This window comes from Candidatus Dependentiae bacterium (genome assembly GCA_018897535.1).
Classification (GTDB): Bacteria; Babelota; Babeliae; order Babelales; family UASB340; genus UASB340.
The window spans coordinates 1-40,746 of record JAHIKO010000039.1; the positions used below are offsets into that span (position 1 = coordinate 1).

General features: G+C 28.1%; 42 protein-coding genes and 6 tRNA genes. 22 read left to right on the plus strand and 26 right to left on the minus strand.

Going from position 1 to position 40,746, the window contains the following annotated elements; genetic code table 11:
• The coding region (locus tag KKE07_02220) for a mechanosensitive ion channel (GenBank protein MBU4269675.1) at nt 1–774 on the plus strand (774 nt) is incomplete at its 5' end.
• 58 nt (nt 775–832) lie between these two features.
• Here KKE07_02220 and KKE07_02225 read toward each other — a convergent pair.
• The 8 genes from KKE07_02225 to mgtE form a co-directional block, all read right to left on the minus strand.
• Nucleotides 833–1,066, minus strand: a complete 234-nt coding sequence (locus KKE07_02225) for a hypothetical protein (GenBank protein ID MBU4269676.1) — start codon at nt 1,064–1,066, stop codon at nt 833–835.
• Between the two features lie 95 nt (nt 1,067–1,161).
• Complete coding sequence (locus KKE07_02230; GenBank protein ID MBU4269677.1) at nt 1,162–2,142, minus strand: Atg1 family protein; 981 nt, start codon at nt 2,140–2,142, stop codon at nt 1,162–1,164.
• A 255-nt stretch (nt 2,143–2,397) separates the two neighbouring features.
• Nucleotides 2,398–5,442 (minus strand): hypothetical protein, encoded by a 3,045-nt coding sequence (locus KKE07_02235; GenBank protein ID MBU4269678.1) that lies wholly within the window; start codon nt 5,440–5,442, stop codon nt 2,398–2,400.
• Between the two features lie 143 nt (nt 5,443–5,585).
• A tRNA-Glu gene (locus KKE07_02240) sits at nt 5,586–5,663 on the minus strand.
• 4 nt (nt 5,664–5,667) lie between these two features.
• Nucleotides 5,668–5,874: a hypothetical protein gene (locus KKE07_02245; protein ID MBU4269679.1), complete on the minus strand. Its 207-nt coding sequence runs from the start codon at nt 5,872–5,874 to the stop codon at nt 5,668–5,670.
• A 22-nt stretch (nt 5,875–5,896) separates the two neighbouring features.
• Nucleotides 5,897–5,973: transfer RNA gene (locus KKE07_02250), tRNA-Glu, on the minus strand.
• Nucleotides 5,974–6,030: 57 nt separating this feature from the next.
• Nucleotides 6,031–6,106, minus strand: a tRNA-Lys gene (locus KKE07_02255).
• A gap of 97 nt (nt 6,107–6,203) precedes the next feature.
• Nucleotides 6,204–7,571 (minus strand): magnesium transporter, encoded by a 1,368-nt coding sequence (gene mgtE / locus KKE07_02260; protein ID MBU4269680.1) that lies wholly within the window; start codon nt 7,569–7,571, stop codon nt 6,204–6,206.
• Between the two features lie 133 nt (nt 7,572–7,704).
• Between mgtE and KKE07_02265 the strand changes: the two genes are divergently transcribed.
• Nucleotides 7,705–8,634 carry an RluA family pseudouridine synthase gene (locus tag KKE07_02265; GenBank protein ID MBU4269681.1) on the plus strand — a complete coding sequence of 310 codons (930 nt, stop codon included), beginning with the start codon at nt 7,705–7,707 and terminating at the stop codon, nt 8,632–8,634.
• 3 nt (nt 8,635–8,637) lie between these two features.
• Here the strand turns inward: KKE07_02265 and KKE07_02270 are convergent, their stop codons facing one another.
• Entirely contained in the window at nt 8,638–9,303 is a 666-nt protein-coding gene (locus KKE07_02270; protein ID MBU4269682.1) for a DUF1669 domain-containing protein, read from the minus strand.
• Between the two features lie 110 nt (nt 9,304–9,413).
• On the opposite strand from KKE07_02270, the gene KKE07_02275 reads away from it, so the two are divergent.
• Nucleotides 9,414–10,007 carry a hypothetical protein gene (locus tag KKE07_02275; GenBank protein ID MBU4269683.1) on the plus strand — a complete coding sequence of 198 codons (594 nt, stop codon included), beginning with the start codon at nt 9,414–9,416 and terminating at the stop codon, nt 10,005–10,007.
• Here KKE07_02275 and KKE07_02280 read toward each other — a convergent pair.
• From KKE07_02280 to gspE, 3 genes are read right to left on the minus strand one after another with little or no spacing between them, the layout of a single operon-like run.
• Entirely contained in the window at nt 9,959–12,376 is a 2,418-nt protein-coding gene (locus KKE07_02280; GenBank protein ID MBU4269684.1) for a translocation/assembly module TamB, read from the minus strand. The two genes, KKE07_02275 and KKE07_02280, sit on opposite strands and share 49 nt — an antisense overlap.
• Nucleotides 12,358–12,885 (minus strand): prepilin-type N-terminal cleavage/methylation domain-containing protein, encoded by a 528-nt coding sequence (locus tag KKE07_02285; GenBank protein ID MBU4269685.1) that lies wholly within the window; start codon nt 12,883–12,885, stop codon nt 12,358–12,360. The genes KKE07_02280 and KKE07_02285 overlap by 19 nt, the downstream gene beginning before the upstream one ends.
• A gap of 11 nt (nt 12,886–12,896) precedes the next feature.
• Complete coding sequence (gene gspE / locus KKE07_02290; GenBank protein ID MBU4269686.1) at nt 12,897–14,597, minus strand: type II secretion system ATPase GspE; 1,701 nt, start codon at nt 14,595–14,597, stop codon at nt 12,897–12,899.
• Between the two features lie 166 nt (nt 14,598–14,763).
• Between gspE and bamD the strand changes: the two genes are divergently transcribed.
• Genes bamD through KKE07_02305 form a run of 3 tightly spaced genes read left to right on the plus strand, consistent with a single transcriptional unit; the run spans nt 14,764 to nt 16,408 of the window.
• On the plus strand, nt 14,764–15,552 hold the full coding sequence (bamD, locus tag KKE07_02295; GenBank protein MBU4269687.1) for an outer membrane protein assembly factor BamD: 789 nt from the start codon (nt 14,764–14,766) through the stop codon (nt 15,550–15,552).
• A gap of 2 nt (nt 15,553–15,554) precedes the next feature.
• Nucleotides 15,555–15,914, plus strand: a complete 360-nt coding sequence (locus KKE07_02300; protein ID MBU4269688.1) for a YraN family protein — start codon at nt 15,555–15,557, stop codon at nt 15,912–15,914.
• 17 nt (nt 15,915–15,931) lie between these two features.
• Complete coding sequence (locus KKE07_02305; GenBank protein MBU4269689.1) at nt 15,932–16,408, plus strand: hypothetical protein; 477 nt, start codon at nt 15,932–15,934, stop codon at nt 16,406–16,408.
• A gap of 12 nt (nt 16,409–16,420) precedes the next feature.
• Here the strand turns inward: KKE07_02305 and KKE07_02310 are convergent, their stop codons facing one another.
• Nucleotides 16,421–17,353, minus strand: coding sequence for a hypothetical protein (locus KKE07_02310; GenBank protein ID MBU4269690.1), 933 nt, complete (start codon nt 17,351–17,353; stop codon nt 16,421–16,423).
• A gap of 35 nt (nt 17,354–17,388) precedes the next feature.
• Nucleotides 17,389–17,991 carry a uracil phosphoribosyltransferase gene (upp, locus tag KKE07_02315; protein MBU4269691.1) on the minus strand — a complete coding sequence of 201 codons (603 nt, stop codon included), beginning with the start codon at nt 17,989–17,991 and terminating at the stop codon, nt 17,389–17,391.
• Between the two features lie 207 nt (nt 17,992–18,198).
• On the opposite strand from upp, the gene KKE07_02320 reads away from it, so the two are divergent.
• The gene (locus tag KKE07_02320; GenBank protein MBU4269692.1) at nt 18,199–19,149 is read left to right on the plus strand and encodes an ATP-binding protein; all 951 of its coding nucleotides are present in this window, start codon (nt 18,199–18,201) and stop codon (nt 19,147–19,149) included.
• 21 nt (nt 19,150–19,170) lie between these two features.
• Nucleotides 19,171–19,755, plus strand: coding sequence for an ATP-binding protein (locus KKE07_02325; protein MBU4269693.1), 585 nt, complete (start codon nt 19,171–19,173; stop codon nt 19,753–19,755).
• 69 nt (nt 19,756–19,824) lie between these two features.
• Here KKE07_02325 and KKE07_02330 read toward each other — a convergent pair whose 3' ends face one another.
• The 6 genes from KKE07_02330 to KKE07_02355 all read right to left on the minus strand — a co-directional run bounded on the left by KKE07_02330 (nt 19,825) and on the right by KKE07_02355 (nt 25,430).
• Nucleotides 19,825–20,196 (minus strand): RNA-binding protein, encoded by a 372-nt coding sequence (locus tag KKE07_02330; protein ID MBU4269694.1) that lies wholly within the window; start codon nt 20,194–20,196, stop codon nt 19,825–19,827.
• Nucleotides 20,197–20,433: 237 nt separating this feature from the next.
• Nucleotides 20,434–21,141 (minus strand): peptidoglycan editing factor PgeF, encoded by a 708-nt coding sequence (pgeF, locus tag KKE07_02335; protein MBU4269695.1) that lies wholly within the window; start codon nt 21,139–21,141, stop codon nt 20,434–20,436.
• A gap of 87 nt (nt 21,142–21,228) precedes the next feature.
• Nucleotides 21,229–22,479: a cell division protein FtsZ gene (gene ftsZ / locus KKE07_02340; GenBank protein MBU4269696.1), complete on the minus strand. Its 1,251-nt coding sequence runs from the start codon at nt 22,477–22,479 to the stop codon at nt 21,229–21,231.
• Between the two features lie 27 nt (nt 22,480–22,506).
• The gene (ftsA, locus tag KKE07_02345; GenBank protein ID MBU4269697.1) at nt 22,507–23,775 is read right to left on the minus strand and encodes a cell division protein FtsA; all 1,269 of its coding nucleotides are present in this window, start codon (nt 23,773–23,775) and stop codon (nt 22,507–22,509) included.
• Between the two features lie 8 nt (nt 23,776–23,783).
• A complete protein-coding gene (locus KKE07_02350; GenBank protein MBU4269698.1) occupies nt 23,784–24,563 on the minus strand; it encodes a hypothetical protein in 780 nt (259 codons plus the stop codon).
• 129 nt (nt 24,564–24,692) lie between these two features.
• Nucleotides 24,693–25,430: an RNA methyltransferase gene (locus KKE07_02355; protein MBU4269699.1), complete on the minus strand. Its 738-nt coding sequence runs from the start codon at nt 25,428–25,430 to the stop codon at nt 24,693–24,695.
• 133 nt (nt 25,431–25,563) lie between these two features.
• On the opposite strand from KKE07_02355, the gene KKE07_02360 reads away from it, so the two are divergent.
• The 4 genes from KKE07_02360 (at nt 25,564) to KKE07_02375 (ending at nt 26,795) form a co-directional block, all read left to right on the plus strand.
• The gene (locus KKE07_02360) at nt 25,564–26,259 is read left to right on the plus strand and encodes a deoxynucleoside kinase (GenBank protein ID MBU4269700.1); all 696 of its coding nucleotides are present in this window, start codon (nt 25,564–25,566) and stop codon (nt 26,257–26,259) included.
• Between the two features lie 47 nt (nt 26,260–26,306).
• A tRNA-Val gene (locus KKE07_02365) sits at nt 26,307–26,383 on the plus strand.
• Between the two features lie 245 nt (nt 26,384–26,628).
• Nucleotides 26,629–26,704 (plus strand) — tRNA-Asn (locus KKE07_02370).
• A gap of 13 nt (nt 26,705–26,717) precedes the next feature.
• Nucleotides 26,718–26,795: transfer RNA gene (locus KKE07_02375), tRNA-Asp, on the plus strand.
• A gap of 103 nt (nt 26,796–26,898) precedes the next feature.
• Here KKE07_02375 and KKE07_02380 read toward each other — a convergent pair.
• A complete protein-coding gene (locus KKE07_02380) occupies nt 26,899–27,495 on the minus strand; it encodes an HAD hydrolase-like protein (GenBank protein MBU4269701.1) in 597 nt (198 codons plus the stop codon).
• Nucleotides 27,496–27,617: 122 nt separating this feature from the next.
• Between KKE07_02380 and KKE07_02385 the strand changes: the two genes are divergently transcribed.
• From KKE07_02385 to amrB, 7 genes are all read left to right on the plus strand, one after another.
• Nucleotides 27,618–28,526, plus strand: a complete 909-nt coding sequence (locus KKE07_02385) for an FkbM family methyltransferase (GenBank protein MBU4269702.1) — start codon at nt 27,618–27,620, stop codon at nt 28,524–28,526.
• Between the two features lie 10 nt (nt 28,527–28,536).
• Nucleotides 28,537–29,544, plus strand: coding sequence for an SIS domain-containing protein (locus KKE07_02390; protein ID MBU4269703.1), 1,008 nt, complete (start codon nt 28,537–28,539; stop codon nt 29,542–29,544).
• On the plus strand, nt 29,544–29,741 hold the full coding sequence (rpmE, locus tag KKE07_02395) for a 50S ribosomal protein L31 (GenBank protein MBU4269704.1): 198 nt from the start codon (nt 29,544–29,546) through the stop codon (nt 29,739–29,741). Before KKE07_02390 ends, rpmE begins: the two co-directional genes overlap by 1 nt.
• A gap of 18 nt (nt 29,742–29,759) precedes the next feature.
• Nucleotides 29,760–30,842: a peptide chain release factor 1 gene (gene prfA, locus KKE07_02400; GenBank protein ID MBU4269705.1), complete on the plus strand. Its 1,083-nt coding sequence runs from the start codon at nt 29,760–29,762 to the stop codon at nt 30,840–30,842.
• Nucleotides 30,843–30,943: 101 nt separating this feature from the next.
• Nucleotides 30,944–31,333 carry a hypothetical protein gene (locus tag KKE07_02405; protein ID MBU4269706.1) on the plus strand — a complete coding sequence of 130 codons (390 nt, stop codon included), beginning with the start codon at nt 30,944–30,946 and terminating at the stop codon, nt 31,331–31,333.
• Between the two features lies 1 nt (nt 31,334).
• Nucleotides 31,335–32,576 carry a NupC/NupG family nucleoside CNT transporter gene (locus KKE07_02410; protein ID MBU4269707.1) on the plus strand — a complete coding sequence of 414 codons (1,242 nt, stop codon included), beginning with the start codon at nt 31,335–31,337 and terminating at the stop codon, nt 32,574–32,576.
• 59 nt (nt 32,577–32,635) lie between these two features.
• Nucleotides 32,636–34,249: an AmmeMemoRadiSam system protein B gene (gene amrB, locus KKE07_02415; GenBank protein ID MBU4269708.1), complete on the plus strand. Its 1,614-nt coding sequence runs from the start codon at nt 32,636–32,638 to the stop codon at nt 34,247–34,249.
• Nucleotides 34,250–34,307: 58 nt separating this feature from the next.
• Here amrB and KKE07_02420 read toward each other — a convergent pair whose 3' ends face one another.
• From KKE07_02420 to mraY, 5 genes are all read right to left on the minus strand, one after another.
• Nucleotides 34,308–34,742, minus strand: a complete 435-nt coding sequence (locus tag KKE07_02420) for a hypothetical protein (GenBank protein MBU4269709.1) — start codon at nt 34,740–34,742, stop codon at nt 34,308–34,310.
• A gap of 132 nt (nt 34,743–34,874) precedes the next feature.
• Nucleotides 34,875–35,084, minus strand: coding sequence for a 4Fe-4S binding protein (locus KKE07_02425; GenBank protein ID MBU4269710.1), 210 nt, complete (start codon nt 35,082–35,084; stop codon nt 34,875–34,877).
• The gene (locus tag KKE07_02430) at nt 35,074–35,892 is read right to left on the minus strand and encodes an AAA family ATPase (GenBank protein ID MBU4269711.1); all 819 of its coding nucleotides are present in this window, start codon (nt 35,890–35,892) and stop codon (nt 35,074–35,076) included. Before KKE07_02430 ends, KKE07_02425 begins: the two co-directional genes overlap by 11 nt.
• Entirely contained in the window at nt 35,889–36,707 is an 819-nt protein-coding gene (locus tag KKE07_02435) for an ATP-binding cassette domain-containing protein (protein MBU4269712.1), read from the minus strand. Before KKE07_02435 ends, KKE07_02430 begins: the two co-directional genes overlap by 4 nt.
• A 37-nt stretch (nt 36,708–36,744) precedes the next feature.
• The gene (gene mraY, locus KKE07_02440; GenBank protein ID MBU4269713.1) at nt 36,745–37,809 is read right to left on the minus strand and encodes a phospho-N-acetylmuramoyl-pentapeptide-transferase; all 1,065 of its coding nucleotides are present in this window, start codon (nt 37,807–37,809) and stop codon (nt 36,745–36,747) included.
• An 86-nt stretch (nt 37,810–37,895) separates the two neighbouring features.
• Here mraY and KKE07_02445 point away from each other — a divergent pair, with 86 nt between their 5' ends.
• From KKE07_02445 to KKE07_02455, 3 genes are all read left to right on the plus strand, one after another.
• Nucleotides 37,896–38,558, plus strand: a complete 663-nt coding sequence (locus KKE07_02445) for an HD domain-containing protein (GenBank protein ID MBU4269714.1) — start codon at nt 37,896–37,898, stop codon at nt 38,556–38,558.
• A gap of 27 nt (nt 38,559–38,585) precedes the next feature.
• Nucleotides 38,586–39,800 carry an NAD-binding protein gene (locus KKE07_02450; protein ID MBU4269715.1) on the plus strand — a complete coding sequence of 405 codons (1,215 nt, stop codon included), beginning with the start codon at nt 38,586–38,588 and terminating at the stop codon, nt 39,798–39,800.
• Nucleotides 39,801–39,883: 83 nt separating this feature from the next.
• Nucleotides 39,884–40,746, plus strand: an 863-nt coding sequence (locus KKE07_02455) for an FAD-dependent oxidoreductase (GenBank protein MBU4269716.1), incomplete at its 3' end; no start/stop codon positions are given.

Here is a 40,746-nt window from a genome sequence, read left to right on the forward strand (position 1 = left end):
AAAAAGCTACCGGCGATTGTTATAATTTCATATTTGGTCAAAACATTCGTACTTACAAAATTATTTGAAATATTCAGAACTGAACCGGGCGCACAAAACACCATGTTTAAGATTTCACACTACATAATAATAGCGTTGGCAATAATTTTGGGATTTATAACAATACAATTAAGAGAATTTATAACAATCGCCGGTAGCTTTTTGGCAATCGGTATAGGTTTTGCATTAAAAGATCTTGCATCAGATTATGTAGCAGGCTTATTTATACTTATAGAAAGACCTGTAGAGATTGGAAATTATATTCAACTTGATGAACATACAATTGGTACGGTACAAAAAATATCCGCCAGAGCCACAACTATACGAACCGCCAGAAATTTTTCAATTATAGTTCCAAATAAAGATCTGGTTTCAAAACAAATAATTAATTGGGGTGATGGTAGGATATCGGTTGGCTTTGAATTGAGAGTTTCGGTTGATTACAACCAAAATCTTGAACGAGTAAAAGAAATTTTACACAAAACAATCCAAAGTCATGATGCTATTTTAAAAGTACCTACCACAGTTATTAGAATTGAAGATTTTGGCGATAGTGGTGTAAATTTTTTCATAAGAGCATTTATAAGCGCAAGAAGAGTCCGTGAACAATGGGATATTTCAAGCGATTTACGATTCGCAATAATGAAAGTATTTAAAGAAAACAATATAACAATTCCATTTCCACAAATTGTTGTTCATAGAACGGACGAAAAAGCTATTAATTCTATAAAATAGATATAAAAAGTAATGGGCATATTAATATGCCCATTACTTTAAAATTAATCTTTTGATTCTACTCTTTTAAGCTTGCTTTTATTTTTCTAATCATTTTATCAATAAAATTAATTATTGGAGATGCATTTATTTTCACTAATCCAAAATATGTAAGAGCAACACCAACAGTAAAAAGAATAATATTTAAAATAATTTTGTAAGTGAAACCAAGTAATACCAAGCCTGAAATTACAGCCAAAATTCCAGTCATATTATTTAAAAACCATTTTCCAACTTTTCCAGTTTCTGCCATTATTTCTCCTTTAATTAATAAAAATCTTTAAAGTAAAAGAATGCTAACAAAAAAAAATATTTTTTTTCAAGATAATTTATTTTTAAATTTTTTAATTATGCAAAAGCTGTAATAATTTCAAAAGCCAAACCGACCAAGGCAATTGTTCTATCTATCTTTTTTTTCGTCCAATTGATTCCAAAACATGTACATTCTACATCATCTTTATGCTGATATTTTAAAAATTTTTCTGCATCTTCCAGCGTAATTAAAATCATAGGCACTCTTTTATCTTCAATAATTATCTTTTGTCCTTTATTTTCAATATTTTTAGAACTACTTGAATAACTTTGTGTAGAACTTTTTTTTGATGTATCAGAACTTAATAATTCGCTTTTTGAACTACTATCTGAACTGTACGATTCATCATCATCTTCTTTTTCAGGTATGTTTTTAAGTTTATTTGTTTTTATTGGTGTTAACTCAGGTCTATCGTTTTCATCATATTTAATATTACCATCTTCATCATAAGATACGACACTAAATTCTTTTTTTATAATTCTACTTTTACATGCACCTGCTATCGGGCTGTAATTAAGATTTTCAACTAAATCTATAGAAACAACAGATTTTATATATTCATTTATTTCTTCAAAAATATCACTAATAACTTTTGCACCCAAACCAACAGTTACAATAGTTATTTTCTCATTTATATTTTTATCAATATTTTCAATATCTTCAATTAATCGCTCTCTGAAATCTCTAATATTTTCTCTATAACACAGACGTATATCATTTTCATCCATAACTTTATTGATAAGTTTGGTTTCATCATCTTCGAACTTAGTATTTAGCATAAGAAATAAAAGTAAGTAATTTTTTTCGCAATTTTCTTCATCTTCATTTAATAAAACTGTATTTTTTTCTTTTATTTCCAAATTAAACTTATCGTAAATTTTTTGAATTTTTTCTCTGTCATATTTATAATCAAAAAGACTTGACTGAGTTGGTCCATAAACAAAAAGTATTGGATTATAAGATTTAAGAGAAAAAAAGATAAAAAACAACAAAACAAAATACCTAGAAATCTTCATACAACATCCCCCTATAAAATACCCCAAAATGTCCAAGCTATAAGCAATTTAGTATTTTTATGTACACTTTTGCAACAAAAATGTTTTTTAGAAAAAGTATTTGGAATAATTAAATAATTATATGTAAATATAAACAATTAATAATCTATTTAGAGTTAGCTATAAACGATGTCATCAAATGGGCTAATGATAGATTTGATAAAAATCTGTCTGTAAAATATAAAAATAGAAAGATTGATAATAAAAGAGAGCTTCTTATGGTCTGCGCTCTTCTCTTTTTCCAGAAATATCAGATTTAGAAATTTTAGGTTTTAAAGCAGTAATTCTTATTGATAAATATGATACCATTTTATCTTTTGAGGGGTTAGCCTTTTCAATTATATTATTAAATCTATCTTTATATTGCATTTTTGCATCTAAAACAATATTTCCTTTTAATTCAGTATAAATCCGTATACTAAAAGGTAGTAATAAGTATAATAAAGTAATTGCCGACTCTTTATCCCCATCAATCAATTCTTCAGATTTTTTCAAAATATCGTCGATAAGCTTTGGATTATATGTAACCTCTTTATTCGATTGTGTATAAATTAAACCATCGAAAAATAAATCTCCAAATTCTTTATTCAATGATATTATTTCATCCAATACATTTATGCCTATTTCATGCTCTTGTAATTTTTTTATTAAATTTTTTAAATTAGCAATAATTGCTGGGTCACAATACATTCTAATTAAAAAATTAACTGCTGAAATTGCTCTTTTTTTAAAATCCCAATTATTAGAGTCTAAATCCTCTTTTAGTTTTGTTATAATCACATCTCCTTTTTTTTCAAAAAGAATCTCCAAAATATTTCTAGACCGTTTTTTAATATCCTTTATCTGATCCAATGATTCTCGTGAAAAAAAAGTTGATTCTACATATTCCAATATTTTATACACAACTTCTTTTGACGCATTATCAAAAAAAGACGTTTCACAAAGTTTTTCAACAAAAACATTCAAATTATAATTGAAAACAAAATAAAACTTCTTTTTTTTATCTCTAAAACCATCCAATATTTCAATATATTTTAAAAAAATATCTTCCGTAAAAATATCTACATTATTAAATAAAATACTAGTAAAATCCGAATTCTTTTTTTGTTGTTCTTCTGAATTATTAAATTCTTTTTCTAAAAATTTAAGATATTCCCATACTTCTTTTTGTATATCAATAGATTGCAATTTTTCAAAACTATCATCTTTTCGCTTAGCAATGTATGCATCTCTATTTTCTAGCATTTGTTCTTTGAAATAAACTCCTTCTTCAGGATATTTTTCAGAAAATCGTTTAACTATATGCTCGGTATAATAATATAGATCAGGATTGTTTAAAGAAAGATCTCTAATTTTATCCTTTAAAGCTTTTGATAATATATAATTTTTATTAGGATTAAGGATTACTTGAATATATGTCATCAGTTTTTTAATATTATCCTGACTATATATATTTTTAGTTTTCAACATTTCGTCTAATATCTTTTCGAATTGTGATTCAGTTAAATGTTCTATTTTTTCATTGTTAAAAACATCTTCATCTTTAACAATAATATTTTTGTCATAAAAATTATCCAACAAATTAAATTCTTTTATATAAGCTAATACTTTAGAAGAAATAAATAATTGTTGTTCGATATAATTATATAAAAGGTTTTTAAAAATTGTTTTTAAATCCTCATCAACTTGATCTAATTTTTTCGCAAATTTTTCAAATATAATTTCAATAAATTTTTCGTTTGTATTTGTATATATCTTTTCATACCAATTTTTATCATTGTATAAAGTATTCAACGTCCTAAAACATTTTTTTTTATAAAAATTATCAGTTGGCTTATCTAAGTATTCATCAATATTTTTAAGCATTATTTCCTGAAAATAAGTTTCAGGAAATAAATTTTCAAAGAATGAAATAAAAAAAGAATCAAGTAAATAAAAATTTAGTAAATCACTATTTTTCAGAAAAATATTTTTAAATTTTTCTATCAATTTTAGGTCTGATTCGCTTTTATTTTTTTTGTATATTAACAGACGCGCAAAAAAACGCAGTATATTTATTTTATATATATTGGAAAACTCTTCAAAGTTATCCAATATATTATTTGATATATTTTCATAATCTTTGCATTCTCTTAATTTTAAAGCATATTTAAGATCACTACGGGCCATTACACCCAAACAAAATTCACAAGCAGCCTTATATTCATCTATGTTTTCAAAAATTTTTTTTACAATACTAATAAAATTTTCATTAAATATATTATCTTTTGCTATTGATTTATAATTCTGAGCCGATTTATCGGCGCTACTTATATATTTTATTAATGAATCTACAGGATCATTTGAATATTTTAATGTATCTGGAATATCTTTTTTAATATAATTTATAGCGTATTCTTTTTGACTTAAAATATATTTTTTTACACCGCCTATCCATTCATCTACCGAGCTATAATCACACATTTGATAATTTTTATCATATTCACTTTCTTTAGTTAAAATTGCGTCATCCAAAGAATCCACATATAAATAATCAAAAAAATATCTCTTGGTTAATTCTTCATTTCCAAGAATACGTTCTTTGGTTAACAAATTATATATACTACTTATTATTGATTTATAAAATTCATTTATATCCAAGGCAACAGCCTTACTAGAATAATGATACGATAATAATATATGATAATTAATAGTGGCTGGAATTGCTCTAAAAATAAAAGGCGATTTTACTCTTTGTTCCTTTTGATATTCATATCCATAATCTTTATTAATAAAAAAGATTTTTATTAAATCATTGGCTTTTAAATATTTTTCAAAGATTTTTAAAAATTTGGGAAACAGATCCTTAAAATCTTTTTCTGAATAAATAAAGTCTGATTTTATAGATGCAAAATAGACTTGCCTAATAAATGCCGCAAAAATTGTTCTATAACGATTATTGTTTTTTAAAAATAAATTTTTAATCCGCTCTTTATTACAATTAAATTCATATATCTTATCAAGAATAACTGAAACACAATCTGTTTTTGCTATTGAAACTAATAACTCAAATACTGTTGGACGGTATCCTTCATCCCAAAATACAATACTTTCTGTATTAAGCTTTTTTATTAACTCATCCGCATTTTTTATAGCAATGAATTCTTTTTTTAAATCTTCTATATATCCAGAATATTTAGGTGCCGGCTTTATAAAAGAGACAGATGTAAAAAAATAAATTCCAAGCAATATAACTAAATATCGTTTAAAAATATTTTTCATAAAATTCTCTTTTTTAAAGATTGGCTCTTGACTAATAATTTCTTTAAAATTTACTAATTATTTTTACTATATAATATTTTTTTAAAAAATAGATAACAAAAAAAACATCTCTTGAATTTAACGTTATTTCAAATTATTCTTACTGGCGTCCCCAAGGGGATTCGAACCCCTGTTACAAGAATGAGAATCTTGTGTCCTAGACCGGGCTAGACGATGGGGACATATTTAATCTGAAAAATTATCGTGAAATTTATCTCTGAATCTATAAACATAAAAAAGGGCTCTATTCGCATTTTTAAGCTGCAAACCCTTAAATATAAGATACAAACCGAAAGCAGCAATAGCCATTTTGATGATAAAAATACCGGCAACAAAAAAAACTATTAAACTACCAAGAAATATATAAAGAAAACCCTTAAAACCATTATCCATAATAACCTAAACTTGGAAAATTTGGCGTCCCCAAGGGGATTCGAACCCCTGTTACAGGAATGAAAATCCTGTGTCCTGACCAGGCTAGACGATGGGGACATAAATATTGCCAACCGTTTGGTTGGCCTGCCAGCCAAAGCCACGAAGGGCGTAGACTGGTGAGCCGCGTAGGAATCGAACCTACGACCCACAGCTTAAAAGGCTGTTGCTCTACCAACTGAGCTAGCGGCTCCTGTGTTTTACACAATGAAAAATTTACAAGAATTATAACACACTGTCAAGAAAATTGGCTTTTTATAATTATTTTAATAACAAAAGTTTAAAAATATTTAGCCTAAAATACGACTCACAACAAAACAATAAATTGTTACCCCTAAAATATCCATTAAAGTTGCCAAAAAGGGTGCTGCCGAATGTGCCGGATCCAAATTAAATCGTTCCAATAATAATGGCAAAACCGTTCCCAAAATCATAGACACCATTATTATAAAAAACAAAGCTATGGCAACAGCAAATGCACTCATTAGATCTTGTTTAAATAAAAAAACTCTTGTAAATGCAACGACAACTAAAATAAGTGATACAAAAATGGAAACACCAAATTCTCTTAATAAAACTCTCAATCCATCTTTTCTTGATATTTGTCCAGTTGCAAGACCTCGGATAATAATAGCAGAGGATTGATTGCCGGCATTACCGCCCGTACCGATCAGCATGGTTAAAAACATTGGTATTATAAAATATTTATCAACAACATAGTTATAACCGGAAAGAATAAAGCTTGATATGCTTTGCAATAAAAGAAGCCCAACAAGCCAAGGTGTTCTTTGCCAAACAAATTTCCATAATGGTGTTTGTAAATATTCATCTTCAGATGGGCTTAATCCTGACATTTTATAAACGTCTTCACTAGCCTCTTCTTCTAAAACTTCGATAACATCATCTGCAGTAATTACACCCAAAAAATTATTTTCATTATCTACAACAGGTGCACTTAATAATCCATAGTGACTAAATTGATTTGCAACATCTTCCTGATCTTGATTTACATTAATTACCAAAACATTTTTACGTATTATATTTTTCAATACCGTTTCAGGCTTGTTTACAACAAGGTCCCCTAAAGTTATATTTCCTAATAATTTTTGGTCCTGATCGGTAATATAAACAACTTTTAATAACTCCTGTTTTTCGCCCAAACGCTGCAATATTGATAAACTTTTTTTAATGGTAAAATCTTTTTGCAAGTTTATCACTTCCGAATTCATTATTCGTCCGGCAGAATCGGGCTTAAAATTAAGTCGTGAAATTATATCAGATCGCTGTTTTTTCTGTAAAAGTTTTAAATATTTTTTTAAATCTTCATCAGATAAACTATCAAAAAGTTTTATGATTGTTTCTGTCGGTATTGTTTTTAATAATTCCGAAGAAGCCTCATCTCCAAGATTAACAAGTAAATTTGCCTGACTGTTTTCGGATAATTCATTAAAAACTCGAGTTTTTAAATTATGTGAAAATTTTTTGAATAATAATAACTGTTCTTTTTCATTAATCACACTATCAAAAAACAATGCTATATCCGCGGGGTGCTGACTAACTAAAAGATTAAACAGGTCTGTACCTAGAGGTGTTTTTTCTTTTATTACATCATCCAAATTTTTTTCTATTTGAAAGAATATTTTTTTTAACTTTAACACAAAACCCCCTTATTTTATTTATACTACTAAGCATGTATTTTTGAGATAAAGGCTTATTTGACATTAAACTATTATAAATAATACTAAATATATGCAAATTATTAAATAGATAAAATGTTTTGGGGTCGAATCTGTGAAAAATAAGCAAAAAATAGATAAAACAGATATAATTGTTTGCGAAAAAGAAGATCTAAGCAACTCTCGCTTGGATAAATTGTTATTTGCAAAATACCCGGACTATTCAAGATCTTATTTCCAAGACTTAATTAATCAAGATTTAATATCCGTTAATGGAAAAAAAAATATAAAATCAAGTTATAAAATTAAAGAAAATGACAAAATAGAAATAAATTTTCCTAAAATAACTCAATATAATGTTAGCCCGGAAAATATTGATCTTGAAATTATTGATATTCAACCTGATTTCATCGTCATAAATAAGCCTGCAGGTTTGGTTGTTCACCCTTCAGAAAACAATAAAGATGAACTAAGTATAGTTCACGGTCTTTTATACAAATTTAAAGAATTTGAAGATTTTAATGACAATCAACGTCCCGGAATTGTACATAGAATTGATCGTGGCACGTCAGGTCTTTTATTGGTTGCAAGAAATATAAAATCACAGATAAAAATATCCAATATGTTTAAAGATAGATTAATAAAAAAAACATATCTTGCAGTTGTTAAAGGTCATCCACCAAAGGAAGGTAAAATTGATTATCCTGTTGGACGCCATCCATTAAAAGGACATTTAATGAGTCACAAAAGCCATGATGGCAGGCCGGCATTAACTTATTACAAAGTACTGCAATATTACAAAGATGAATCTTTAGTTGAAGTAAGAATTGTAACAGGCAGAACTCATCAAATTCGAGTACATTTTGCAGCAATCGGACATGGTCTTATTGGTGATGAAAGCTATGGCTATTTATCAAAATTAATATCTAGACCGGCTCTTCATGCTTACAAGTTATCTTTTACTTATAAAGATACTCTTTTTGAATATGAAAAAAGCGCGCCTCAAGACATTCAATATTTATTAAATAATCTTGAGAAACGCTAAAAATTACTTAACTTTTTCTTTTAAATCTTTAAAAAAATCGACTAATTTATTCTTAAAACTAACAGATGTTTCTTTTATTACCTGTGTATTTGTTTTACTTTTTTGTGTAATCAAATTCATTGCTTGTCGGACACAATTTTTTTTCAAAAGCTCAAATTGATCCAAATATTTTTTACACGCCAATTTATCTGCTGTACAAATTACATTTTCGTAATTTCTAGCATCTGCTTGAACTGTCCAATTAAAAGATCCTGTAATTAATTCGTCATCGATAATTACAAATTTATTATGCATAATCTGTTCTGAGTGATTTCTTTTTTTCTTTAAACTACTTTTATATACAAATATATCAACGCCATTTTCTTTTAAAAAATCTACCTTACCATATTCATACTCAAGGCATGATTGATCCGTTACAACCTGAACATCCACACCCCTTTTAATCTTTGCATCAGCCAAGGCTTGAGCTATTTTTTTATCGGTAATCATATAAACAGCAGCATAAATTTTGGATTTTGCATTATTTAATTCTTTAATTAAATTTTTACTCACATTATCATTTGGCGAAAACCAAATTTTTACATTCGATTCGACATTAGCTGCACTGCAATTAAAGAAAACTAATAAAAAAATAATAACTAATCTTTTTAAAAAAATATTATGTTTCATCATATATTCCCATTCTTTATCTATTTTGTTTTAAAAAAAACTATTTTTTTATACTTTATTAAAAAAAAATTTTATGCAATGCTCTCAATAAAAACAAGGAGAAGTTTTTAATGAAAAAGGTAGTTTTATATCTATTATTTATTACTTCAATAATATACATACAAAAATCATTTGCAAAAAAAACAGAAATTTTAATTTCAAATATCTATAATCAAATAAATCAAGATCTACTGAATATTAAAAAAGAATATCCTCAAACACAGCCAAAAGTTTATTCATTACTTGATCAAGTCTGTAAAATGTATCAAGCATCAAAGATAACTATAGAAAAAAAATCTAAAATTAAAAGTGAATTAAAATTAAAAAATGCAGAAACTTTGGCATTAAAAAATGAAACAAGTATGTTAAAAAATAATTTAAAAAGCATAGAAGGTAAGTTGAATAACACACAAAAAGAGTTGGAAACAAAAAGTAAAACTCTTGCAAAAAGTGCATATCTTTTAAACTCAATAAATAAAGAAAAAGAACAAATTCAAAATCAGGTAAGTCAATTACAAGAAGAACATAAACAGCTATTATTAAAAACAGAAGAATTAAATAATATAGAAAAACAATCGCCTCAAAATTTATCTAAAAATAGCCTATTAAAAGACAATCAAAGTGCAACTCTGACTTCAACTTCAGCTCCTATTTCATCCCTTTGATCTTTTAGTAACCGTAGATTGATATCATCTGTTAAAAAATAATCAAGTTGTACTGAGAGATCATCTTTTAAATTAAAATCTTTTTGTATTTTTGCATGTAACTGATCACTTAAATCCACATCCAAACAACCATTAAACCCACTTTTACCTGAATTATTAATAAAATTTGGAGTTATCTGTATATAACGAAATGGGTTTAAAATTTTTTTTAAAAAATTATCAGATTCATTATTGGCTATAATACTACTTAAATTTTTTTGTAATAAAAATGAAAATTGTGATTGTAAGTTCATATCATTTGAACCGGACAGCAATAAACCCAATACCTGCTTTTTATCTAACTTTGGTAAAGACTCAAGTATAATTTTGGGATTACTTAAATATCCAGTAGCTTGAAGATTAATCCAATATTTACCAATTTTATTTTTTGCAACCAAATCAATAATAGGATCATTTAAATTATTCGGTAAAAACTGAATTTTACCATAATCAATATTAAGTTTTTTATCTAAAAAATTTAAGGATCCATCTGTGATATTTAAATTTCCGGCAAATAGATAATTTACGAACCCGTCTTTTTGCAGACAAGTTTTCATATTTAGATTTGCATCGATATTTAAATCAAAAAGGCCGCCTTTAACCTGTAAGGGTGTTTTTGTTAAAAGATTTAAGTCAAAATTAATTAAATTTTTGTTTTCCAAATAACCCATATTATGAATATTTTTGTTTTGAGATTCAATATTTATCAAACTGCTATTTAAATAACTTTTAGTAAAATTAATATCACCGGTAATACAAAAATTTTTATTGTTATTACCTGTTAAAATTAAATTTGCATCAAAAATAGAATAAAAATATCTATTAATATTAAATAAAAAATTATTGAAATTAAACGGTATATTAAGATTTTTTATGCAAAATTTTTCATCGAAGTTTATATATCCTAAATTAGAATAAATATTACCCTTAAAAAATTTTATATTTAAATCACTTAAAATTAACTCTTTAAAATTGTTTTTGATTAAAAAATCAAAATTTAAATTTTCTATCGGATTATAAGTATCTTTAAATAATATTTTACCGTCACTAAAAATAATTTTTCCACTTATATTTTCGAATTTAGTTTGATCTATTAAAAAACTCAAGCTATTAAGCCTACCCAAAATAAGTTTCTGCAAATTTACAGGTAAAAGTTTTTTTAATGCTAAAAAATCAATATTACCGTACAAAATCTTATCTATATTATTTTTAACTTTCGCATCTATAAATTTTTTATTGTTTTTATAAAATAAAATTTTTTCTAAAAATATTTCAGGGTAAAAATTCAAATCCAAATTTACTTTATATATAGACTCACCAATATTCATGCTTAATTTATTTTTAGCTAAATCAAACAAAATATCACCAACAAAATTTGTTTTGCCTGACGGTAATATAAAATCAAATAGCTCAAATTTGCCATTGATCGTTTTAAGATCATAAAATAAATTAAATTTTAAGTTACCGGTCAAAAAATTATTACTAATTTTAAGATCAAAAATTTTAGCAATATTAGCTAAATTTTCTACGTTAGCATTACCAAAAATATTAATATTTTCTGATAAAAAACTTATATTCAAATCAAGATTTTCAGAGCTTATATTTAAAATATTTTTATCAAAACTAACTCTATATTTTTGAATAGTATCAAAGCCGTTAAATTCAAACATACCATTGGTACATAAATCTGAAAAAACAATATTTGTTTTAAGTTTTTTAATTAAAATATTTTTTTTGTAAAAAATAGTACCATTATTTAAATTCAAATATCCGGCCCAATATTTATTTGCGAAATATTTTAATGAAATATTACATGGAAAATTAAATATAATTGGATAATTAACATCAATAACTTCAAAAATTACATTTTTTATATTTAAAGAATTTATCTTTACATTTATATCCGAATTATTTAATAATATATTTTCAAAATGATCTTTGATTACAGGAATATTATCTTTAAGCTCAGATTTTGTATTAATATTTTCAAAAACAAGATCCAATAGAAAAATTTTCTTAAAAATAAGATTTAACCTACTAAATTTAATAAAAAGTTTACCAAAGCTCCAAGAGAATTTATTATTGCTATCTAATTTAGAACTAACAATACCGGTTTTGATATAAATTTGGCCTGTAAAAAAATTAATCCTGTAGTCTTTTACGTTAATATCCACGCTCCAACTACGCTCTAAATCTTTTTTTAATATATTAAATATTTTTTTCTGCATTTCAGGGTTTTCTTGAACGATCCATGCTAATGCAAACAAAAAAACAATTACTAAAAAAATAAATTCAAATATATTCAGTTTTTTTATTTTGAAGAGATCCATTTTTTATTCTGATATTTGTATTTTATTATAGTAGCAAAAGGTGACACGGAACAACCAAGCGACATTAAATTCTTTTTATCTTTAGTAATCATATAAGCATTTCCGGAAGCAATTCTACCATCGGTAAAAAAAATTATTTCAAATAAATTTTTATCTATTTTTTTAAAAGTTATAGGAACCGTAATTTTATTCTCAGGTTTTGACGGAGGACCATAGACATTATCAAAAACACCAAACTGTATTTTATCAGGTAAAATATAATTTTGTTTCTTACCAAATTTACCGAGATATTCGTAACTATTTAAATCAATATTAAAATATAATTTTTGTTCTTCGCCTGAAGTAATTGCTTTTTGTTGTAAATAATAAAATGTAGAGAACAACTTATCAACTTCATTTTGTAAAATAAAATTATCTAAAAAATTAAATTTTGGAAGTGAAACAAAAAAAAGTATGGATAAAACCGAAATAACAACTATCAATTCAAAAAGTGAAAAAGCTTTATCCATAGTTTTTTATTTTAATCCAAAGCCTGATCTATATATGCAACATTTAAAACTTCATCCAAAGATGTTTGGCCGTTTTTTACTCTTCGAATTCCATCTTGCGCCAAAGTAACCATACCTTTTTCTATGGCTTTTGATTTTATCACATTTGCATCAGCTTTTTCCACAATCAAATGCGCAATTTCATCATCGACTTCCATTACTTCAAAAATACCCAATCGACCTCGATATCCGGTATTAAAACATTCTTCACATCCAACCGATTTATAAAATTTTATTTGGTTTAATTCAGATTCCGGCAATCCAAGACGCTTAATCATATCAGGCTCAGGCTTATATTCTTGCTTACATTTATCACAAAGTTTTCTAACCAACCGTTGAGACATTATACATATAACCGATGATGAGATTAAAAATGGTTCTATACCCATATCAATTAAACGCGTAATTGTTGCCGGAGAACTGTTTGTATGAATGGTACTCAAAACAACGTGACCAGTTAAAGCCGCCTGAGTTGCAATTTGAGCCGTATCTTTATCTCGTATTTCACCAATAAGTACAACGTCCGGATCTTGACGTAAAATCGAACGTAGCGCCGCGGCAAATGTTAATCCGATATCTTCTTTAACTTGAACTTGATTTACCCCTGTAATCGTATACTCTACAGGATCTTCAACCGTAATTATATTAATATCCGGTTTATTTAATCGAGAAAGTATTGAATATAACGTTGTAGTTTTACCAGATCCGGTAGGACCGCTTATTAAAATTATTCCATTGGGTCTTGTAATATTTCGAGAAATCACTTCAAGGTCACGTGTTGAAAAATCAAGATGTTCAAGATCAACGGCACCTTTAGTTTTATCAAGCAAACGCATAACAACTCGCTCGCCATAATTGCAAGGCAATATCGACACACGAATATCTATTGCCTTATCCCCTACTTTTATCTGAATTCTTCCATCTTGTGGCAATCTTTTTTCAGCAATATCAAGATTTGCCATTATTTTAATACGTGAAACAATGGCTCCCTGAAATCTTTTTGGAGGCAACACTCTTTGATACATAACACCATCAATTCTGTATCTAACGCGAAGTTCTTTTTCGAAGGCTTCTATATGAATATCAGAAGCATCTTCTTTTACAGCCTGAAATATCATATGATTTACAAGCTTTACAATTGGAGCTTCTTGAGCCATTTCCAAAATATCTCGTTCTTCTACTGCGGTTAAATCTATCTCGCCGGCCTCTTCTTCTTTTAACTCTTCCATCATTTCTTTACTTGTTTCCAAAGGATAATATTTGTTTATTGCTGCATTTATAATATCATCACTTGAAACGCCATATTTTACATCACCTGATAAAAGCAGTGAAATATCGTCCAATGGCTGAATATCTCTTGGATTGGACGTAACAACAGTTTTAAATCCTTCAAATAATATGGGTATAATTACATGCTGTCGCAAAAATTTTAATGGAATTTTGCTCAAAAGTTCTGTGTTGACCATTTGTTCAGTTATTTTATCCACATAAACAAATCCAACTTCTTGAGCTAAAACTTTTGCAATATCCATTTTGGATACCAATTTTTTTTCAATTATTATTTGGCTTAATGGCTTACCTGTTTGAGCCGATTCAGTAACGCAACTTTGGTGCTGTTCTTTAGAAATTAGATTCAATTCCAGTAAAATATCTTGAAAATTTTTCTTATTCATTAAAAACTCCCTTAATCGCCTGGGGTTTATTTTTTATAAAAAAAGGTTAACTTATTAAATACAAAACTATCGACATAATGAATCAGTTTACTTTTTTGCCAAATATAAAACAATAATTTAATATATTTAGCAATAAAGCTATTTTTTAATATTATTGGAGTAATAAATGCATAAGATAAATAATTTTAATTTAATAAAATTATCAAAAATAACACTTTTAGTTTTAATGTTAATAACAACACCACATTGTGCTAAAGAAGAAAAGAAAACAGAAGATCTCTCTTTTGATGAATTAAAACAAAAAACACTTGCTTCGTTAAAAGAAAAAAAATATAAAGAAGCTCTACAGCCATTGGAAGTTATGGTAGCACAACACGCTGAAAAAGATGATTTATCGGAATATAAACTAATGTTGGCCGACAGCTACTTTAACACAGGAAATTTACCTTCTGCATTTCAAATGTATGAACATTTTAAAGATTTCTATCCATCCGACAAACAAGCTGAATATGCTTATTATCAGGCTATAAAATCTAAATTTTACCAAACATTAAAAATAGATTGCGATCAATCTGACACACAAGAAACCATAAATTTATGTAAAGATTATCTTAGAAATCCTAGTTATTCAAAATATAAAAACGATATAGAAGATATAGAACATACATGCCAACGTAAACTAATAGACAAAGAAGTTTATGTTTATAATTTTTATCTAAAAAAAGGTAAATTAAAATCTGCTAAAAACAGGCTAACGTACCTAAAAGAAAACTATTTGGATAAAGATACCAATTTAAATCCAAGATTGCTTTACTTGGAAGCAAAGTTAGCTCAAAAAGAGAAAGATAATGATACTTTAGGAAAAAAAGTTGAACAATTAATGGAACAGTATCCGGAGTCTCCATTTACAAGAATGGCACAAGGGCTTTCGGTTAAAAACAACTTCATGTTTTAATTATGGATGAACGAACACAACTTGGCATTTTAGGCGAACAAGCCGTCGCTGACTATTTAAAAAAACAAAATTTTAAAATAGTTAATATAAATTACAAAACAAGATATGGCGAAATTGATATAATTGCGCAAAAAGATGAATATTTACTTTTTGTAGAGGTAAAAACCAGAATTAATGAATATTTTCCCATATCAAATGTAATAACATATACAAAGCAAAGAAAAATAATAAATACAGCTAAATTATTTATACAAATAAATAATATTTTTGATAAAGTTTGTAGATTTGACGTTGCTACTGCAATACTAAAAAATAATAAATTTGATATTAATTACATAGAAAATGCATTTCAAGATTATTAATAACTTGGGGTAAAGTCATGAAAAATTCATTAAAAGTAGGTTTAGGGTTTGGAGTAACATCCGGAGTAATTACAACTCTTGGATTAATGGTTGGGTTACATTCGGGAACACATTCAACGCTTGCAATAATCGGTGGTGTTTTAACCATTGCCATAGCCGACGCATTTTCAGATTCACTTGGCGTGCATGTATCACGAGAATTTGAAAATCAAACGAGTAAAAAAGAGATCTGGGAATCTACTGTTACAACATTTATTTCAAAATTTGTAATCGCTTTGCTTTTTATATTTCCAATACTGTTATTTAATCTTTGTTTTGCAGTCTGGGTAAGTATATTTATGGGTCTGTCTCTTTTAGCAATATTCAGTTACATAATAGCTAAAGAAAAAAAAGTAAAACCATTACCGGTAATATTTGAACACGTTGGCATTGCAACAGTTGTAATAATTATTTCTCAAATAGTTGGAACTGTAATAAGTAATAATTTTATTTAAAATATAAACAACTTATACTTCAATAGGTCGACTTATATTTAAAACTGTAGTTTTTGCGGGAGCACTAGGGTCTGCCTTTCTGAAAAAATTTATAGTCTCACCATTTTCATTAGCTAATAATGAAATATATCGAACACCAACACCAGAAAAATTTGGTGAGGTTAACACACGACTACATGGTTCATCGTTAACAGTTGAAGAATCTATAATTACCAATTCATAAATTTTATATTTTTGACCATTTTTTTCCCAATCTTTAACAAACTTAGGTACAGATAATGCAATAACTACATGCCCGGTATTTCCAAGTGGTTCTATTTTTTTTGTTGTTGTTTTTGAAATTATGTCTCCCGGTAAAATATTATTAATGTTTTTAATTAACTCCCAATATTCTTTTTGTTTTTTAAACGCGTTGTACATATCTATAACTTGAGGCCTTTTGCAGCTATCCCATTTACCATATTTATTTTTTTTGGGATATAAATCGCGAGCCTTAATAGAATCTTCCCAAAGAGTCCCCTCTATACTTTCCATTATTGATTTATAATGGACTTGCGAATACTTTTTTATAAGAGCACAAACAAAACCGGAGCAGTTACAATAAACATAATTATCTTTTTTATCATTTTCTTCGCAAAGAGAAAATCCTTCTATAATAGTTTCATTAACATATTTGGTTTCATACATACCATTTAGTATTTTTTCTAATAAGCCACAAGCACCATCAACAATTTGTTTAGACAATTTATTTGGGGCAAATTTTGTAGAATTTTTAATTTTATTAAACATTTTAGAATATTTTACACCATCTTCGTCAAAATCATCCCCAACAATATAGTTTTTATTTGTATTCCACCAGTTTTTGAAATTAAAGTTTTCCAAAACACAGTACAAATTACCAAAAAAAATTATTCCTAAAATAAAAAATATATTACGAAAGTTCACAAAATACCTTTCTACAAAATTTAAAACTCTAACAACTATATTGTTCCAAAAAATCTATCCCCAAAATCGCCCAACCCGGGAACAATAAATTTTGTGCTGTTTAATTTTTCATCTTGTTCAACGTAAATTAACTTAATTTTTGGAAATCTTGTTTTTATCTCATCAACGCCAATTTTTGAACAAATAACAGCAACAAAAATTATTTTTTCTTCCAAAACACCGATTTCTTTTAATATTTCTATTGCTTTTATTCCACTTCCTCCGGTTGCAATCATTGGATCAAGAATTATAACATCGTCCGTTTTTTTTATTTCAGGTAAATTTTTGTAATACAAATTTGCAATAGCCGTTTTTTCATCGCGTCTAAGACCTAAAAACCCAACTTTTGCATATTTAAAAAAATCTAAAAATTGTGGTAATAAAGATAATGCCGCACGCAATATTGGAACAATAACTATATCGTTTTTAAATTTTGTACCGATTGCATTACCCATTGGAGTATTAATATTAATTTTTTCTTTTTCAATCAAATCACCAGCATCACAGGCCAAAATATATGCCAAATCTTTTGCAATTTCTCTAAATTTTTTTATATCCGTACTTTTGTCTCTTAGAATAGAAAGTAACACTTTTTTCATAAAATATTCCCTTTATAAATATGTATTTTTTCAGTATTTATTAGAACTAAAAATAAATATTATTGTCAATAATGGTAAAATTATAGCCGTTAAATTTGCTTATGATACAACAAAAAACTATTTTTTTTCAAAAAAATTTACTTTATTCAAACCACAATCTTAGAATATCTATCCTTAAAATTAACTCCATGTTGAAAGGATATTGTCATGAAAAAATTAATTTGTATTTTATCAGTAATATGTATTTCGGTTTTTATAAAAAATACTTTTTCTATGAATAAAACTTCTAAATTTCCTGAATCAACTTCATTAAATGATCTCAGATCATCTTTAAATCCAGAAGATTTTACTAGAACAAAAAATAAAAAAACCAAAAAAACTACTTTAAGAAGACTAAAAAGTTCATCCAGTATTTTTCCAAAAAATGAAAAAAAATACATAATAATATTAAAAGGCGCACCGGCTACAGGAAAAAGCGAAGTATTAAACGCAATAAAAGACAGTTTTAATTCAAAAAAAATTGACTCAGAAATCATATATGTGGGAGAAACATCAACAGAAATTATAAAAGAATTACAAAAAAAAGTTGGTAAAAAATTTAAACTTGCAGATTTTTTAAAAGAAAAAGAAAATCTTTATTGGTTTCAAACGGAAATAATATTAAGACAACTGGAAAAAGAATCTCAAGCTTTAAAAAATGGAAATATAATAATTTTGGATAGATCGCTTATAGATATAAAAGCTTATATTAGCATATATTTTAAAGATGAATTAAAAACTATTAATAAAATAATTAAAAAACAGGATATAAAATTAAAAAATTATGAAATAAATTTTTTAGAAGCATTAAAATTACTTGAGGATGCAATTTCTCAAAAACATGAAAATTACAGATATCTTATAATTCCATTTAAATCAAAAGAAATAAAAACAAATAAAAAATTCGATGATCCTAATCGAGCTGAAACAAGTACAGAAGAAATAAAAGCAATAGAAAAAAAAATAAATAAAAAATATGAAAAATATTTAATAAAAAATCCGGAAAAAGATACTGAAGTTTCAGAAGAATTACCTTACACAGAACAAAAAAACCCAATATCTAAAAAAAGAAAAAGGGCTCAATTAGAAATAGGAAATTTTATAAATAAAAAAACATAAAACAATTTTGTGAAAATTATTATGGAAACAAAACCAACTAAATATGTTTTAACCGGCGGGCCATGTACCGGCAAAACTACAACAATTAATCACTTAGGCAAAATGGGTTATCAAACAATTCAAGAGGCCGCAAGTTTACTTATAGAAGAAGAAATAAAAAACGATATTCCTCTTTGGAAAAAAGATATAATTGCATTTCAAAAAAAATTAATACTAAAACAAATAGAATTTGAATCCCAAATAAATCCCGAAAAAATAACATTTATAGATAGAAGTATAATAGATACAATAGCTTACTGTAAAATTTTCAAAACCGAACCCACCAAAGAATTTGTTCATTTGGCAAAAACACACACATACACAAATATATTCGTTTTAGATTTTTTAAACTTTTACGAAACAAATGAAATAAGACTTGAAAACAAAAAAATAGCTAAAAAAATTCATCAAACTTTAATAAATACATATACAGAATTTGGATATGATCCAATTTTTATTCCGGCACTTGAATTATCAGACAGAATAAACTTTATTCTTAGTAAAATTTCAACCCAAGCTGTAAATCATTTTCAAGAAACCAGGCATCAAACAAGATTAAATATATAAAAAATTATGCACAAAAAAAGGGCTCTTAAATTAATAAGAGCCCTTTTGATTTTTACTAAAAGTTAAATTTTAGTAGCGACCGCCACGACCACCACCAAAACCACCTCTATCACCACCGTTGCTACGAGGTCCGCCGAAACCGCCGCGGCTTCCACCACGAGGTCCACCAAAACCACCGCTTCTAGGTCTGTCATTTGTCTTAGGCTTTGCAGGGTTTACTGTAATTGTTCTGCCCTGTACATCTGTTTCATTCAATGCTTCGATAGCTGCTTGTGCTTGTGCATCATCAGGCATTTCAACAAATCCGAAACCTCTTGATGTTCCTGTGAACTTGTCCATTATTATTGTAACTTTTTCAACTGTTCCGTATGCTGCAAAAATATCGCTTAATTCTTCTTCTTTGATACTTCTTGGTAAATTTCCAACGTAAATATTTGTCATTTTCTATATTTCCTTGTAATAAATAAATAATATTCTAAACAAAACCATCCATTTTAAACTTTAATTTAATCTAACTGATTCTTCTAATAAAGCCCTTCCATACATTTCAACTAACACTTCTCAGACTTTATTAAGAGACTAATTCTTGAATTAAGCTAGTATCTCCAATATGTCCTACGACCCAATTTCAACCCTCAAATACTACCATATTAAAATTAAAATTTCAATAAATACTCTCTATTTTAAAGATATTATGGTCGATTGACGCCCAACCCCGCCCTGATTTCTTCTATATGAATGAAAACGTTCATCGCAAATTGTACAATTATTATAACTGAAATTAATCTCTTGTTTTAAAACACCAAGTTCCATTAACTTCATCGCAACCAACTTTGAAAGATCAAAAAACATTTTATCTTCTTTTTTTATAATTACATCTTCAAAAAAAGATATTGTCTCTAAATTTTTAAAAAAATCGGCCTGAATTTCATAACAACAAACATTAGCGCATGCACCAAAATAAACAGTTAAATCTTTTGTATTTGTTTGATACAATTCTCGCATTTTCTCTACACAGTTTTCTATTATATTTGATATAGCGCCACGCCATCCGGAGTGAACTATTCCCAAAGCATGATGAACCGGATCATAAAAAACAACGGGTAAACAATCCGCCGTAAGAACTCCAATTCCAATATTTCGTTTATTTGTAACTATATAATCTCCGGTAAGCTCAAATAATAACATGTTTTTTTCTAAAAAATTTTGATCAACACAAACTCCGGAATTTCCGTGAACCTGCTTTAAAAATACAAGTTTCTCCAAATTTAAAGTAGATCCTGTTTTTTCAAAATAGTCGATATTATAATTTCCATCAGATTTTACACAATCATCTTTAATATCGCCAAAATAAATTTTAAAAGAGGCATCTTCGTGTAAAATCATAAAAACCTTTCAATAAAAAAGGGCTACCTAAAATATGTTGTAATTTATGTATAATTAAAATAATTTTAAATAGCCCAAATCAAAAAATTAAATATTTACCAGGTTGTCATTACTTTCGTCTTTTTCTTGCATTTTTCTAAACGTATCTTCTTCTGCTTTTTTTCTTAAAAATGTTGGTGTATCCAAATCTTGTAAATCAAAAGACTGCATAGATATATTACTTGGTGTGATTTTAAAATCAATATCTTCAATATTTTCTTCAATTTTTGGTTCTTCTAAATTTATACTGTTTACTTGATTAATTTCTTGCTTAAAATTGGCAACTTGTTGCTTTTGCTGATCTTTGACTGCAGGTTTAAAATCTTGAGGTTTTGTTTCAAATCCGGTTGCAATAACCGTTATCATAATTTCATTACCAATAGAAGGATCTATTACGGAACCCAATATAATTTGAGCATCAGGACTTACCATATCATGAATTAATGTTGCAGCTTCATTGATTTCTTGTAACCCTAAATCCGTATTTCCCGTAATATTAATAAGAACACCTTTGGCGCCCTTTATACTCATATCTTCCAATAATGGAGAATTAATTGCCTTAAGAACAGCATTTTTAGCTCGACCTTCACCATCAGCTCGACCTATGCCCATAATAGCCATACCCATATCTTTCATAACTTCTTTAACATCTGCAAAATCTACGTTAATATGGCCGGATTTCGTGATTATATCAGAAATACCTTTCACGGCATTTTTTAAAACATCATCTGACATAGCAAAAGCATTAAGCATAGATATTTTTGGATCCGCCGTTTCTAACAATTTTTGATTGGGAACTATTATTAATGTATCAACGGCTCCTTGTAAATTTTTTATTGCCTCTTGCGCATGCAATAAACGCCTATTACCTTCAAAATTAAATGGAGTTGCTACAACGGCAACAGTTAAAATCCCCATATCTTTTGCAGATTTAGCTATTACAGGCAACGCACCGGATCCGGTTCCGCCACCAAGACCCGCGGTCAAAAATAAAATATCCGAACTTGAAATTTTTTCCAAAATAAAATCTAAATCTTCTTCAGCGGCTCGTTTTCCAACTTCCGGTTTGGCACCGGCACCTAATCCCTTTGTTATTTTTGCACCAAGCTGTAATTTTTCATTTGCTAAAGACATATTTAAAGCTTGAGCATCGGTATTTGCAACTAAAAACTCAACTCTTTCCAACTCACCACAATTAATCATGCTATTTACAGCATTTCCGCCGGCTCCTCCGATACCCAAAACTTTTAAATTTGCACCTAAATTTTCATTTTTTTCTTCAACTGCTAGCTGTATCATAAAACTCCCTTTCAACTACCCTTTTGACTAAATAAAATCATAAATCCAAGATTTCATTTTCTTAAAAACTTTTTTAAATGCAGGTTCATTTTGCGAAGCACTAAAATCCAAATCATTATGTCCTCCGGCATAAACCAATAATCCATATCCGGTAGAATAAATTGGATTTTTCAACTCTTCAGGAACCGAATTTTGTATTAATCCCAAATCATCTTGAATTTTATCCGGATAACCAATCCTTACAGGTAATCCAAAACGCTTTTCAGCTAAATCTGCCATACCTAAAAGCATTGAACCTCCACCGGTCAAAACCAAACCCGAAGGCATAAATGCTTTTAAATTAAATTTAACAAGTTCATCACATATAAAATCAAAAATTTCTTCCGCTCTTGGCTGTAATATTTCAAATGTTGAAAAAGTTTCTATTTTTTTTGTTTTATTTTGATAACCAAGCCGAATTTCAATTTTATCTTTATCAAGTTCCAAATATTTCTCTTCCCAAACAAAACCATATTTTTTCTTCAATTCTTCAGCTTCACCAATTGGTATGCCTAGGCCAACAGCAAGATCGTTTGTAAAATGATTTCCGGCAATAGGAACTACTTTAGAGTGAATAATTCTTCCATCTTTATAAATCGCAAAATCCGATGTGCCGCCACCGATATCCAAAATACCTACACCAAGTTCTTTTTCAGATTTTGAAAGCACCGCATCAGCAGAAGCTATTTGTTCTAAAACAATATCTGAAACTTTAATTCCAGCCATTTCGCAGGACTTTATAATATTTTGAGCCGAAGAAATTGCACCGGTTATAATATGAACTTGTGCTTCCAAACGAACACCGTTCATACCAATTGAGTCAAGAATTCTATCTTGACCATCAACCTTAAAATATTGTGTTAAAACATGTAAGATTTCCTGATCTTTAGGTATTGGAACAGCCTTTGCAGCCTCAATAACTCTATCAATATCTTCCTGTTTTACATCGCTATTTTTTATAGCAACCACACCGGTGGAATTAAAAGATTTAATATGTCCGCCTGAAATACCAACGGTTGCATATTCAACCTTACAACCGGCCATTTGTTCTGCCTGAGCTAACGCTTTTGAAATCGATTCAACCGTTTTTGCTATATTTACAACAACTCCCTTTTTCAATCCATAAGAAGGATATTGTCCAATTCCCAATAACTCAAGATTTCCATCAGGAGAATTTGTACCAATAAGAACACATATCTTTGTTGTTCCTATATCTATAGCTGTAAAAACATTACTAAAAATTTTATTTGATTTCATGCCCCCCCCTATCGTTCAATTTTTTTATTTCTTAGTAAAATTTTATTTTCATATCGTAAATCCAAAACATACTTTTTTCTTAAATTTATTTTTTTATCATCATATAAATCATTAAATATTTTATTAGCCAAAAATAATTTTTTATTATCAAATATAGTTTTTCTATCCAGTAAAAAATTATAATTTAATTTATTGTTGTTTAGTTTTGCAAATAATAAAATATTGTTTTTATCTTTGTAATCCAACTTATAATTACACCAAATGTGTTCAGGTAATTCACTTAAAAAAGAAAATGCTTTATTTGATAAATCCTTTTCTAAAATCAACTCTTTTGTTACTGTAAATGTATATTCACTAAAATATTTTGTATCTAAAATTGAATTATCTTGAGCCAATACAGACTGATTATTAAGCCAACAAACAACTTGTTTTCCTATTATTTTTAAATTTGCATTTCCGGGAACGGAAAAATTCCATTCAACGTTTTTTATAAAATCAAATTTATTTTTTAATTGAGTACTAAAATCAAGCAAATCTATTTTATCTACTTTATTTTCTTGAAAATAATTTGTGATAAAATACGTTATATTTTCTTTTAATTCAAAAGAATGTATCGATTCAAAAGATAAAACAATATTATCGGGCCTTAAAATTTTTAAGGTTTTATCAGAAATAGAAAAAAATATTTTTTTTGATAATGGAACTATAATAAAAAATAATATAATTAATAAAGATAAAATAAATATTACTATTCCAATTTTTTTCTTCTTATTATTATTCTCTTCCATTTTGCATCCATTTTTTATTTTTTAATAAAAACTACAGGTTTGCAGAAAGAGTGTAGAAAAAAATAAACTATTTTCGCAATAAATTAAGTTTTTTTATAAGAAATAGTAAGTTTTGTCGTTTAATTTCATTCAAGAATTATGCTTTAATAAAAACATTAAAATTCCTGCCGCAACAGAAGCATTGTAAGAAATTTCAGGGGAACGTTGTGGAATTGTAATTAAAGTACCCTTATCTTGAACAGATTTTGATATTCCTGTTTCTTCACTGCCTATAACAAGACAAATAGGCTTTTTATAACTTATAGTTGTTGCATCTTTACCATTATCCAAAACAGCCATAAAAAAATTAAAACCCAAAGAATCTATCTGGCTTACTGCATACTCTATTGATGGAGCTAAAAAAACATCTAAATATTCTACCAGTCCGGCCGAAGCTTTGTGAGTTGCCGCAGTTATTAATGCTCCATTTTTTTGGCATAAAATAACAGCATCAACACCTATACATGATGCAGAACGTAAAATTGCTCCAAGATTTCTAACATCTTTTACTCCGTCCAATAATAAAACGAAGTTTTTACCGGCAATTTTTTTAAGATCCGTCATATATTGAAATGGTGCAACTAAGGCAACTATACCCATATGATCGGTAGTTCCGGCCATTCTATCAAGAACTAATCGATCAACATATTGAATATTAGGAACACTTTTTGGCAAATATTGCTCAACTCTTTTGTAGGATTTAGGTAATTGTTTTGTTGTATATATGGAAAAAAGCTTTCTTTTTCTTGATTTTAGCAATTCTATAATACTATGAGCACCATAAATCATATCCATCTGATTTTGTTTTTTATTTTCTTTGTTTGCCATATTTTAATCTTTTTATATCTTCACAAAATTAAATTAATAGTTATTTTAAACTTTATACAACACAGTCTATATTAAAAATTTAAAGCTTACAAAAGCCAATAAACTAAATATCTAATTAAAAAAAAGGGCAAATATGTATATTTTAGAAGGCAATATTGGAGCAGGAAAATCCACCTTTTTAAATAAAATAAAAGACTATATACCTGAACTTGAAATTTTGACTGAACCGGTAAACAATTGGACCAATCAAATATTTGGCCAATCTTTGCTTGAAAATTTTTATAAAGATACTTCCAGATGGGCTTATACTTTAGAAAATTTGGCTATGATTCATAGAGTAAAAGATCACATAGAAATACAAAATAGCAAAAATGAAAATATTGTTATTGAACGATCTATCTATTCCGGTCACTATTGTTTTTCTAAAAATAGTTACAAAAACGGACATTTAACTGAAATTGAATGGGAAATATATTCAAAATGGGCCAATTTTTTATTAAAAAGCTGCAATACACCTAAAGGTTTTATATATCTTAAAGCAGACGCTCAAACATGTATGACCAGAATAAAAAAAAGAAATAGATTGAGTGAAAAAAAGATGACATTATCTTATGTAAAACAAATTGAAGACTGGCACGAAAAATTTCTAATCAAAAAAGAAGATATCCATGAAAGCTTAATTAATGTTCCTGTGCTAACATTGGATTGTAATAAAGATTTTTTAGAAGACGAATCTTTACTAAAAGAACATATGTATAATGTAAGAGAATTTATACAAAGACCACAAATTTTTAAAAACACACAAGAAAAAACAGCTTTTTTTGAATAGAATCTTTGACTTGTTGTTTTTTTTACTTTAAAATTTATGTGCATTTAGGGCGAATAGCTCAGTTGGTTAGAGCACCTGCCTTACAAGCAGGGGGTCGTAGGTTCGAATCCTACTTCGCCCACCAGCCTACGCACAAGGCTACGGCTGGCAGGCCAGAAATATGATCTTTATTGATATTATTAGAAAATTTGACGTAGGCTGTCCGCCATAGCTCGCCAGAGCGACGGCTGGACCAGTTTCTTCGCCAAGGCTTCCGCCGTCGCAAAAAGCTATGGCGGACAGGTCGACTGGCAGGCCAGCAAAGTATAAACTGGCAGACCAGAAAAAATTTGCAAAAAAATTAGTACTTTGATAATTTAGTGTAAATGTTCCTCGGTAGCTCAGTTGGTAGAGCAAACGACTGTTAATCGTTGGGTCGCAGGTTCGAGTCCTGCCCGGGGAGCCATAAAATTTTAGCTGGAGCTGTAGCTCAGTTTGGTTAGAGCGTCCGCCTGTCACGCGGAAGGTCGCGAGTTCGAGTCTCGTCAGCTCCGCCATACTTCGCCAAGGCTATGTATGGCACAGCCAGTTAAATTAGAAAAAGCCGTCGATAAATTCGACGGCTTTTTTGTTTTAAAACTATTTTTTACTTTATATTAACTAAATAAACTTATTAACAATGTCTTCAAATTCAATAAAATTTTTATATACAAAACTATTAAAACCATACTTATTAGCTTGCTCAATATGTTTAGGTTCATCATCCCAAAACATAATTTCATTTTTTAAAATATTATTTTTGTTTATTTTTTTATAAATATATTCAAAAAATGTTTGATCCGGTTTTTTAAGTCCAATTTCGGCTGAAGAAAAGATATCATCAAATATATCTTTAAATCTCATTTCATTTTTCATATATTCGGTTCTATATTTTTCTTGATTTGTTGCCAAATAACACTTTATTCGCATATTTTGCAATTCTTTAATTTTTAACAATACTCGCTTATCACATTCTTTTTGCGATTCAAACCAATATTTTATTAAAAAATCAACAGATTTATCACACTCCCATTTTTTAAGATATTTTTGAAATTCTTCTTTTAAATCAGCATCAGATATAAGACATTTTTGAAATTCATTCTTAAAAAATAATATTGATTTTTGCAAAGAAATGCCAAATTTTACGTCAAGATCATCGCTAAATCTTTTAGATGGTGTAACCATTCCATCTGAGTCAAATATTATTGCTTTTATCATTTATTTTCCTATGTATTTTAATTTTTTTATATTTATTATTTTATACAAATTTTTTAAATTTAAATATTTTATATATAATCAAAAAAACTTTTATATTTTCAATATTAAAAAAGGATAATTTCATGAGTATAAAAAAAACAATTTTTCTTGTTTTAATACTAAACGGTATTTTTCTATCTCTATTTATTCGAAATAATAAGCAAAGTAAAATACATTTGCATAACTTTGCAAGAATAATAAAACAAGAATTAACAGAACCTGAAATAAAATACCAAAATAGAATTCCAAGTTTCGTTGAAAATATTTATAAATATTTTGTATACTTATTTTCAACAGATCATGAAAACTTGCCGGCAATAAACCATATAAGAAATTTTAAAATTCTATCCAACACAAATACAGAATTTTATACTCTTTATCAGGAAATTTTCACAGAAAAATTATATTACTTTGATTTAAAAAATGAAAAACCATTCATAGTAGATTGCGGTAGCAATATAGGTATGTCCATATTGTTTTTTAAATTATTATATCCAAATTCAGAAATTTTAGGTTTTGAACCATCCAATATTAACTTTAATTTATTAAAAAAAAACATAGAAAATAATAAATTGGATAATACAAAAATATTTAAAAAAGCTCTGTCTAATAAAATTGAATCTTTAAAATTATATGGAACGGGAACTCCGCTGGGATCAATTATAAGTGATAATCCTCATAATAGATCAAATTATGAAATAATTGAAACCGATTTACTTTCAAATTACATAAATAAAAAAGTAGATTTATTAAAAATAGACACCGAAGGAGCCGAAACATTAATAATTGAAGATTTAGATTCCAAAAACAAATTAAATTTTATTGACAAAATAATAATGGAATATCATCATTTCACTACACAAAATAAATTATCTAATTTATTGAGTATTTTAGAAAAAAACAATTTTGCATACCAAATATGCAGTGATCAACATCCGCCAATGGAAAATAGGCTAGCACAACACTTTTTTATATATGCTTACAAAAAATAAAGGATCAAATATGATAAACGAAATAACCCTTTGGCCTCAAAAAATAAAAGACGGTCTCGACTTAGCTCATAATTTTTATTTTGAAAATTCGGCAAAGCTACCAAAAAATACAAAAAAGATTGCATTTTTTGGAATGGGCGGATCGGGTATTGCCGGTCGAATAGTAAAAACATTTTTAGATAAAAAAAGCAATATACCTTCATTTATAATAGATTCCCCGGAAGTACCAAAATATATAGATACGGATACGTTATGTTTTGTTATAACATATTCCGGAAACACTTGGGAAACTATATCTGCATTAAATTATTTAACCGAAAATTTTATACCAACAATAGTAATATCTCATAACGGTAAGGCATCAGAAATCGCTGAATTAAAAAATTTACCATTTATATTAATGCCAAACTCAAGTCAACCAAGAGCCGCACTTGGTAATTTTCTGGGTTTAATCTTAGGATTACTTGATCTAATGAATATAATTCCAACCAAATTAATGCTTGAGAATTTTATAAAACAAGCAAATCTTTATATTCCAAAATTTGAAGATGAATCCTATTTTAACGACTTTTTATATGCCGCAAACGGTAAAAATATGTTTCATATATTTGGGATCTCAGGTGACAGTGCAGAATTTGCATATAGAGCTCAAACCCAATTTAATGAAAACAGCAAAATACGAGCTGTATATTCTTCATTTCCTGAATGTTGCCACAATTTATTAGTAGGATTTACAGATAGTAATGATAATCCGCTTGTTTTAATAACTCATACCGATTTTATATCAAATAATCTTAATTTGGCCATTCAAGCAACTATTGAAATTTTAAAAGAAAACGGTGCTATTCTTTACAAAATGCCTGTTTTGGGTGATAATTGGGAAGACCAGTTATTCCACATAATTTTATGGGGCGATTTTGCATCCTATTATTTGGGGAAAAAACGGGGGGTCGAAATAGCTCCGGTAAAACTTATAGATACTTTAAAAGCTAAACATAAAGCAAAGGGTATAAAATAATGAAAAAAGATATACATCCACAAATTAACGAACTAACAATACGATGTGCCTGCGGTAATGCGATAAAAACAACATCAACAAAAAAAGATATCAATATAGACATTTGTTCTGCATGCCACCCATTTTTCACTGGACAACATAAATTTGTTGATACAGCAGGAAGAATAGAAAAATTCCAGAAAAAATATAAAAAATAACAATCAAAAACATCAAATATGATAAATTTAGATTGGGATTTAATATACAAAAAACACGAAGAATTTTTGCAAGCTCTTTCTAACCCTAATATGGATAAAAGAGAAAGAGCTTCTTTGCAAAAAAAAGAAACCGAATATTCCAATCTAATTTCTGCACATAAAAATATAGAAAATACTCAAAAAGAACTTTTAGAACTTATATCTCAAAAAAATTCCGAAAAAGATCCCGAGCTTAAAGATTTATTTGAAGAAGAAATAAAAAACAACGAAGAAAAAATTAAGATTTTAGAAAAAGATCTTGAAGACACACTTTATCCTGCGGATGAAAAAGATGAACGTTCGGTGTTTTTAGAAATTCGAGCCGGTGCCGGTGGTCAAGAAGCAGCTCTATTTGTATCAGATTTGTTCAAAACATATTCCAATTATGCTTTATCAAAAAATTGGGATGTTTCAATTGTAGATACAAGCTCAACGGACCTTGGCGGTTTTAAAGAACTTATTGCATTTATTAAGGGTAAAAACGTATATAAGTATTTAAAATATGAATCCGGTGTTCATAGAGTTCAACGTGTACCAAAAACTGAAACAGCAGGAAGGATTCACACATCGACGGTAACTGTAGCAGTTTTACCGGAAGCAAAAGACCTTGATGTTCAAATCAATCCTCAAGATTTAAGGATTGATACATATAGAGCCGGTGGAGCAGGCGGACAACATGTTAATAAAACCGAATCTGCAATACGAATTACACATATTCCAACCGGAGTTGTTGTGACATGCCAAGATGAACGATCTCAAACAAAAAATAAAGAACGCGCTTTAAAAATGCTTCAATCAAGAATATTAAAAGCAGAAGAAGAGAGAAAAGATTCTCAAATGCGAGCAGAAAGAAAACAACAAGTTGGAATGGGCGAACGAGCAGAAAAAGTTCGTACATATAATTATCCCCAAAATAGAATAAGCGATCATAGAATAGAATTGACGCTCAAAAAATTAGATATAATTATGGCATCGGGGCAACTTGATGAAATTATTGAACCTCTAATTATTTGGGAAAAGAAGAACGAAAAAAAGAAGATACTGAATTCTCCAAATATCTAAAATAAATAATAAAATATTTTTATTAATACAAAAAATCTAAAAAATATATATATTACTTAACAGTAAAATTTACTTTAATTTTAAAAAAGTTAGGAGTATATGTGCTAAAAAAAAAATTTTTATTTTTAGGACTTGCAACAATTTTAACCTCACAAATAGATGCTACTATATATAAAGTTAATAATAAAAAAGCAACATCTTGTATAGCACTGTGTATTTATGATAACGGAGAAGAATTAATTAAAACAATAAATTCACATGACCAATTAATTTTAAGCCCCATAGCATCCGATCATGAAGATAAATCAGCACAAGTAAGTTCTATCTATATCTTTAAATCTTTAGACGATATAAAAATTTATGATAATTCTATATTATCAAATTATTTATTTGTCTTATTTTTTAAAAATTCTGAAGAAAAATTTCAAGAAATAACCATTTATAGTGATAGCAGTTTGGTAGTACAAAAATTAGCAAATTTAAAGGATTAATATGAATTTTATTTTTCAATATTTTACAACGAATAATCACTACATGAGTTTATTGGGTATATTAATAATATTTATTGTTGCATTTTTGTTTTCACAAAAGAAAAAAAATATTAGATATTTAAAACTTCTTATTGCACTTGCTTTACAAGTATTAATAGCTTTTTTAATTTTAAATACAAATTTAGGTAGAGACATTTTTCATAATATAGCCATAGGATTTAATAAAATTAATGCATTCGCAGATGAAGGCATAAAATTTGTTTTTGGTGATTTAGTTGATCCATCAGGAAGTTGGGGATATATTTTCGCCATCAAAGTATTGCCTATAATAATATTCTTTGGCGCATTAATGTCATTACTTTATCACATAGGCTTAGTCCAAATTTTTGTAAGAGCATTAAATTTTTGCTTAAGCCCTATTCTTGGGACATCCGGGGCAGAAACATTATGTGCTGCAGCAAACAGCATGCTTGACCCAAGTGCTTCAGCATTAATAATAAAAAATGAATTGAAACATCTTACAGACTCTGAAATGTTAACGGTTATGATAGCAGGAATGTCAACAATTACAGCATCATTGATAGCTGTTTATGGATCAATCGGTGTATCTATGATTCATATGCTCACAGCCTCTGTAATGTCTATTCCCGGAGCTCTATTGATTTCAAAAATTTTATTACCGGAAACTGAAAAACCTAAAACTGCTGCCGGAAATAAAATTAGTCTAGAAAAAGACAGCTCAAATATTTTAGATGCAATATCATCCGGAACAATGTCAGGTTTAAATGTTGCGCTTGCAGTTGGAGCAATGCTTTTAGTATTTATAGGCTTAATGTCAATGATTGATACAGGACTTACACAAATTACAGGATATTTTTTTGAAAAACCATACAGCTTAAATGAAATTTTAGGAAAATTATTTTCAGGAATATCTTATATAATAGGAATAGAATCTAAAGATGCTGTAACAGCCGGAGCACTTCTTGGTCAAAAAATAGCACTAAATGAATTTGTAGCATATGCAAATATGGTAAAAGCAACATTATCTGAAAGATCTGTAACTATTTTAACCTATGCTATCTGTGGTTTTTCAAATATTTCAGTAATCGGTATTTTAATTGGTGGAATCGGAGCGCTTGTCCCAAGTAAAAAACAATTTATCACCAAATATGGCTTTAGAGCATTACTTGGTGGAACTTTGGTAAATTTATTAAATGCTGCAATTGCCAGCCTTTTAATATAAATATTTGGGCGGGATTTATTCCCGCCCTCTTAAATTTAATGAGAAAGTGTGGGGTAAGTATGAAAAAAAATTTAAATATTTTTTATAAATTATATTTGTTGTTTTCAATAATCTCTATATTTGTCTTTGGTAAATTAAATTCAATAACACAAAAAGCACACTTAACATCTGCTTGGTATCCACAAGAAAAAACAGAACTTACTAAAGAATTAAATTTTTATATCAAAAAAGCAAAAGAAAAATTTAAACTTAAAAATAATCCTGCAGATATAAAGATTATTATAGCGCCACATGCAGGATATTATTATTCAGGCCTTTGTGCCGCTACAGCCTATCAAACACTTTTAAGTGAAAATAAAAAGAATTCGAAAATAAAAAATATTATAATTTTATCGCCAAGTCATACAAAATATTTTGAAGGTATTGCAATTCCCAATTTTGATAATTACGAAAATTGCTTAGGCTCAATTAATATCGATAAAAATAAAATAGAAAAATTAAAAACAAATAGTTCTTATAAATTCGTAGAAAAAGTTTTTGAACAAGAACACGCAATAGAAATACAGTTGCCATTTTTACAACACACAGTAGAAAATTTTACAATAATTCCACTTATTGTTGGTTCTATAAAAGAACAGGATTATAAAACAATAGCTAATCATTTGAAAAATATAATAGATGAAAATACACTTATTGTTATAAGCTCCGATTTTATACATTATGGTAAAGATTATGATTACACCCCATTCGATTTATTCATACTTGATAATATACGATATTATGATACAGAGGCCTTATATGCAATAGGTAAACAATCTTATAATAACTTTAATAATTTACTAAGAAAAACAAATGCTACAATATGTGGGCAAAACTGCATAAAAATTTTGTTAAAACTTTTAGAAGAAAAACCATTTGGCGAAATAGAACCACGATTAACTTGCTATTACACATCTGCTCAAATGGAACAAGCCAGAAATAATAATTATATAAATATTAAAAAATTATTATCTGATTTATCTGACGATTTGGTAAAAAATAGCGTAAGCTATGCCGGATTAATATTTACAACAGAAAAAAATAATACATTAAAACAAGATGATCAACTTACAAATTATGAAAAAAAATCTTTATATAATTTAGCAAAAAGATCAATTGAAAACGAATTTAAAGAAAATAAAATCCCGGCTAATTTATTATGGCCTGTCAGAACACTAAGTTTGGATAAAAATTCAGGTGCCTTTGTTACTTTAAATAAAAATGGAGAGTTAAGAGGATGCATAGGCAGAATTATTTCTAATCAAGAACTTTTTAAAACAATACAAGAAATGGCAATCGCTTCAGCTTTTAATGACAATAGATTTAATAAAATTACAAAAAACGAACTAGAAAATTTAGATATTTCAATTTCAGTTTTAACAAGTCCCAAAGGTATAAATAGTTATAACGAAATAATTTTAGGCAAACACGGGATTATACTTAAAAAACTCACAAAATCAGGATATCTTGCAAACTCAGTTTTTTTACCAAAAGTTCCTGTCGATTGGGGTTGGAATTTACAAAAAACATTGGAACAGTTAAGTTTGAAGGCCGGATTAGATAAAGATGCCTGGCAACAAGATTGTTATTTTGATATTTTTGAAAGTTTTGAAATTAAAAACAACTTAGATTAACTAAAAAAAGAGTTGGTTTGCGCCAACTCTTTTTTTTATTTAAGTATAAAACAGTGAGTTATTTGACCTCACAAGGTTTACAATTTTTGTTTTCTTTTTTAGCTTTTTTAGTGTTTTTCATTTTTTTAGCTTTTTCAGAATAAGCTAACTTTTTCTTAGAAACGGTTCTTTCTAATTTTTCATTATTAACCTTAATTCTGAAAATCTTAGTTTCATCTTTTTTTATCTTAATATCTTTTTTCCAGTTTCCTGAAAATTTAGCAGCTTTTTCATCAGCTTTTGGCATTGTACAAACATTCATATTGCTTATCAATTTTACGTCTTTAAATGTAGCTTTTTTGTTTGGTTGAATCTTACCTGTATAAGGTAAAACACCTTTTTCAGTCTCAACCGTATATTTTATTGGGTATTTTGTGTTATTTTCCATAACAGCAATACCGGCAAACATTCTTGAGAAAAAAGCCAAACTAAGTAATATTAAACTCTTCTTCATAAAATCCCCCTCATATACTACTTTAAACTTCTAGGGCTACTTCACCCTAACCAATTTTAACTTAGCATATATTATTTCTATTAGTCAATAAAAAAACAATATACTTAAAATAACAAGCTTTTTTTATAAATTTTAAGGTTTTTCTTCTATCTTTTTGATTGCTTCGAATGGACAAATTAGAACGCATTGCCCACATTTTTGACATTTTTCTTCGTTTATTTTAACTTTTCCGTCATTTTCATAAAAAATTGCATCATGAGGACAAGCTTGAATGCAACCACCACAGCCAGCACAGTTTTTTTTATTCACTAAAAATTTAATCAAACTCTTTTTATTTTCCATTTTCTTGTTCTTCCAATTTCTTTTTAATAAATGGGCAATTTGTTTCCAATTTTTTATTATCTAAAACAGCTCGAATAAATTCATTACAAGATTTTAAGCCACATTTGCCACAATTTAAATTAGGAACCAATTCTTTTAATTTTTTTCCATTCAAAAATCGATTTCTTTCAAGCGCAGGGTCAAGAATTTTGCAACCATAACAATAGCCACAAATAGCTGAAGGCATTGAATGTTTTAATGTTAGTTTTTGATTTGTTGATATGGCTAAACTTTCTTTAATGTAATCAGCAAGGTCAAAAGAACCTTCACCTGAAAGACCATTAACTTCCACTATATGTGTTTTTGAATTTACATCTAAAACATTTACTCTAAAAATTTCTCTTTCTGCTTGAGAAATTAAATCCGCTTTACTTATTGCAATAATGTCAGCCTGCGTCAAAATTGGACCATATCTGTCGGGACTGCCTGCAGTTATATCAAGAACATTTATACCTAAGCCTTCTTTTACATATGGAGAACAACGTAAACATAAACCCGCAGTTTCTATAATTAATAAATCTCTATCGGCATATTCTTTGACCATACGTGACAATTCTAAGGCTGTATAATGATCCGGGCACAATTCTTCCGCCAATCTTTTTTCAGTTTCAACTCCACACTTTTGAGAAATAAGTTCATCATCATTAGTTTTTAAACAATCAAATTTTATGAATAAAACATTAAATTCATGTTTTAATTTATTAATTACATGTTTTATAATACTGGTTTTTCCACATCCGGGAGTTCCTGCAAATATAACCAATTTCATTTTTTTCCCCCCAAATCATCTTTATCATATGGCTGACAAAATATTTTCACTTCATCAATTATTTTTCCCTGTCTTATATCTTCACGAATTTTCAAATTAAAGTTATCAACCCAATTTAAATAATACGATATACCTTTCTCTTTCACGCTTGTTTCTATGACTAAATTTATTCCACCGGACTTTATTACCAAACGCTTATCAGCCTTAAGAGCCAACGCCGGATCATGAGTAACAAGAAAAACAATTTTGCCTTCATTTATTAAAATATCTATAGCATGCTCTTTTTTTATTCCGGCATTTTCAATTTCATCAATCAAAATTATTGGCGAATCACTTATAAAAGCCACATCTGCAACCATTAAAGCTCGAGTTTGACCTCCGGATAAATTTAATAAATTCATATCTCTTGTTATCGGCTCACCTGTGATATTATTTGTGTTTTCTATAATTTTTGAAATAATATCTTCACTTAAATTTTTGCCCCTGGCTTTTATGTGAAGTTTTAAAAAATTCTCTACAGACATATCGGTTAAAAAATTCATAGACTGCGCAAGATAGGCAATCAGTTTAAATCTCGGGTCAGAACGCCATTCACGTTCGGGTTTTTGATCATTTATAAAAATTTTTCGTTTACTTACAGTATCACCTTGTGTTAATTTTTCTATATCATATAAAAGTTGGCTTTTACCCGCACCTGTAGGCCCTACAATAGATACAACCTGGCCTCTTTTGATATCTATTTTATCAAAATTTTCAGCTTGACCAAATTTATTAATTCCGGAAAAAATTGTTATTTTCTCTATAATATTATTCATTTAAACCCTATTTTTTAGTTACTATTAAGATAGTAAACTATCTTATTTTTAACGTCAAAAGCGTCAGAAGTGACAATATTATTGAAATAATCCAAAATCTAACTGTGATTTTAGCTTCATTCCACCCCATTAATTCATAATGATGGTGAATTGGCGCCATTTTAAAAACTCTTCGTCCCAACAATTTATAAGATACAACTTGAATTATTACAGATACTGTTTCTAAAACAAAAATTCCACCAGCTATAGGCAACAATAACTCTTGTTTTGTCATAAGTGCAACAAATGCAAGCGCTGCTCCCATAGCCATAGAGCCAACATCACCCATAAAAATTTGTGCTGGATAAGTGTTGTACCACAAAAATCCTAGTAAAGCACCGATCAGAGTTGCTACCAAAACAGAAAGATCCGAACTTCCAACATATGGAATATATAAATATTGAGCAAAATATTTATGACCTGCAAGATATGCTATCATTGCATATGTTGCAAAATTAAACATTAATGGTCCTGCTGCAAGTCCATCAAGGCCATCAGTCAAATTAACGGCATTGCTTGTTCCAATAATTATAAAAATAGCCCAAGGTATAATTAATAAACCTAAATCCGGATTAAAATTTTTAAAAAAAGGCACACATAAATGTGTATCCGGTTTTAAAATAAAATACCAAGCTAAAGAAAATAGTGTTGCGATTAATAGTTGTAACCTGGATTTTAGTTTCGCAGAAATTCCCTTATTAAACTTTATCTTTTTCCAATCATCCAAAAAACCTATTAATCCAAAACCAAGAGTACCTAAAGAAAATAACCATACAACCGGACTTGTAAGATCACACCACAAAAACAAATTAATAACAAAGACCATTAAAATAAAAAGCCCACCCATAGTTGGAGTATCATTTTTAGATTGATGTGAATCCGGAATCCATTCTCTAACTTTCGATCGAAAACTCTTTTTTGACTTATCTATAAACCAATCGCCAAACATAAATGACAATATAATTGAAGTTAATAAAGCTGCAATAACTCGCACACTAACATAGTGAAATATGTTTAAAAAGCCATATTTAAACTTTAACAAATTACTCAAATGATAAAGCATAAAAAATCCTTAAAATATTTAACAATTTTGCAAAATACATTTATCATTATAAAACAACAAATAAATAAAATAAGGATTTTAATAAAATGAATAGTTTTCAACTTTCGGTATTAAATAAAATAGAAGAGTTAGTAAAAAATAAATTCCAAAACGAAAGTTCAGGCCATGATTGGTGGCATATCTATAGAGTTTGGCAGACAAGTACAAAAATGGCAGAGTTTGAAAATGCAGACATGTTTATAGTTCAAGTCTCAGCACTATTACATGATATAGCAGATTGGAAATTTCATGACGGCAATCAAGATATTGGCCATCAAACAGCAGAAAAAATTTTAAAAGATCTAAATGTTGAAGAAGAAATAATTCAAAAAATAAAAGAAATTGTAAAAAATATATATTTTAAGGGTGCGAAAGTTGAGCATCCCAAAATGGAAACAATTGAGGGTATGATAGTTCAAGACGCAGATAGACTTGATGCAATAGGAGCTCTTGGAATAGCTAGAGCATTTGCCTGTGGCGCACATAAAAATCAAGTAATTTACGATCCAAGTATAAAACCAATTTTACATGATAATATTGATGCATATTTCAAGAGTCAAAATCCTACAATAAATCATTTTTACGAAAAATTACTTTTATTAAAAGATAAAATGAATACACAAACCGGAAAAAGATTGGCTCAAGAACGACACGACTTTATGCAAATTTATCTTAATCAGTTTTATAAAGAATGGAATCAAGAAATTTAATTTACAAAATAATTTTCAGGTAAAAATATGTCTATAAAAAACGTAAAATTATTAATATTATTTAGCTTTTTAACTTTAAATATCTCAGCTTGCAGCCCACTTTTAGTGATGGAAGATTTAGTAAAAAAAAATAATATAGATGTTTCACAAATATCACTTTTTATAACTTATCATATTAAAAATAATGGAATAGCATTTATAAAATATTTAAAAGATGCCGGTTTTAACGATATAACGGTTATAGGAAGACCATATTCAACAAGCCCGCAAGCTAAAGCTGAAATGGAAAAATATTCTAAAGTTTTGACACCATCAAGTGAAGAATTGGAATCTTTAAATATTATAGATCAAGTGCTTACACCGGTAATAAAAAATACAGATAAAAAATTTGTATGTTTGGATTTGGGTGGATATTTTAGTAAATATTTTGAAAGTAAAAAAATAAGTCCTAAAAATTGTCTTGGAATCGTTGAAGGTACCATGAATGGAATCTGGTTTAATATTTATGAATATACTCCAAGAGTTCCATTATTATCAATTGCCAGCTCTAATATAAAAGAAAATGTGGAACATTACCTAATTGCAAAAGCAATAATTAGAAATTCTGAATATCTATTAATCAATGAATTTCAACAATCGTTTATTGGTAAAAATATTTTAGTTTGCGGGTATGGAAGAATCGGTGAAAAAATTGCGTCACTTCTAAAAAGAGATGCAACCATATATATTTTAGATAAAGATCCGCTAAAACTTGTAAAAGCTGCTATAGATGGGCTAAAAATATTTCAAAAACAAGATCAACAAAATATAGATATAATAATAGGCGTTACAGGAAATATAGTTTTTGCGCAAGAACTTATAAATTTAAAAAATAATGTAGTTCTTATAAATGGATCAACAAGACAAAAAGAGTTTGCATTTTCAGCAATAAAAGATCAAATTATCACTCAAGAAAATTTTGATGGGCACACTACATATAAACTTAATAATAATAGAGAAATTCATGTTCTTGCAGACGGTTTTCCGGTAAATTTTTGGCGAACAGAGTCAACACCGGAATTTTGTCTCGATGCTTTATTTTCAGTTGAATTTGAACTATTAATTGAATTATTAAGACGTTTTAATGAAAATCAACCCCTTACCCCGGGGTATTACCCTAGTGAGCATTTTTTTATAAATAAAGAACGTGAAGTTGCCACAATCTGGTTAAAAAAATACTTGAATATAGATTTAACTGTATAAAAGCCATTTGAAGCGTTCTATCTTTTTGTTTATAGTAATTATCTATTAATTATTGGTATCTGTAACTTGGATTATATTTAAATATGAATAACAAATTTGACGTTATAGTTGTTGGTGCAGGTCATGCCGGAATAGAAGCTGCATATGCTGCAGCAAAAATGGGCTCAAAAACTCTTTTATTAACAATAGATACAAACAAAATAGCTTTAATGCCATGCAACCCGTCAATCGGAGGGCTAGGCAAAGGGCATATTGTCTACGAAATAGAAGCTCTTGGCGGTATAATGCCAAAGCTCTGCACACTATCTTATTTACAAGCAAGAATGTTAAACACGAGTAAAGGCCCAGCTGTACAAGGCTTAAGATTACAAATAAATAAATTTGAATATTCTAAAAAAGCCAAAGAGTTGCTTTCAAAGGTTCAAAATTTAGAAATAAAACAGGGCTTAGTAACAAAAGTTGTTACACAAGAAGAAAATAATATTAAAAAAATTATAGGTGTTCAAACAAATGACAACACACAGTATTTTGCCAATGCCGTTGTAATAACATCGGGAACATTTCTAAATGGTGTAACCCATATTGGATTTAACACAGAAAAAGCAGGGCGCCGAGGGGAACAGGCTGTTCCGGAACTTACAGAATCATTAGAATTGGCAACAGGAATAAAATTTAAAAGATTAAAAACAGGAACTCCGCCAAGATTATTAAAAAACTCTATAGACTTTTCAAAAATGGAAAAACAGGACGCATCAAAACTTGATTATCTTTATGAATTCGAGCCAATAAATGTTGAAGAAAAAGTTGCGTGCTTTATAACGACAACAAATGACCAAACACATAAAATAATTAGAGAAAATTTAGAACTCTCAGCTCTTTACGGTGGTAAAATTACAGGAATAGGGCCACGATATTGTCCATCAATAGAAGATAAAATTAAAAGACA

Bases quoted from the DNA above. Each gene is read 5' to 3' on its own strand.
- KKE07_02275 (MBU4269683.1), top strand. From the start codon at position 9,414: ATGAAAAAGGTAGTTTTATATCTATTATTTATTACTTCAATAATATAC.
- prfA (MBU4269705.1), top strand. From the start codon at position 29,760: ATGATAAATTTAGATTGGGATTTAATATACAAAAAACACGAAGAATTT.
- mraY (MBU4269713.1), bottom strand. From the start codon at position 37,809: ATGCTTTATCATTTGAGTAATTTGTTAAAGTTTAAATATGGCTTTTTA.
- KKE07_02355 (MBU4269699.1), bottom strand. From the start codon at position 25,430: ATGGCAAACAAAGAAAATAAAAAACAAAATCAGATGGATATGATTTAT.
- KKE07_02445 (MBU4269714.1), top strand. From the start codon at position 37,896: ATGAATAGTTTTCAACTTTCGGTATTAAATAAAATAGAAGAGTTAGTA.
- KKE07_02385 (MBU4269702.1), top strand. From the start codon at position 27,618: ATGAGTATAAAAAAAACAATTTTTCTTGTTTTAATACTAAACGGTATT.
- ftsA (MBU4269697.1), bottom strand. From the start codon at position 23,775: ATGAAATCAAATAAAATTTTTAGTAATGTTTTTACAGCTATAGATATA.
- ftsZ (MBU4269696.1), bottom strand. From the start codon at position 22,479: ATGATACAGCTAGCAGTTGAAGAAAAAAATGAAAATTTAGGTGCAAAT.
- KKE07_02225 (MBU4269676.1), bottom strand. From the start codon at position 1,066: ATGGCAGAAACTGGAAAAGTTGGAAAATGGTTTTTAAATAATATGACT.
- KKE07_02300 (MBU4269688.1), top strand. From the start codon at position 15,555: ATGGATGAACGAACACAACTTGGCATTTTAGGCGAACAAGCCGTCGCT.
- KKE07_02285 (MBU4269685.1), bottom strand. From the start codon at position 12,885: ATGGATAAAGCTTTTTCACTTTTTGAATTGATAGTTGTTATTTCGGTT.
- pgeF (MBU4269695.1), bottom strand. From the start codon at position 21,141: ATGATTTTACACGAAGATGCCTCTTTTAAAATTTATTTTGGCGATATT.
- KKE07_02420 (MBU4269709.1), bottom strand. From the start codon at position 34,742: ATGAAGAAGAGTTTAATATTACTTAGTTTGGCTTTTTTCTCAAGAATG.
- amrB (MBU4269708.1), top strand. From the start codon at position 32,636: ATGAAAAAAAATTTAAATATTTTTTATAAATTATATTTGTTGTTTTCA.
- KKE07_02235 (MBU4269678.1), bottom strand. From the start codon at position 5,442: ATGAAAAATATTTTTAAACGATATTTAGTTATATTGCTTGGAATTTAT.
- KKE07_02320 (MBU4269692.1), top strand. From the start codon at position 18,199: ATGAAAAAATTAATTTGTATTTTATCAGTAATATGTATTTCGGTTTTT.
- rpmE (MBU4269704.1), top strand. From the start codon at position 29,544: ATGAAAAAAGATATACATCCACAAATTAACGAACTAACAATACGATGT.
- KKE07_02380 (MBU4269701.1), bottom strand. From the start codon at position 27,495: ATGATAAAAGCAATAATATTTGACTCAGATGGAATGGTTACACCATCT.
- KKE07_02430 (MBU4269711.1), bottom strand. From the start codon at position 35,892: ATGAAATTGGTTATATTTGCAGGAACTCCCGGATGTGGAAAAACCAGT.
- KKE07_02425 (MBU4269710.1), bottom strand. From the start codon at position 35,084: ATGGAAAATAAAAAGAGTTTGATTAAATTTTTAGTGAATAAAAAAAAC.
- KKE07_02305 (MBU4269689.1), top strand. From the start codon at position 15,932: ATGAAAAATTCATTAAAAGTAGGTTTAGGGTTTGGAGTAACATCCGGA.
- KKE07_02350 (MBU4269698.1), bottom strand. From the start codon at position 24,563: ATGGAAGAGAATAATAATAAGAAGAAAAAAATTGGAATAGTAATATTT.
- KKE07_02280 (MBU4269684.1), bottom strand. From the start codon at position 12,376: ATGGATCTCTTCAAAATAAAAAAACTGAATATATTTGAATTTATTTTT.
- upp (MBU4269691.1), bottom strand. From the start codon at position 17,991: ATGAAAAAAGTGTTACTTTCTATTCTAAGAGACAAAAGTACGGATATA.
- KKE07_02245 (MBU4269679.1), bottom strand. From the start codon at position 5,874: ATGGATAATGGTTTTAAGGGTTTTCTTTATATATTTCTTGGTAGTTTA.
- KKE07_02330 (MBU4269694.1), bottom strand. From the start codon at position 20,196: ATGACAAATATTTACGTTGGAAATTTACCAAGAAGTATCAAAGAAGAA.
- gspE (MBU4269686.1), bottom strand. From the start codon at position 14,597: ATGAATAAGAAAAATTTTCAAGATATTTTACTGGAATTGAATCTAATT.
- KKE07_02230 (MBU4269677.1), bottom strand. From the start codon at position 2,142: ATGAAGATTTCTAGGTATTTTGTTTTGTTGTTTTTTATCTTTTTTTCT.
- KKE07_02410 (MBU4269707.1), top strand. From the start codon at position 31,335: ATGAATTTTATTTTTCAATATTTTACAACGAATAATCACTACATGAGT.
- KKE07_02270 (MBU4269682.1), bottom strand. From the start codon at position 9,303: ATGAAACATAATATTTTTTTAAAAAGATTAGTTATTATTTTTTTATTA.
- KKE07_02390 (MBU4269703.1), top strand. From the start codon at position 28,537: ATGATAAACGAAATAACCCTTTGGCCTCAAAAAATAAAAGACGGTCTC.
- KKE07_02450 (MBU4269715.1), top strand. From the start codon at position 38,586: ATGTCTATAAAAAACGTAAAATTATTAATATTATTTAGCTTTTTAACT.
- KKE07_02360 (MBU4269700.1), top strand. From the start codon at position 25,564: ATGTATATTTTAGAAGGCAATATTGGAGCAGGAAAATCCACCTTTTTA.
- KKE07_02325 (MBU4269693.1), top strand. From the start codon at position 19,171: ATGGAAACAAAACCAACTAAATATGTTTTAACCGGCGGGCCATGTACC.
- KKE07_02435 (MBU4269712.1), bottom strand. From the start codon at position 36,707: ATGAATAATATTATAGAGAAAATAACAATTTTTTCCGGAATTAATAAA.
- bamD (MBU4269687.1), top strand. From the start codon at position 14,764: ATGCATAAGATAAATAATTTTAATTTAATAAAATTATCAAAAATAACA.